General features: G+C 66.3%; 47 protein-coding genes, 1 tRNA gene and 1 pseudogene. 26 read left to right on the top strand and 23 right to left on the bottom strand.

The genetic code is table 11. The annotated features are described in order from the left end of the window. Positions 1-275 precede the first annotated feature (275 nt). Positions 276-1310, bottom strand: coding sequence for a polysaccharide deacetylase family protein (locus tag ACQR07_RS35945; RefSeq protein WP_434906768.1), 1035 nt, complete (start codon positions 1308-1310; stop codon positions 276-278). Positions 1311-1637: 327 nt separating this feature from the next. On the opposite strand from ACQR07_RS35945, the gene ACQR07_RS35940 reads away from it, so the two are divergent. Continuing rightward, positions 1638-1925, top strand: a complete 288-nt coding sequence (locus ACQR07_RS35940) for a hypothetical protein (RefSeq protein WP_434866545.1) — start codon at positions 1638-1640, stop codon at positions 1923-1925. Between the two features lie 118 nt (positions 1926-2043). Beyond that, on the top strand, positions 2044-2259 hold the full coding sequence (locus tag ACQR07_RS35935) for a cysteine rich repeat-containing protein (protein WP_434906767.1): 216 nt from the start codon (positions 2044-2046) through the stop codon (positions 2257-2259). Between the two features lie 43 nt (positions 2260-2302). Here the strand turns inward: ACQR07_RS35935 and ACQR07_RS35930 are convergent, their stop codons facing one another. Next, positions 2303-3985, bottom strand: a complete 1683-nt coding sequence (locus ACQR07_RS35930; protein ID WP_434906766.1) for an MFS transporter — start codon at positions 3983-3985, stop codon at positions 2303-2305. A 185-nt stretch (positions 3986-4170) separates the two neighbouring features. Between ACQR07_RS35930 and ACQR07_RS35925 the strand changes: the two genes are divergently transcribed. From ACQR07_RS35925 to ACQR07_RS35905, 5 genes are all read left to right on the top strand, one after another. Next, positions 4171-5538 carry a hydrolase gene (locus ACQR07_RS35925; protein WP_434906765.1) on the top strand — a complete coding sequence of 456 codons (1368 nt, stop codon included), beginning with the start codon at positions 4171-4173 and terminating at the stop codon, positions 5536-5538. A 165-nt stretch (positions 5539-5703) separates the two neighbouring features. Next, positions 5704-7101: a cytochrome P450 gene (locus ACQR07_RS35920; RefSeq protein ID WP_434906764.1), complete on the top strand. Its 1398-nt coding sequence runs from the start codon at positions 5704-5706 to the stop codon at positions 7099-7101. Positions 7102-7245: 144 nt separating this feature from the next. Next, the gene (locus tag ACQR07_RS35915; RefSeq protein WP_434906763.1) at positions 7246-7713 is read left to right on the top strand and encodes a TerB family tellurite resistance protein; all 468 of its coding nucleotides are present in this window, start codon (positions 7246-7248) and stop codon (positions 7711-7713) included. Positions 7714-7902: 189 nt separating this feature from the next. Then, positions 7903-8682, top strand: a complete 780-nt coding sequence (locus tag ACQR07_RS35910; protein WP_434906762.1) for an SDR family NAD(P)-dependent oxidoreductase — start codon at positions 7903-7905, stop codon at positions 8680-8682. Positions 8683-8773: 91 nt separating this feature from the next. Beyond that, positions 8774-9583 carry a glutamine amidotransferase gene (locus ACQR07_RS35905; protein ID WP_434906761.1) on the top strand — a complete coding sequence of 270 codons (810 nt, stop codon included), beginning with the start codon at positions 8774-8776 and terminating at the stop codon, positions 9581-9583. Positions 9584-9724: 141 nt separating this feature from the next. Here ACQR07_RS35905 and ACQR07_RS35900 read toward each other — a convergent pair. Continuing rightward, a tRNA-Ala gene (locus ACQR07_RS35900) sits at positions 9725-9800 on the bottom strand. A 209-nt stretch (positions 9801-10009) separates the two neighbouring features. Here ACQR07_RS35900 and ACQR07_RS35895 point away from each other — a divergent pair. The 4 genes and pseudogenes from ACQR07_RS35895 to ACQR07_RS35880 form a co-directional block, all read left to right on the top strand. After that, positions 10010-10300 (top strand): YggT family protein, encoded by a 291-nt coding sequence (locus ACQR07_RS35895; RefSeq protein ID WP_434906760.1) that lies wholly within the window; start codon positions 10010-10012, stop codon positions 10298-10300. Between the two features lie 15 nt (positions 10301-10315). Next, positions 10316-10645, top strand: coding sequence for a DUF167 domain-containing protein (locus ACQR07_RS35890; protein ID WP_434906759.1), 330 nt, complete (start codon positions 10316-10318; stop codon positions 10643-10645). Positions 10646-10915: 270 nt separating this feature from the next. Next, on the top strand, positions 10916-11800 hold the full coding sequence (gene folD, locus ACQR07_RS35885; protein WP_434906758.1) for a bifunctional methylenetetrahydrofolate dehydrogenase/methenyltetrahydrofolate cyclohydrolase FolD: 885 nt from the start codon (positions 10916-10918) through the stop codon (positions 11798-11800). A gap of 382 nt (positions 11801-12182) precedes the next feature. Beyond that, positions 12183-12333: pseudogene (locus ACQR07_RS35880) on the top strand (bifunctional methylenetetrahydrofolate dehydrogenase/methenyltetrahydrofolate cyclohydrolase); the annotation flags it as partial. A 1-nt stretch (position 12334) separates the two neighbouring features. On the opposite strand, the gene ACQR07_RS35875 reads toward ACQR07_RS35880, so the two are convergent. From ACQR07_RS35875 to ACQR07_RS35865, 3 genes are all read right to left on the bottom strand, one after another. Next, entirely contained in the window at positions 12335-13792 is a 1458-nt protein-coding gene (locus ACQR07_RS35875; protein ID WP_434906757.1) for a M20 family peptidase, read from the bottom strand. Positions 13793-13926: 134 nt separating this feature from the next. Further along, the gene (gene ppa / locus ACQR07_RS35870) at positions 13927-14463 is read right to left on the bottom strand and encodes an inorganic diphosphatase (RefSeq protein WP_434906756.1); all 537 of its coding nucleotides are present in this window, start codon (positions 14461-14463) and stop codon (positions 13927-13929) included. 199 nt (positions 14464-14662) lie between these two features. Then, positions 14663-15172, bottom strand: a complete 510-nt coding sequence (locus tag ACQR07_RS35865; protein ID WP_006611902.1) for a GNAT family N-acetyltransferase — start codon at positions 15170-15172, stop codon at positions 14663-14665. 241 nt (positions 15173-15413) lie between these two features. On the opposite strand from ACQR07_RS35865, the gene ACQR07_RS35860 reads away from it, so the two are divergent. The 6 genes from ACQR07_RS35860 to ACQR07_RS35835 all read left to right on the top strand — a co-directional run bounded on the left by ACQR07_RS35860 (position 15414) and on the right by ACQR07_RS35835 (position 20650). Beyond that, complete coding sequence (locus tag ACQR07_RS35860; RefSeq protein ID WP_434906755.1) at positions 15414-16391, top strand: dienelactone hydrolase family protein; 978 nt, start codon at positions 15414-15416, stop codon at positions 16389-16391. Then, positions 16369-16836, top strand: a complete 468-nt coding sequence (locus ACQR07_RS35855; RefSeq protein ID WP_434906754.1) for a DUF2269 family protein — start codon at positions 16369-16371, stop codon at positions 16834-16836. Before ACQR07_RS35860 ends, ACQR07_RS35855 begins: the two co-directional genes overlap by 23 nt. A 10-nt stretch (positions 16837-16846) precedes the next feature. Beyond that, positions 16847-18175: an SDR family oxidoreductase gene (locus ACQR07_RS35850; RefSeq protein WP_434906753.1), complete on the top strand. Its 1329-nt coding sequence runs from the start codon at positions 16847-16849 to the stop codon at positions 18173-18175. Continuing rightward, a complete protein-coding gene (locus ACQR07_RS35845) occupies positions 18175-18585 on the top strand; it encodes a thiol-disulfide oxidoreductase DCC family protein (protein WP_434906773.1) in 411 nt (136 codons plus the stop codon). The genes ACQR07_RS35850 and ACQR07_RS35845 overlap by 1 nt, the downstream gene beginning before the upstream one ends. Positions 18586-18785: 200 nt before the next feature. After that, positions 18786-19751, top strand: coding sequence for a YeiH family protein (locus ACQR07_RS35840; RefSeq protein WP_434906772.1), 966 nt, complete (start codon positions 18786-18788; stop codon positions 19749-19751). A gap of 8 nt (positions 19752-19759) precedes the next feature. Continuing rightward, positions 19760-20650, top strand: a complete 891-nt coding sequence (locus tag ACQR07_RS35835; protein ID WP_434906752.1) for a LysR family transcriptional regulator — start codon at positions 19760-19762, stop codon at positions 20648-20650. Between the two features lie 95 nt (positions 20651-20745). On the opposite strand, the gene ACQR07_RS35830 is transcribed toward ACQR07_RS35835, so the two are convergent. The 10 genes from ACQR07_RS35830 to ACQR07_RS35785 form a co-directional block, all read right to left on the bottom strand. Next, on the bottom strand, positions 20746-21990 hold the full coding sequence (locus ACQR07_RS35830) for a flavin monoamine oxidase family protein (protein WP_434906751.1): 1245 nt from the start codon (positions 21988-21990) through the stop codon (positions 20746-20748). 164 nt (positions 21991-22154) lie between these two features. Next, positions 22155-23981, bottom strand: coding sequence for a translational GTPase TypA (gene typA / locus ACQR07_RS35825; RefSeq protein ID WP_434906750.1), 1827 nt, complete (start codon positions 23979-23981; stop codon positions 22155-22157). 224 nt (positions 23982-24205) lie between these two features. Further along, complete coding sequence (locus ACQR07_RS35820) at positions 24206-24985, bottom strand: hypothetical protein (protein WP_434906749.1); 780 nt, start codon at positions 24983-24985, stop codon at positions 24206-24208. A gap of 10 nt (positions 24986-24995) precedes the next feature. After that, positions 24996-25262: a hypothetical protein gene (locus tag ACQR07_RS35815; RefSeq protein WP_434906748.1), complete on the bottom strand. Its 267-nt coding sequence runs from the start codon at positions 25260-25262 to the stop codon at positions 24996-24998. After that, positions 25255-25488, bottom strand: a complete 234-nt coding sequence (locus ACQR07_RS35810) for a hypothetical protein (protein ID WP_434906747.1) — start codon at positions 25486-25488, stop codon at positions 25255-25257. Before ACQR07_RS35810 ends, ACQR07_RS35815 begins: the two co-directional genes overlap by 8 nt. Beyond that, entirely contained in the window at positions 25485-25733 is a 249-nt protein-coding gene (locus tag ACQR07_RS35805) for a hypothetical protein (RefSeq protein ID WP_434906746.1), read from the bottom strand. Before ACQR07_RS35805 ends, ACQR07_RS35810 begins: the two co-directional genes overlap by 4 nt. Continuing rightward, on the bottom strand, positions 25726-26010 hold the full coding sequence (locus ACQR07_RS35800; RefSeq protein WP_434906745.1) for a hypothetical protein: 285 nt from the start codon (positions 26008-26010) through the stop codon (positions 25726-25728). Before ACQR07_RS35800 ends, ACQR07_RS35805 begins: the two co-directional genes overlap by 8 nt. Next, the gene (locus ACQR07_RS35795) at positions 26007-27419 is read right to left on the bottom strand and encodes a radical SAM protein (RefSeq protein WP_434906744.1); all 1413 of its coding nucleotides are present in this window, start codon (positions 27417-27419) and stop codon (positions 26007-26009) included. The genes ACQR07_RS35800 and ACQR07_RS35795 overlap by 4 nt, the downstream gene beginning before the upstream one ends. Further along, positions 27400-28119, bottom strand: a complete 720-nt coding sequence (locus tag ACQR07_RS35790; protein ID WP_434906743.1) for a prolipoprotein diacylglyceryl transferase — start codon at positions 28117-28119, stop codon at positions 27400-27402. Before ACQR07_RS35790 ends, ACQR07_RS35795 begins: the two co-directional genes overlap by 20 nt. A 65-nt stretch (positions 28120-28184) precedes the next feature. Then, positions 28185-28946 carry a Crp/Fnr family transcriptional regulator gene (locus ACQR07_RS35785; RefSeq protein WP_434906742.1) on the bottom strand — a complete coding sequence of 254 codons (762 nt, stop codon included), beginning with the start codon at positions 28944-28946 and terminating at the stop codon, positions 28185-28187. Positions 28947-29113: 167 nt separating this feature from the next. On the opposite strand from ACQR07_RS35785, the gene ACQR07_RS35780 reads away from it, so the two are divergent. Continuing rightward, positions 29114-29488: a response regulator gene (locus ACQR07_RS35780; RefSeq protein WP_434906741.1), complete on the top strand. Its 375-nt coding sequence runs from the start codon at positions 29114-29116 to the stop codon at positions 29486-29488. 29 nt (positions 29489-29517) lie between these two features. On the opposite strand, the gene ACQR07_RS35775 is transcribed toward ACQR07_RS35780, so the two are convergent. Both ACQR07_RS35775 and ACQR07_RS35770 read right to left on the bottom strand, forming a co-directional pair. Continuing rightward, entirely contained in the window at positions 29518-31050 is a 1533-nt protein-coding gene (locus tag ACQR07_RS35775; RefSeq protein WP_434906740.1) for an alkaline phosphatase D family protein, read from the bottom strand. 125 nt (positions 31051-31175) lie between these two features. Then, positions 31176-32522 carry a TAXI family TRAP transporter solute-binding subunit gene (locus ACQR07_RS35770; protein WP_434906771.1) on the bottom strand — a complete coding sequence of 449 codons (1347 nt, stop codon included), beginning with the start codon at positions 32520-32522 and terminating at the stop codon, positions 31176-31178. Between the two features lie 372 nt (positions 32523-32894). Between ACQR07_RS35770 and ACQR07_RS35765 the strand changes: the two genes are divergently transcribed. Then, positions 32895-33194, top strand: coding sequence for a 4a-hydroxytetrahydrobiopterin dehydratase (locus ACQR07_RS35765; protein ID WP_434906739.1), 300 nt, complete (start codon positions 32895-32897; stop codon positions 33192-33194). A gap of 98 nt (positions 33195-33292) precedes the next feature. Then, complete coding sequence (locus ACQR07_RS35760) at positions 33293-33709, top strand: YkvA family protein (protein WP_434906738.1); 417 nt, start codon at positions 33293-33295, stop codon at positions 33707-33709. Between the two features lie 117 nt (positions 33710-33826). Here the strand turns inward: ACQR07_RS35760 and ACQR07_RS35755 are convergent, their stop codons facing one another. The 4 genes from ACQR07_RS35755 to ACQR07_RS35740 form a co-directional block, all read right to left on the bottom strand. Next, positions 33827-35002, bottom strand: a complete 1176-nt coding sequence (locus tag ACQR07_RS35755) for a TAXI family TRAP transporter solute-binding subunit (RefSeq protein ID WP_434906737.1) — start codon at positions 35000-35002, stop codon at positions 33827-33829. Between the two features lie 151 nt (positions 35003-35153). After that, positions 35154-36161 carry a hypothetical protein gene (locus tag ACQR07_RS35750; protein WP_434906736.1) on the bottom strand — a complete coding sequence of 336 codons (1008 nt, stop codon included), beginning with the start codon at positions 36159-36161 and terminating at the stop codon, positions 35154-35156. 556 nt (positions 36162-36717) lie between these two features. Next, complete coding sequence (locus ACQR07_RS35745) at positions 36718-37692, bottom strand: NADPH:quinone oxidoreductase family protein (RefSeq protein ID WP_434906735.1); 975 nt, start codon at positions 37690-37692, stop codon at positions 36718-36720. A gap of 160 nt (positions 37693-37852) precedes the next feature. After that, a complete protein-coding gene (locus ACQR07_RS35740; protein ID WP_434906775.1) occupies positions 37853-38161 on the bottom strand; it encodes a hypothetical protein in 309 nt (102 codons plus the stop codon). On the opposite strand from ACQR07_RS35740, the gene ACQR07_RS35735 reads away from it, so the two are divergent. From ACQR07_RS35735 to argG, 5 genes are all read left to right on the top strand, one after another. Then, the gene (locus ACQR07_RS35735; protein ID WP_434906770.1) at positions 38049-38636 is read left to right on the top strand and encodes an invasion associated locus B family protein; all 588 of its coding nucleotides are present in this window, start codon (positions 38049-38051) and stop codon (positions 38634-38636) included. The two genes, ACQR07_RS35740 and ACQR07_RS35735, sit on opposite strands and share 113 nt — an antisense overlap. Positions 38637-38770: 134 nt before the next feature. Continuing rightward, on the top strand, positions 38771-39982 hold the full coding sequence (gene rlmN / locus ACQR07_RS35730; protein WP_434906734.1) for a 23S rRNA (adenine(2503)-C(2))-methyltransferase RlmN: 1212 nt from the start codon (positions 38771-38773) through the stop codon (positions 39980-39982). A 158-nt stretch (positions 39983-40140) separates the two neighbouring features. Then, complete coding sequence (locus ACQR07_RS35725; protein WP_434906733.1) at positions 40141-40623, top strand: hypothetical protein; 483 nt, start codon at positions 40141-40143, stop codon at positions 40621-40623. Positions 40624-40669: 46 nt separating this feature from the next. Beyond that, the gene (locus ACQR07_RS35720) at positions 40670-41455 is read left to right on the top strand and encodes a phosphatase PAP2 family protein (protein WP_434906732.1); all 786 of its coding nucleotides are present in this window, start codon (positions 40670-40672) and stop codon (positions 41453-41455) included. A gap of 104 nt (positions 41456-41559) precedes the next feature. Then, the gene (gene argG, locus ACQR07_RS35715) at positions 41560-42906 is read left to right on the top strand and encodes an argininosuccinate synthase (protein ID WP_434906731.1); all 1347 of its coding nucleotides are present in this window, start codon (positions 41560-41562) and stop codon (positions 42904-42906) included. Positions 42907-43873: 967 nt separating this feature from the next. On the opposite strand, the gene ACQR07_RS35710 is transcribed toward argG, so the two are convergent. After that, on the bottom strand, positions 43874-44167 hold the full coding sequence (locus tag ACQR07_RS35710; RefSeq protein ID WP_434906774.1) for a hypothetical protein: 294 nt from the start codon (positions 44165-44167) through the stop codon (positions 43874-43876). Here ACQR07_RS35710 and ACQR07_RS35705 point away from each other — a divergent pair. Then, a partial coding sequence (locus ACQR07_RS35705) for a CHAT domain-containing protein (protein WP_434906769.1) occupies positions 44093-47601 on the top strand: 3509 nt, incomplete at its 3' end. The two genes, ACQR07_RS35710 and ACQR07_RS35705, sit on opposite strands and share 75 nt — an antisense overlap.

The raw sequence follows: 47601 nt of genomic DNA, 5'->3' as shown, positions 1-47601 counted from the left end.
CGCGCCGGTTGGAGCGATGACTTCTTTTTCGAACTCCTCGCTCACGTGCGATAGCCCTGCCCTCCAGGGGAGGGTGAGACTGAGATGGCGGCACCTGACCATCGTCCCATCGGCAGTCGGCGAGCGTCGCGCAGAGCTCTGGCGAGCCTCGTCCCAATCGTCGGTCAGAGCATCAGGTATTTCCGCTTGATCGCATCATGCTCTCGCAACGAAAAAGGCCGGGCCTGCCGCCCGGCCTTCGCGTCTTGCATTTCGCGTCTTGCAGAACGCGAGCATCACTGCGAGATGGTCTGGATCACGCTGGAGATCGGCCGCGCATTGGTCATCGTGGTCGGCAGCTTCGGGTCCTGGCCGATCATCGCGTCGTATTCGGGCAGCGTGTCGAGCGTGCCCTTCGGCTTCATCGCGACGACCTTGTAGCCGCCGGCCTTGAGCCGCCGCAGCAGGGTCGGCAGCGCCAGCGCGGTGTTCTTCTGGAAATCGTGCATCAGGATGATGCCCTTGCCCTTCTTGTCGAGCCCGGTCATGACCGTGTTGACGACCTGGTCGGCATCCTTGGAGCGGAAGTCGAAGCTGTCGACGTCGCAGGAGAACATCGCGATGTTGCGCTCGCCGAGATAGGCCACCGCCGACGGCCGGTGCTGCAGCTGCGGGAAGCGGAAGAACGGCGCCGGATTGCTGCCGAGCGCGAACTTGACCGCGCTGAAGCCCTTCTCCAACTCCTCCTTCGCCGTCTGATCGGTCATCTTTTTGCCGTTCAGGTTGACGTGCGACCAGGTGTGCACGCCGACGACATGACCGGCGGCCAGCACCTGGCGCAGGATCTCCGGATGATAGGTCGCGTGCTTGCCGATGGTGAAGAAGATGCCGGTGGTGCATTCGTCGGCCAGCGCCTTCAGCACGGCCGGCGTGTTGACCGGCCACGGGCCGTCATCGAAGGTCAGCACCACCTCTCGGTCGGCGAGGAAGTCGAACTGCTTGAAATGATCGAGGCCGAAGCCCGGGCCGCCCTTGGTGTCGACGACGACGGTGCGGGAGATGCCGAGCGCGTCCGGATTGGCGCAGCTGGATTTGGGCAGCACGGGCGCGGCGGCCGGCTTCGCGGGCACGGTGCCGGTGATCTCGACGTCGTCCTTGGCCGTGGATCTGGCTGCCACTCTGGCGGGCGCCGGCGCCGGCTCGGAAGGCCTCACCGCTGCGCTCTGCGCTGCGGCCTTGGCGGCGTTCGGCTTCGAAATCCAATACCAGACGCCGGTGATCGCCAGCGCCGCAACGACGGTGGCCAGCAGCAAGCCTAACGCATTACGCATGGTTACTCTTCCCGAAAACGCGAGACACAAGACGCCGAACGCAACACTGTCCGGCCCTTCGATTAGCTTCCATTAGTGCCAATGAATCCTTAACGCGGTGCCAACACGGCCAGGATCGGCCAAGATTTCCAGGATGATGCGCCGGCCAAACCGGCACTTCACCGGAGCGACACGTCGCCGCGGCCGAAACGTCTGCGCGGCGGACAGGCCGGGGTTGAACGGCCCGATCTGGCGTGACCCGCATCACTGTTGCTAGAGAGCGACCGGGCCATGATGGACGCATTGAACACGGGGCTCGCAATCACGCCGAGCCGATGGGAGCCAGCCATGACGAAGTCCACCAATCTGCTGCGCAACGCTGTTCTGACGGTTGTCAGCGCCGCCGCCCTCTCCACCTTCGCCTCGACCGCCAGCTTCGCCTTCAGTGCCGAGGCGCAGCAGATGTGCACCGGCGACGCCTTCCGTCTGTGCAGCAGCGAGATCCCGAACATCCCGGCGATCACCGCCTGCATGATCAAGAACCGGTCGTCGCTGAGCTCCGGCTGCCGCATCGTGCTCGACAAGGAAGTGGCCAAGCGCGGCGGCAAGGTCGCCGAGGCCGGCGACGCCAACTGAGCGCCCGCTCGCAACGCCCCGTGATGCGCGCCCCGGCTGCGACCGAGGCGCTTGCGAGGCCCGGTTGCGATCACTAAAAGCGCCGCCAAACCTTCAATGCTGGAGCGAGGCGTCGGTCATGAGCAGATTTCTGGTGGTCATTCCCGTGGTCTTGATGGCCACGGCCGCATCGGCCCAGCAGCAGCCCGGCCAGGACGCCTGCGCCCGCGACGTGTCGCGGTATTGCCGTGCCGTGATGAACAATGGCGACCAGGCGGTGCTGGCCTGCCTCAAGGAGCACCGCGCCAAGCTGTCGAAGCCTTGCGACAAGGTGCTGACCGACCACGGGCAGTAGGTCCGCCTCACTCGACAAGCATTCAAACGAATTGCGGGACTGCCTACGGCCCGCTGCGCGCGGCCGAGGCGACGGCCGGCGCCTGCTCGGCGGTGCGGTCGATGTCGCCCTTGGCGCGGACCGAGCCGAACGGCCGCTCCAGCATGCGGCGGATGCGGACCGGATCGACCCCGATGTGGAAGTCGATGGCGCGCTGGTGCAGCTCGCGCTCGGTCCGGGTCGAGCGGTTGCGCTGACGCAGATAGTCGATCCAGGTCGGGCAGTGATAGCGCTCGGTCCAGAGTTCGGGATCGGCGATGTCGCGTGCGATCGACCAGCCATAGGCGCCGTTGCGCTGCCGGCTGAGCTGCACCTCCTGCATCAGATCGTGAAAGGCGCGCGCATTGTCCTCGGCGACGCGATATTCGATCTCGACCACCAGCGGGCCCGAGCGCGGCGTCAGCTCGAGCTGGACCTGCGGATCGGCCAGGGTTTCGGCATCCTCGTTGCGGGCGCCGATCGGCGGCATCCGCAGCCAGAGACCGAGCAAGGGGGACGCCACCATCAGCGCGCCCGAGACCAGCAGAGCGACCTCGACGCCGGCGGCGTCGGTCAGGCGGCCCCAGCCCCAGCTGCCGATCGCGATGCCGCCGGAGATCGCGGCCTGAAACGCGGCCAGCGCGCGGCCGGCGACCCAGCGCGGCGCCGACAGCTGCACGCCGATGTTGAACAGCGCCACCGCGAGCATCCACACCGCGCCGGCCACGACCAGCGCGGCTGCCGTCAGCACCGGCTCGGTGCTCAGCGCCACGGCGGCCGTCGCAGCACCGAGCGTCAATGCGCAGCTGCGGATCGCCGCCTCGCCGGACAGCCGCTTCCGGATATCGCCGATGTTGAGCGCGCCGACCACGGCGCCCATCCCGAATGCGCCGAGCATGATGCCGTAGGTCTGCGCGCCGCCATGCAGCAGGTCGCGTGCGACCAGCGGCATCAGCGCCGAGATCGAGCCGCCGATCAGGCCGGTCACGAGGGTGCGGATCAGCACGATGCGGATCGACGGCGAATTCAGAATGTAGCGGACGCCGGACACCATGGCGCGGTTGAGCGGCTCACGCGGCAGCCGGCTCGGCTCGACCACACGCCGCCACAGGAACAGCGCGGCCAGCAGCGGCAGATACAACAGCGCATTTGCCGCAAAGGCTGCGACCGCCCCGGCGGCCGCGACGATGACACCGCCGATGGCCGGGCCGAAGCTGCGGGCGATGTTGTAGCTGATGCCGTTGAGCGCGACCGCGGCGGGCAGCGTCTCCGGCGGCACCTGCTCGCTGACCGAGGACTGCCACGCCGGGCCCATCAGCGCCATGCCGCTGCCGACCACGAAACACAGCGCGAGCAGGCGCTCTGGTGTCACGAGACCGTGCCATGCCAGCACCGTCAGCGTCACGGCCCCTGTAAGCGAGACGGCCAGCGCAGCCAGCGCGACGATGCGCCGGTCATACATGTCGGCAATGGCGCCGGCAGGCATGGAGATCAACATGATCGGCAGCATCAAGGCGGTCTGCACCAGCGCCACCTTGTCGGCCGACGCGGTCATCTGCGTCATCGACCAGGCGGCGCCGACGGCCTGGATCAGAAGGCCGAGATTGGAGAGCAGGCTCGCCAGCCAGATGCGGCGGAACACGACGTGCCGCAGCGGCGCTGCGATGCTCTCGGCGGCGAACAGCTCACGTTTCTGCGGCGCATTCATGCAGGTCGATCCACCCCAACGGCGCTGAATTCCGCGCGCCGGACTCCGTCGCATTGAACTATCGCTTGATTCCGGCCGGACGTATGTGATGCCTGCGAATGTCCGCCGCTGTCCAGTGCTCCCATGCCGGATCCTGGACTGCGGCCCACGAACACAAAATGAATGAGACCAAGGGGAGATCGCCGATGAATTTGACGCGCCGCACCATCCTGAAGAGCGTGAGCACCTTGCCGCTGCTTGCCGGCGGTCTGTCCTTACCTGCTCGCGCGCAAACGACGAGCGCCGCGGCTGGCGACATCCCGCCCATTCTCCTGGTGCACGGCAACGGTGATCACGCCGCACTGTGGATCACCACGCTGTGGCGGCTGGAATCGAATGGCGTGCCGCGCACGCGATTGGCCGCGCTGAACTTCACCGATCCGCTGGCCCGCAACGACGACACCGTGGCGCAGCCGAACCGCTCGTCGACCGACGACCAGCGCCGGGAACTCGCCGATGCCATCAAGGCGCTGAAGCAGCAGACCGGCGCGGCGCGGGTGGCGCTGGTCGGCAGCTCGCGCGGCGGCAACGCGATTCGCAACGTCGTGAAGAATGGCGGCAGCGCGGACGTCAGCCACGCCGTGCTGTGCGGCACGCCCAATCACGGCGTGTTCGATTGGGACGACGGCCTCGGCAACGAGTTCAACGGACGCGGCCCGTTCCTGCGCGGCCTCAATGGCGCGGATAGCGAGGTGACGGACGGCACCGCCTTCCTCACGTTGCGCAGCGACGGGTTCGACAAATATGCGCAGCCCGATGGCCGTCTGGTCGGCAAGCCCGGCGTGCCGACCGGCATCACCGCCGAAGGGCCGGCACTGAAGGGCGCCACCAACCTCGTGATCGGCACGCTCGATCATCGCGAGGTCGCGTTCCATCCGCGCGCGTTCCGCGAGATCTACAAATTCATTGCCGGCCGCGAGCCGGCCTTCATCGCGATCCAGCCGGAGCGCGAGGTGCGAATCAGCGGCCTGGTCACGGGAACGCCGGGCGGCGCGCCGACCAATCGTCCGGTGGCCGGCGCCAGCGTCGAGGTCTATCGCGTCTCCAGCGAGACGGGCGCGCGCAATGGCGAGCCGGTCTATCGCGGCGAGACCGGCGCCGACGGCCGCTGGGGTCCTGCGCAGATCGACCCGAGCTCCTATATCGAGATCGTGCTGACATCGCCGGGCGCGCCGATCACGCATTTTTACCGCTCGCCGTTCCCGCGCTCGTCGGATGTCGTTCATCTGCGCGCGGCGCGACCGCTGGGCCAGGCCGACGCCGGTGCGGGCGCCATCGTCATCATGTCCAGGCCGCGCGGCTATTTCGGCCTGCCGCGCGACATCGTGCTCCTCGACGGCAAGGAACCCGCCGACGTACAGAAGGGAGTACCTACCGACGCGGCAGCGACATTGCGGCTGCCGGCGGGCGAAGTCGGACGCAGCGTCATCGGACTGTTCAACGACGAACGCATCGCCGCCCGTCTTTGGCCAGCATCAGAAAGTAGGATTGCGATGATCGAGCTGACTAATTAGTTGCTGGAGTAAGATGGTACGTCAAAGCTCATGGAGGGCCCGAAGTCGGGTCCTCCCCGTCACGATGGCAGCACGCGGCCTGGATAGGTTTGCCCTTGACGCAAGCCGGGCCGCGCCCGGCTGCGACAGCCGGCGCGTCGGCGCAAGGTCGCTGCGGGGAATTCCATGAGCACCGCCGAGATTCACTATCTGCCGCAGGCACGGGTTCCGCATTCGCGGGGACCGTTGATCCCGCCGATGCCGCCGCGCGCCCCCGACAGCATGGGCACGCTGCGCCGCGTGCTGATGATGGGGCAGAACGCGATCGCCACCTGGAGCCAGCGCGCCTATGAGGATGAGATCATCCGCGGCCGCTTCCTTGGCAGCTCCAGCTACATCCTCAACACGCCCGACACGATCAAGCATGTGCTGGTCGACAATTGGGAGAACTACGCCCGCACCGTCGGCGCCATCCGCGTGCTTCGGCCGGTGCTGGGCGACGGCCTGCTGATCGCCGAGGGCAAAGCGTGGAAGCACCAGCGCCGCACCCTGGCGCCGGCCTTCACGCCGCGCGCGGTCTCCGGGCTCATCCCGCACATGGTCGCGGTCACCGATGAGACCGTCGACCGGATGCGGCAGCAGTGCGGGCAGCCGCTCGATCTGCGCGAGATCATGCAGCGGATGACGCTCGACATCGCCGGCCGCACGATGTTCTCGTTCGAGATGGGCCGCCACGGCACGACCTTGCGCGACTTCGTCTATGAGTATGGCGAACGGCTGGCGGCGCCGCATCTGCTCGACATCGTGCTGCCGCTGTCCTGGCCGACGCCGCGCGATTTTGCCCGCCGCCGCTTTCGCAGGCGCTGGACCGATTTCATCGGCACGCTGATGGCCGAGCGCCGCGCGGCCGGCAAGCTCGAGGACGCGCCGCCGAGCGACCTGTTCGACCTGATGGGGGCGGCCCGCGATCCCGAGACCGGCGCGGCGTTCACCGATGCGCAGCTCGCCGACGAGGTCGCGACCATGATCCTCGCCGGTCACGAGACGACGGCCACCGCACTGTTCTGGGCGCTGTATCTGATCGCGCTCGATCCGGCCAATCAGGACAAGCTCGCGGAGGAGGCGCGCGCCGCGACCGATCTCAGCAATCCGGACCAGTTGCCGTTCACCCGCGCAGTGATGGACGAGACGCTGCGGTTGTATCCGCCGGCCTTCCTGATCGCGCGTGCCGCGAGCGGCCCAGACCGCATCGCCGACTTCCAGATCAAGCGCGGTGACGTCGTGCTGATCTCGCCCTGGCTGCTGCACCGGCACGAGAAGCTCTGGGACGCGCCCAATGCCTTCAAGCCGGAGCGCTTCATGCCCGGCGCGCCTCCACCGGAGCGGTTCGCCTATCTGCCGTTCGGCGCTGGCGCGCGCGTCTGCATCGGCGCGCATTTCGCGCTGGTCGAGGCGGTGCTGGCGCTGGCGCGGCTGGTCGGCGCCTTCCGGATCGAGGTCGTCGACCGGGCGCCGGTGATGCCGGTGGGCGTGGTGACCACCCAGCCTGACCGATCGCCGCTGTTCAGGATCACGCCGCGTTGAACGGCGCCTTTGCGGCTGGGGACTCTGACTGAAATGTCATGCGATCGGCCAGCCCCAGCGCATTGCCGGGGCCGCCTTGCATTCTCATATTCATGAGGCAGGCCGATCAACGCCTGGGAAAGACATCAGCGCGCGAAGGACCCCATGCTCGAAGGACTGCGCCAATTCATCGCCGACGTCGTTTCGCCGCACGAGACGCCGGCCTTCGACGACAATGGCTATCAGCTCGCGGCGACCGCGCTGCTCATCCATGTGATCTCGTTGGACGGCGAGCCGAACGCGGCCGAGCGGCGCAAGCTGCACAGCTTGATCGAGCTGCGTTTCGGCCTCGATCGCGGCAGCGCCAGCCGGCTGATCGCGCAGGCCATGCTGGCGGAGGGCGAGGCCGTCGATCTCTACCGCTTTACCAGCGTGATCATGCGCGAGGTCGACGAGGCCGGACGGCAGCGCATCGTCGAGATGATGTGGGAGCTGGTCTACGCCGACGACACAGTCACCGAGTTCGAGGACAATGTGGTCTGGCGCGCGTCCGAGCTATTGGGGATCTCGACCCGCGACCGGGTCGATCTGAAGCATCGGGTGGCATCGCGCCGGTCCGCACCTCCCGCCTAAGCTGCGGAACCCAGATGAACAAACTTTAATTTTACCGTCTGCGATCCCGTTCCTGTAAACCTATGTGAATATGGGATGATTCATCCGCGCTGTCGCGGGGTCAGAGTTCCGGCCGCTTGCATGCATCGACCTGCTTATGCTCTCGTCCGCGCCAGCAGATTAGTCGAAATTGATTGAAGAGCAGGGATCGTGGGCGAACGTGTCACGCTCATAACGGGAGCGTCAGCGGGAATCGGAGCCGAACTGGCTCGAATCTTTGCGGCGAATGGACACCGTTTGGCGCTTACCGCGCGGCGCGAGGACCGGCTCGCGGCACTGGCGCAGGAGGTCGTCGCCAAAGGCGGCCCGGCGCCGATCGTGATTCCGTGCGACCTGACCTCCCGCGACGCCGGCGCGACCATCGAGGCTGGGCTGTCCGCCGCCGGCGTCGAGCTCGAATACCTCGTCAACAATGCCGGTTTCGGCCTGTTCGGCAAGGCCGTGCAGCTTGATCGCGCCGAGCAGCTCGACATGATCGCAGTCAACGTGCGCGCGCTGACCGAGCTGTCGCTGCGCTTTGCCGACCAGCTGATCCGCAACAAGGGCGGCATCCTCAATCTCGGCTCGGTCGCCGGCTTCCTGCCGGGGCCGGGAATGGCGGTGTATTACGCCTCCAAGGCCTACGTCATCTCTTTCACCGAAGCCCTGCGCAAGGAGCTGGCACCGCATGGCGTGCGCGTCACGGTGCTCTGCCCCGGCCCGGTGCCATCGGAATTCCAGGACCGCGCCGGCTTCAAGCCGGGAGTGGACTCCGTGATCCTCAACGTCTCCCCGGCATCGGTTGCCGAAGCGGGCTACCGTGGCCTGATGGCCAACAAGCGCGCCGTGCTGCCCGGCCTGGGCATCAAAATCGTGCCGTTCCTGCTGCGCTGGTTTCCGCGCGGCTTCATCCTCGAGGCCGTGGGCAGGCTGCAGCTGAAGCGAAGTTGATTGACGCTGGCCCGGCGCTTGCTTTGGAATGCTGGGGTATGGTCGCTCGCTCACGCCCCGTTAATCTTTGCTTAGCTATGATCGCCAGGTGATGCTCAGGCAAACCTCTTCGTTGCAACCGAACGGGACCGCCACGGCGGACGTTCGGCACATTCCCTCGAAGCTGGATCCGGCGGCGGCGCCGCGGCGGCCGGTCCTCATCATCCTGCACCAGGAAACATCGAGCCCCGGCCGGGTCGGCAATGCGCTGCGCGCCCGTGGCCATCGGCTCGACATCCGCCGGCCGCGGTTCGGCGATCCACTGCCGGAAACGCTCGATGCGCATGCAGGTGCCGTCATTTTCGGCGGCCCGATGAGCGCGAACGATCCGGACGACTTCGTCCGGCGCGAGATCGATTGGCTTTCGGTGCCGTTGCGCGAACAGCGCCCGTTTCTCGGGATCTGCCTCGGGGCGCAGATGCTGGCGATCCAGCTCGGCGCCAAGGTGGCTCCGCATCCGGAAGGACGTGCGGAGATCGGCTACTATCCGATCAGGCCTACCCGCGCGGGACACAAGCTGTGCCCGCATTGGCCGGATCACGTCTATCATTGGCATCGCGAGGGCTTCGACCTGCCGGTCGGCGCCGACCTGCTCGCTGAAGGCAGCGACTTCCCGGTGCAGGCCTATCAGTACGAGAATGCCACCGGGCTGCAGTTCCACCCCGACGTGACCTACGCGATGATGTGCCGCTGGACCACGCGCGGTCATGCCAGGCTGGATACGCCGGGGGCGCGGCCGCGACATCACCATTTCGAAGGCCGTGCGCTGCACGACCGCGCCGAGCGGATGTGGCTGGCGCATTTCCTGGAGGGATGGCTGGCGCGGCAACCGGTGGCGGCGATGGCGGAAGCCGCGGAATAGCCGCGGCGTCGGATCAGCTCGGATCAACGATGGCTTGTCAGGTCTGAAGGCCCGGCTTCGCCAAATGGCTACGCCAGACACCACGCTTCGCCCTTCAGGCTGTTGCGTGGCCGTGCCACGCGTAGCCCGAAGGGCGAAGCGTGGTGGAGCCAGGCGGGATCGAACCGCCGACCTCATCATTGCGAACGATGCGCTCTCCCAGCTGAGCTATGGCCCCGAAACACGATCGCTTCGTCACGGCCGCGCGAGATTGGGAAGGCGGCCGTCAGATCGGGCGCCATTTACAGGCGCAGCCCTGGTCAAGTCAAGAACGCTCACATCGCCCGTTAGCCTTGACGGCCAGCTTCCCTTGTTTGGACCGGGGGGAACCGATATCTACCGAACGATACAGGTCGAATCCGCGACCTCGCCCCCGAGTGGACCCGCATGCGTGCCGTTCTAGACATCGTTCTGATCGTTCTCGACCTCTATGTCTGGCTGCTCATCGCCTCGGCGATCCTGTCGTGGCTGATCGCCTTCAACGTCGTCAACACGCGCAATCAGTTCGTCTCTGCGGTGGCTGACTTCCTGTACCGAATCACCGAGCCGGTGCTGGCGCCGATCCGGCGCATGCTGCCCAATCTCGGCGGCCTCGACATCTCCCCGATCATCCTGATCCTGATCATCATGCTGATCCAGCGCGTGATCAGCTATTACATCTATCCGAACGTCTTCTGATCGCGCGTCGGCGCGATGGAGCCGTGGCGCCCCACCTCCGACGGCCTCACGGTCGCGCTTCGCGTGACCCCGCGCGGCGGCCGGGACACCATCGACGGCGTCGAGACGATGTCCGACGGCCGCCCGGTGCTGAAGGTGCGGGTGCGCGCAATCGCTGACGGCGGGGAGGCCAATCGCGCCGTCACCGAGCTGCTGGCCAAGGCGATCGGCGTCACCAAGAAGGCGGTGCGAATCACCTCGGGCGCGACCTCGCGGCTGAAGCAGGTCGCCGTCGACGGCGATCCCGCCAAGCTCGATCAGGCCTTGCGCGCGCTCATCACACCCCATAAGCCGACCGGGACATAACGAGAGCAACGCCAGACGAGTGAGCGAGCTTTCGGCTCCGCAAGCCGCAGCCTTCACCCTCCCCTGGAGGGGGAGGGTCGCCTCTCATGAGCGCAGCGAATGGGAGGCAGGCTGGGGTGATCTCTCCACGAGCACGAGCGCGCCTGGAGAGATCACCCCACCCCGCTCGCCCGCTTCGCGTGCGACCGACCCTCCCCCTCCAGGGGAGGGTGGGAGTTCGCGGCACGAGTCGTGCTCCAATGGACTGCGTTGAAACGACGAGGAAGAGCAATGACCGCGCGCATCATCGATGGAAAAGTCATCGCAGCCGATCTGCGCGCGCAGGTGGCGCGCGAGGTCGAGCGGGTCAAGCGCGACCACGGCCTGACACCCGGCCTCGCCGTCGTGCTGGTCGGCAACGACCCGGCCTCCGAGGTCTATGTGCGCAGCAAGCACACCCAGACCCAGGCCGCCGGCATGGCCTCGTTCGAGCACAAGCTACCGGCCGACGTGACCCAGGATGCGCTGCTGGCCTTGATCGGCAAGCTCAACCAGGACCCGGCGGTGCACGGCATCCTCGTGCAGCTGCCGCTGCCGAAGGGCCTGGAGACCGAGATCGTGATCAACGCGATCGATCCGGCCAAGGACGTCGACGGCCTGCATCCGCACAATGCCGGCCGCCTCGCCGGCGGCCAGCCGGCGCTGGCGCCGTGTACCCCGCTTGGCTGCATCATTCTCAGCAAGACGGTGCATGCGTCGCTCGAGGGACTGAATGCGATCGTGATCGGCCGCTCCAACCTGGTGGGGCGTCCACTGGTGCAGCTGCTGCTGAACGAGAACGCCACGGTGACGATCGCGCATTCGCGCTCGCGCGATCTGCCGGCACTGACCGCGCGCGCCGATCTCGTCTACGCGGCGGTGGGCCGTCCAGAGATGGTCAAGCGCGACTGGATCAAGCCGGGCGCGACCGTGATCGATGTCGGCATCAACCGCATCCCGACGGCCGAGGGCAAGTCGAAGCTGGTCGGCGACGTCGCCTATGCCGAGGTGGCCGAGGTCGCCGGCGCGATCACGCCGGTGCCGGGTGGCGTCGGCCAGATGACGGTGGCGTGCCTGCTCGTCAACACGCTGCGCGCCGCCTGCGCCATCGCCGACCTGCCGAAGCCGTTGGTGTGAGCGCGGACATTGACCTTCGCGTCAACGTCCGCCGTTCACGCAGGCCTCGAGCCGCGTCAGATTGGCTCCCGTCGGCATGCCCGATGACGCGGGAATGCGGAGCTTCTGCCAGCACCAGTTCTTGCGCGAGCATTCACCGTTGTACGACGACCAGGCCGTACCCGGCGGGCAACGACGTGCCCCTGATGAGGTGGATGCAGCTTGCGCAGTACTGCTGCCGATCAAGAATCCGACGAGGACAGTTAGCAAAAATCGCGACACGTCTAGCTCTCCTGGCAAATCAGCCCAGCGCAACCGTAACGTGCTCTCAACGGAGGGTAAAGTTCCATGGAGATCGGTGGGGCGGCTTAAACGGGGGAGTTAGACCGAAGCCGCAGTGAGGGGGTCGCCTGCGAAGCTGGTCGGCGACGTCGCCCATGCCGAGGTGGCCGGCGCGACCACGCCGGTGCCCGGCGGCGTCGGCCAGATGATGGTGTCGTGCCTGCTGGTCAACACGCTGCGCCATCGCCGGCCTGCCGAAGCCGTCGGTGTGAGCTAACCCGCGGCCGCCTGGAGCAGCCGCCGGTAGAAGCGGATCATGTCGGCATAGCCCTCGACCGACAGCCGCTCATTGGTGCCGTGAAAGCGCTTCAGATCCTCCGTCGTCGCGCGCAGCGGCGAGAACCGGAAGATGCTGTCGGCAATGCCGGCATAGTGGCCGGAATCAGTGCCGGCGATCATCAGGCCGGGCGCCACCACCGCATCGTTGAAGATCTCGCGAATGGTGCGGTTGACGAGCTGATAGGACGGGCTGGCGGTCGAGGTCACCGGCGGAGGATCGCGGTTGCCGCGCAACGGCGCGATCGAGATGCGGTCGTTGGCCACGGTCTGCCGGATGTGACCGACGATGCCTGCTTCCGTGTCGCCGGGCAGCAGCCGGAAATTCACGGTGGCCGAGGCGTTGCCCGGCAACACGTTGTCCTTGTCGCCGGCATTGAAGATGGTCAGCGCGGTCGTGGTGCGCACCATCGCTTCGGCCGGACCGCTCTTGGCGAACTCACTGAACAGCACCGGCTTCAACAGCCAGAGATTGGACAGCACCGCACGGTTGATGCCGCTCATTTCCGGCGCGAGCGTATCGAACATCTCGCCGACCGCGCCGTCGATGCGCATCGGCAGACGGTTGGCCTCGAGCTTCGCCAGCGCCGCGCTCATCATGCCGATCGCGGTGTCCCTGGGCGGCATCGACGAGTGGCCCGGCGTGGCCTTGGCCGTCAGTGCCAGGCTCGCATAGCCCTTCTCGGCAACGCCGATCAGCGCCGCGGGCTTGTCGAGGCCCTTGATGCCGCCCTCCGAAATCAGCAGCCCCTCATCGATGACGAAATCCAATCGCACATTGCGCGCAGCGAGGGCGGCCGCCATGGCCTTGGCCCCTCGGAGGCCGCCGACCTCCTCATCGTGGCCGAAGGCGAAATAGACGGTTCGCTTCGGCTTGAAGCCGGCCTTGATCAGCGCCTCGGCCGCTTCGAGCATCGCATACAGATTTCCCTTGTCGTCCCAGGCGCCGCGGCCCCACACGAAACCATCCTTGATGACGCCGTCAAACGGCGGCACGGCCCAGTCGGGCTCGGTGCCCGGCGCGATCGGCACGACGTCCTGATGGGCGAGCAGTGCGATCGGCTTGGCCGCCGCGTCGCTGCCTTGCCAGACGTAGAGCAGGCTGCGCCCGCCCACGACCTCCTGGGTCGCGGTCGCATGGACGGCCGGGAAACTGCGCTCGATGTGGGCCTTCAGCGCGGCGAAGGCATCTGCATTCAGATCGGGATTGTCGTAGCTCGAGACCGTGCGGAAGCGAACCGCCTCGGCACCGACGTCCACCTTCGGCAACGCCGCGACCTCGAGCTGCCGCGAGCCCTGGCGCAGCGTGTTGAACAGCACGATCGCGACGACGACCGCGCCCACGGCGACGACGAGCAGGACGAGATTTCGAACGAGCCTGAGCAGCCGGCGCATCGCAGAAGCTCCAAAAGGACAGCGACGCCGCAGACCGGGAGCCTGCGACGCCGCGAAACTGCCTCAGGGCCGGGTCGAAAGTCCATCGCCTTTGCCGAGGCGCGGACCCGATCCTTCCTTGCGCTTGCGATATCCTACTTCTTTGCAGCCTTGGCGCGCGCGATGCCCTCGGCGATCAGCTGATGGGCGTCGTCGGCATTGCCCCAGCGCAGCACCTTCACCCATTTGCCGGGCTCGAGATCCTTGTAGTGCTCGAAGAAGTGCTGGATCTGCTGCAGCGTGATCTCCGGCAGGTCCGAGTAGGTCCGGACCTTGTCGTAGCGCTGGGTCAGCTTCGAGGAAGGGACCGCGATGATCTTCTCGTCGCCGCCGGCCTCGTCCTCCATCAGCAGCACGCCGACCGGCCGCACACTCATTACGGCGCCCGGCACGATCGCGCGGGTGTTGGCGACCAGCACGTCGCACGGGTCGCCGTCGTTCGACAGCGTGTGCGGGATGAAGCCGTAATTGCCGGGATAGCGCATCGCCGTATACAGGAAGCGGTCGACGATCAGCGTGCCGGCCTCCTTGTCGAGCTCGTACTTGATCGGCTCACCACCGACCGGCACCTCGATGACGACGTTGACCTCGCGCGGCGGATCTTTCCCGATCGGGATGGCGTCGATGCGCATGATTGCTCCGTGGAACTTGAACGGTTCAGAACTTGAACGTGTGAGGGACGGACGCTCGCGAGGAGCGCTCGCATTCGCAGTCGCAAAAAATCAGCGACTGCGCAACAGCTACCTCAAGCCCGGGTCTTCAGTTCAATTCACCGACGCGTTAACGCTCAACGCGTCCAGAGCCAGCTCGTTCAAGCGTGGTTAGGCCGGCTCAGTTGGTCCAGGCGAACGCGACCTTGTCCAGCGACTTCGGCCCGAAGCGCTCCGACGATCGCGCGACCATGCGGCCACCCAATGCGCGGTAAAACTCGGTGGCGGGATCGTTGTCGGACAACGCCCACACCACCATGCTCTTCAGCCCGCTCTGCGCGAGGTCGCGCTTGGCAGACTGGAAGAGCCGGCGACCGAAGCCCAGCCCCTGAAATTCCGGTCGCAGATAAAGCTCGTAGACTTCACCGTCGAAGTGCAGGCTACGGGCGCGGTTGCGACCGTAATTGGCGTAGCCGGCGACCTTGTCGTTGAACACCAGCACGCTGACGCGGCTGCCTTTGCGGATCGCGCTGTCCCACCATTGCGGGCCGCGTCGATTGATCAGCTTCTCCAGCTCGGCGCCAGGGATGATTCCCTGGTAGGCAGAACGCCAAGCTTCATCGTGGGCTGACGCCACCGCAGCCGCATCTGCAGCCTTGGCCGGACGGACTTCGATCAGGGTTGTGCTCATGAGCGGATCAAAGCAAGTCGGCGGTCCGCCTTCAAGGTGCCACGTTAAAGATCGGTTAACCTGTGGACTTTCGGCATCACAGTGGCGGAAAGCTGTACCGAAAAGGGACAATTTCGCAACATTGTCTGGCAGCGACGGTGCTCTGTAACCTCCGGTTCATACGTTGAACCACAAACCAGAGGCGGCGAAGCCGGCGCGTCGGCTAGTGTGGCGCTAGCTCAACATCTTCCCGCTTGGCTGAATGGTCCTGCTTCGCTGCGTCTCATGGTTGTTTGTGGTCGGCTTGCTAACAGGGCCGAACGCCTGGGCACAGCCATTCGGCCCGGTCTCCGCCGAAGCCGAGCCGGCGCGCCAGCAGCAATGGCTGGTGCCGTCCACCCTCGCCGATCATCCGTCGCGCGCGCTGCTCTATCGCCCCGCCGGCGACGGACCATTTCCATTGGCGCTGATCGCGCACGCCTCGACGCAGAACGCGCTGCGACGGGCGCAGCTGCCGCAGCCGTCCTACACGGCGCTGGCGCGCGAGCTGGTGGCGCGCGGCTATGCGGTGCTGGTGCCGGAGCGGCTCGGACACGGCGGCACCGGCGGCCCTTACGCCGAAGACCAGGGCGACTGCGCCGATCCGAACTACGAGAAAGCCGGACGCGCCACCGCCGCGCAGATCCTGCGGGCACTGGCCTTCATGCGCGAGCAATCGTTCGTGGCGAAAGGCGGCGCGCTCGTCATCGGTCATTCGGCCGGCGGCTGGGGCACGCTGGCGCTGGCCGAGCAGCCCCGGCAGTTCGTTGCGAGCATCGTTGTCTTCGCGCCCGGTCGCGGCGGCCACGCCGACGACGTGCCGGGGCGCATCTGCGCGGAGGACCGTCTGCTCGATGCGGTCAGGGCCTTCGGCCGTAGTGCCGCGCACAAGCCTCAGAGAGTGGTCTGGTTCGTTGCGCAAAACGACAGCTATTTCCCGCCCGCATTCTCGCGGAGGCTCGCCGACACTTTCCTGCGGTCGGGAGGCAGGCCATACTTTTTTGTCGTGGATGAGTCCGGGGATGAAGGACACTGGCTGATCGAGCGCGACGACAGAACCAAGTCGATGGTCGAGAGGATGCTGCGAGTTCTTACCGCCACCCCGAGGAGCAGTTTCGGTAGCGGCGGCTCTGACGGTGTCATAGGAATCGCGCCACCGCTGTCGGGAGGCACCAGAGGTGACGTTGTATTTCCTCATTAAGTATCTCCACGTGCTCGGCGCCATCGTGATCCTCGGCACCGGCACGGGAATCGCGTTCTTCATGCTGATGGCGCATCTCAGTGGCGAGGCCGCGTTCATCGCGCGCACCGCCGGTGTGGTGGTGATCGCGGACATGCTGTTCACGCTGTCGGCGGTGCTGTTGCAGCCGGTCACGGGCGGCACCTTGATGTGGTTGTCGTCGACGGCAATGAGCGAGAGATGGCTGCTGGCCTCGCTCGCGCTCTACGCCATCGCCGGTCTGTTCTGGGTGCCCGTGATCTTCATGCAGATCGAGCTGCGCGATCTCGCGCGCGCCGCTGACAGCCGCGCGGAGCTGCTGCCGCCGCGCTACTTCATCGTCTTCCGCCGCTGGTTCCTGTGCGGCATCCCCGGCTTCGGTGCGGTCATGGCCATACTCTGGCTGATGATCGCAAAGCCGTTCTGAGAGGATGCGCATGATGCCTTCCACCACCCCGCGCGTTCTCGTGCTTGGCGCCTCCGGGCTGATCGGCCGCTTCGTGACCGACGATCTGCGCCGGCGTGGCCTGACGGCGATCGGAATCGCGCGCGCTCTGTCGGCCTCGCAGCGCGTGTCGTCACTCGATATCGAGCTGCCGATCATGGCCCTGGACGCGCCCGCGCTGGCGGCGCTGATGCGCGCGCATGAGATCGACGTCGTCGTCAATTGCCTCGGCGTGCTGCAGGACGGACCGGGCAGCGACACCAACGCCGTGCACCATCAGTTCGTCGCGCGCCTGCTCGACGCGATCGCGGCCTGCGGCCGCAGCGTGCGTCTGATCCAGATTTCGATTCCCGGCACGGCCGACGAGGATCACACCGCCTTCGCCACCACCAAGCGCGAAGCGGAGCGGCTGATCGCCGCCTCGGGCATTCCGCACGCGATCCTGCGCCCGGGCTTCGTGATCGCGCCATCGGCCTATGGCGGCAGCGCGATGGTGCGCGCGCTCGCAGCGTTTCCGATCGATCTGCCGGCGAAGGACGCCGCGACGCCGTTCCAGCCGGTGGCGGTCGCAGACATCGCAGCCACGATCGCCTGGCTCGCCTTGCGGCCGATCGACGAGGCGGCGACACGCGCGATCAGCTGGGACCTGATGCAGCCGGAGCCGGTCACGCTCGGCGATGTCATCGGCGCTTTCCGCCGCAGCTTCGGCACCGAGAATTGGCCCCGCGCGACGATGCCGGCCGTGCTGATCAATCTCGGCGCGGTCGCCGGTGACCTCTGCAGCCGTCTCGGCTGGATGCCGCCGATGCGCACCACCGCGATCGCCGAGCTTCGCCGCGGCGTGCGTGGCGATCCCGCACCGTGGCTCACGGCGACCGGCCTTGCGCCGACGCGCCTGAACGACGCCGTCGGCGCGCATGGCGCGTCCATCCAGGACAAATGGTTTGCGCGGCTGTTCCTGATCAAGGCGCTGATCATCGCGAGCCTGGTGCTGTTCTGGATCGCTTCCGGCAGCATCGCGCTGTTCATCTCGTTTCCAGCCACCACCGCGATCCTTACCACGCGCGGCTGGCCCGAGAGCTTCGCGATCCCGTTCGCGGCGATCACCAGCATGATGGACATCTCGGTCGGCCTGTTGGTCGCATTCCGCAAAACGGCGGTTTTCGGCCTCGCTGCCGGCATCTTCGTCTCGCTCGGCTATCTGCTGGGATGCGCCGTGCTTACGCCCGAACTCTGGCTCGAGCCGCTCGGCGCCCTGGTGAAGACGGGACCTGCGATCGTGCTGATGCTCGTGGGACTGCTGATGATGGACAATCGATGATGAGCCAATGGCCCGACGACGACGTGATCCTCTATGACGGCGTCTGCGTGTTCTGCTCGCGCTGGGTGCAGTTCGTCATCGCGCGCGACACGGCAAGGCGTTTTCGCTTCACACCGATCCAGTCGCCCTACGGCACGCGCCTGGCCCAGGCGTTCGGCATCGATCCTGATGAGCCCGACACCAATGCCGTGATCCATGGCGGCAAGGCCCATCTGAAATCCGACGCGGCGCTCACCGTGCTGTCGAACCTGTCGGGCTGGCGTTGGACGCAGGCGCTGTTCGCAGTGCCGAAGCCACTGCGCGACGCCGTCTACAGCGTGGTCGCGCGCAACCGCTATCGCATCTTCGGGAAATACGACTCCTGCTTCGTGCCGGATGCCGAGCTACGGAAGCGGGTGCTGGAGCAGTAGACAATCGATCGATTGAATCGAACGAAATATCCGATATAACTCGTTGGATCGATCGATAAGGGTATGAAATTCTCTTCTAAATCCTCGGTTTGGGAGAGTTTTCCATGGCTGCCCCTTCGCATGATCTGACTGCCGATGCGCCTGTTGCCGCTCTCGCTGCCCCTGTCTACGCGCCGCCGACGCCCCGTCTCCAGGCGCTGCTGCCGGGACTGGCTCTGTCGGCCAGCATCGCGGCCGGCGCGTTCGGGCTGCGCCAACTGCCGGGCCTCGGCATGTTCAGCCCGATGATCCTGGCAATCGTCGCCGGCATGGCGCACCAAAATGTCGTCGGCACGCCGGCGCGGGCCAAGCCTGGCGTCACCTTCGCGATGCGCCGCGTTCTGCGGGTCGCGATCATCCTGCTCGGCCTGCAGCTGACGGCCGCTGACATCGTCGAGGTCGGCGCGCGCGGGTTGGCGGTGATCGCGCTCAGCCTGACCGGCACCTTCCTGTTCACGGTGTGGATGGGCCGGCTGCTCGGCGTCGACCGCAAGCTGGCCGAGCTTATCGCCGCGGGCACCTCGATCTGCGGTGCCTCCGCCGTCATCGCAACCAATACCGTCACGCGTGCGCATGATGAGGATGTCGCCTATGCGGTCGCCTGCGTGACCGTGTTCGGCTCGATTGCGATGGTCGCCTATCCACTGGTGCCCGCATTGCTGCATCTCGACCCGCACGCCTTCGGCCTGTGGAGCGGCGCGTCGATCCACGAGATCGCGCAGGTCGTCGCCGCCGCGTTTCAGCAGGGCCAGCAAGCCGGCGAGTTCGGCACCATTGCCAAGCTGGCGCGCGTGATGCTGCTGGCGCCGGTGGTGCTGACGCTTGGCGTGCTGGCGGCGCGCCGGGACGGTCATGGCCAGGCCGGCGCGCAGCCGCCGCTGCCCTGGTTCGCGTTCGGCTTCATAGCGCTGGTCGGCGTCAACAGCGTCGTCACCGTGCCCGCCGAGGCGAAGACGATCATCGTGACCGCGACGACGTTTCTGCTGTCGATGGCGCTCGCCGCGATGGGGCTGGAGACGGATTTCGCCAAGCTCAGAGCCAAAGGCCTGCGGCCGCTGGCGCTCGGCTTCGCGGCGTTCCTGTTCATTGCGGGCTTCAGCCTGGCGCTGGTGAAATTGACGACCTAGGAGTTGACGTGACGCTCGAGCAGCTGCGGATCTTCGTTGCGGTCGCCACGCGGGAGCATGTCACCCAGGCGGCGCGCGAGCTCCATCTGACCCAATCGGCCACATCGGCGGCCGTCGCTGCGCTCGAAGCGCGCTACCAGACAAAGCTGTTCGACCGTGTCGGCCGCCGCATCTTGCTCACGGCGGCCGGCAAGGCGTTTCTGGTCGAAGCCCGTGCGGTGCTCGCGCGCGCGGCTGCGGCGGAGACGGTGCTCGATGATCTCGCCGGGCTGAAGCGGGGCCAACTCGCGCTGGCGGCCAGCCAGACCATCGCCGGCTATTGGCTGCCGGCCTTCATTCACCGTTTCAACACCGCGCATCCGGCGATCAAACTGCAGCTCTCGATCGGCAACACCGAGCAGGTGGCAGACCGGGTGCGGGAGGGCTCTGCCGATCTCGGCTTCGTTGAGGGGGATGTCGACGATCCCCTGCTTGCGGCGCAGCCGGTCGCGGACGACGAGATGGTGCTGGTCGGCCCCATCGGTCACCCGCTGTGTCGCCGAACGCCCGTGAAAGCCGCTGAGCTGAAAGCCGCGCGCTGGGTGCTGCGCGAGCAGGGCTCGGGCACGCGGGCCGTGCTCGAGGCGGCGCTCGGCCGGTTCGGCATCACGCCAGCCGAGCTCGATGTGGTGTTCGACCTGCCGTCCAACGAGGCGGTGCGCGGCGCCGTCGAAGCCGGCGCTGGCGTCACGGTGCTGTCACGGCTCGTGGTGATGCGGGGCGTCAAGGCGGGGCTGCTCGCGGTGGCGCGGATCGACTTGCCCAAGCGGCACTTCTACAGCCTGCGCCATAGGGAGCATCATCAGACGCAGGCGGCACGGGAGTTCTTGCGGATGGTGGGGCAGGCGCTCGCTGTTTGAGCCTCCGTCATCGCGAGCGCAGCGAAGCGATCCAGGATTCTCACCACCGGCGGGCCCCTGGATTGCTTCGCTGCGCTCGCAATGACGGCGGACGGCTAGTGCTTGCCCAACGCAGCCAGCGCTTCCTTTGCCGCCCGCTCACCCGAGTCGCGCGCGCCATGGGCGGTCGAGAAGAAGTCCGACGGCGTCGCCTCGCCGGCGAAGAACAGGCGGTCGTCGACCGGCGCGGCGAGCACCGCGCGCTTGTCGGAATGGCCCGGTAGCGCGTGCGAATAGGCGCCACGCGCGAACGGATCGGCGGCCCAGCGCGATTCCGCAAGCGGCCGCAGGCTCTTGCGGATGTCGCTGCCGAGCAGCGCGACGACGTCGTCGATCGCCTGGGCGGCCAAAGCGCCCTCGCCGGCCGACTCGATGTCGCGGGCGAAGCTGCCGCCATAGAAGCCCTCGATGCAGGGCTGGCCGAACGGGCGGAGCTGGAAGCTGCCGACGCGTGCGGTGTGGCTGCGGCCGCGCAGGCCGGAATCCTTCGGCAGGTGCTCCCAGCCGTCGAGCGCCAGCGTGACCTTGTTGTCGAGACCGAGCGGCAGGCCGGTGGCGGCTTCGAGTTTCGCCGGCAACGCCGGCGTGAAGCGGACCGCCTCCTCGGCGATGAGGTTGGTCGGCACCGTGACGATGACCTTGTCGGCTGTTAGCGTGCCCTGTGACGTCGTCAGCCGGACGCGCTTGTCGCTGTGATCGATCACGGTGACATTGCAGTTCAGCGCGACCGGCAGGCCGGCGCGGTAGCGAGCAACCAGCGCGCCGTAGCCATGGCGGACGCGCCAGTTCAGCTCGGTGTCCTCATAGGCCTCGAAATCGAGCAGCGACATCTGGTCGAGCTCGCAGCCGTTGAGATAGGTGCAGATCGCATCGATCATGCCGTTCCAGCGATTGCCGGGCGCGAGGCAGATGCTGGCAGGCGCGTCACGGCCGCTCGCGGCAGCCTCGGCGGTGCGGGTGAAGAATGCCTCCAGCGCGCGCAAGAAGTCCTCGCGCTCCGCGCGGGGAAATGCGGCTTCGTAGGCCTGGTCGCGCCATGGCGGGCGGGATTTGTCGATGGTGAAGGAGAGTTGCTCGGCGATGGCGACGAACGAGTTGCGGTCGGCGGAGTGCAGCCAGCCGCAGCCGAGATCGAACGTAACGTCCGGCGAGGCCATGACGGTGTGGGCCCGGCCGCCGATGCGGTCTCGTGCTTCGAGCACGATGAACGAGACGCCCTTGTCGCGGAACGCATGCGCGGCGCCCAGCCCGGCTGCGCCGGCGCCGAGGATGGCGATGTCGATGGAGGATGGGAAAGACATCGGCTCATCCAGCTCCGTCGTCATGGCCGAGCTTGACCCGCCCGCGCGGGCCGTAGCCACTTCGGCGGCGAGGGCCCGGGCATCCAAGCTCGTCCTTGCAAGCATCTAAAACGTGGATGGCCGGGACAAGCCCGGCCATGACGTCGTCGAGAGCCAGGAATTGATTACGCCACCGCCTCCTTGGCCTTCTCCGCACGCTTGCGCTCGTTCGGATCCAGATGCTTCTTGCGCAGGCGGATCGACTTCGGCGTGACTTCGACGAGCTCGTCGTCCTCGATGTAGGCGAGCGCCTTTTCCAGGGTCATCTTGATCGGCGGCGTCAGGCGCACCGCTTCGTCCTTCGACGTGGTGCGGATGTTGGTGAGCTGCTTGCCCTTCAGCACGTTGATCTCGAGATCATTGTCGCGGGTGTGCTCGCCGACGATCATGCCGCGATAGACCTTCCAGCCCGGCTCGATCATCATCGGGCCGCGGTCCTCCAGCTTGAACATCGCATAGGCCACCGCCTCGCCCTGGTCGTTCGAGATCAGCACGCCGTTGCGGCGGCCCTGGATCTCGCCCTTGTAGGGCGCGTAGTTGTGGAACAGACGGTTCATGATCGCGGTGCCGCGGGTATCCGTCAGCAGCTCGCCCTGGTAGCCGATCAGGCCGCGGGTCGGCGCGTAGAACACCAGGCGCAGACGGTGACCGCCGGACGGCTTCATCTCGATCAGCTCGGCGCGGCGCTCGCTCATCTTCTGCACGACGACGCCGGAATGCTCCTCGTCGACGTCGATCACGACCTCCTCGATCGGTTCCAGGGTCTGGCCGGTCGCCGCGTCCTTCTGGAACACGACGCGCGGACGCGACACCGAGAGCTCAAAACCTTCGCGGCGCATGGTCTCGATCAGGATCGCGAGCTGCAGTTCGCCGCGGCCCGCCACATCCATCGAGTCCTTGTCGTCGGCCTCGCGGACGCGCAGCGCGACGTTACCCTCGGCCTCGCGCAGCAGGCGGTCGCGGATCATGCGGCTGGTGACCTTGTCGCCTTCCGTGCCCGCCAGCGGCGAGTTGTTGACGATGAAGGACATCGACACGGTCGGCGGATCGATCGGCTGCGCGGGCAGCGGGATGTCGACGCTGGGATCGCAGAATGTGTCGGCGACGGTGCCCTTGGTCATGCCGGCGATGGCGACGATATCGCCCGCCTCGGCGTCATCGAGCGGCGTGCGCTCGAGGCCGCGGAACGCCAGGATCTTGGTGATGCGGCCCTGCTCGATCATCTTGCCGTCGGCGGCCAGCACCTTGATCTGCTGGTTCGGCTTCAGGGTGCCGGACGAGATGCGGCCGGTGATGATGCGACCGAGATAGGGGTTGGCCTCGATGATGGTGCCGATCATGCGGAACGGCCCCTCCTCGGTCCGCGGCGCCGGGACGTGGCGCAGCACCAGCTCGAACAGTGGCTCCATGCCGCGGTCCTGCGGACCTTCCGGCTTGTCGGCCATCCAGCCCTGCTTGGCCGAGCCGTACAGGATCGGGAAGTCGAGCTGCTCCTCGGAGGCGTCGAGCGCCGCGAACAGGTCGAACACCTCGTTGATGACCTCGGTCGGACGAGCGTCCGGGCGGTCGACCTTGTTGATGACCACGATCGGCTTGAGGCCGACCTTGAGCGCCTTGGAGACCACGAACTTGGTCTGCGGCAGCGGACCCTCGGCGGCGTCGACCAGCACCAGCGCGCCATCCACCATGTTCAGGATGCGCTCGACCTCGCCGCCGAAATCGGCGTGGCCGGGGGTGTCGACGATGTTGATGCGGGTGTCCTTCCACTGCACCGAGGCGGCCTTGGCCAGGATGGTGATGCCGCGCTCGCGCTCCAGGTCATTCGAGTCCATGGCGCGCTCGGCGACCTTCTGGTTCTCGCGGAAGGTACCGGACTGCTGCAGGAGGCGGTCGACCAGCGTGGTCTTGCCGTGGTCGACGTGGGCGATGATGGCGATGTTGCGAAGATTCATGGTCGGTGTCTTCTAAGCTTTCTGGAGCTCGTGCTCTGTCCCCGGCGGGGCGCGCGCTTTATGATAGTCGAATCAAGCTGTTAGCTTTGCGACGCGCGCTCGCGAAACTCGGTTCGGCGGCCGGGGCCGGCAGCCCCAAATAGGAAGCCCGGCCAATCGACCGGGCAGACCTCACGCGTTGCGGCGCAATATAGGGAAAAAATGCCAAAAAACAATGACTGCTTTCAGGAATGAGGAGCGGCTCCGGGCGGCGGGCCATTCGCCGGATCCTTGGACGTTTCGGCCAGCCAGCGCTGCCGGGCTGCCCGAAAATAGAGGATCCCGATCGTCCCCGCAGGCAATCCGATCGGAAGCAGCACGGACGGCATGTTGTTGATCCAATACAGCCGGCTGAAGCCGTAGACGACCAGAAATAGGCTGGGAATCAGCAGCACGATCCCGCTCGCCATGAGCAGGCCGGCAATGCCGTCTGGCCTCGCGCGGACCCACCACAGCGCGGCAACACCAAGAGCTCCCAGGGCGAATCCTGCCAGCAGCGAACCGGGGTCACCAATATGCGTGATTTCGCCCAGGGCGCCCAATCCGAAGAACGTCGAACAGGCACCCGGCAGCAGCAGGACGACTCCGGAAAGCAGCATGAAGCTCGGCAGGCAGCCGCTTGCAGCTGCCGTTCCTGGCTGCGGACGGTTTGGCGCGGCGGCGCGCAAGCGATGGTGCGCATAAAGAAGCAGGGCGGCCCCGACGATCGAAGCGGCCAGCCCATCGAGAAAGAAGCCGAAGTACCCGCCCATGTTCCAGCGCACGTAGAAGACGAAATAGATCGCTGCGTACAGTCCCCATGCCATCAGCCCGAGGCTGCCGACCATGATCAGCAGAGTGTGGCTGCCATTGCGCGTCGGCCCCGGCTCGTCCGGAACGCCGCCCGGCGGGCCCTTCCAACGCTCCTTCGGCAGCGGCGGGCTGACGCGATCGGCACCCGGTTCTGGCTGGCGGGGTGACGTCATGCGGGCGGGCTCAGCGCCATCCGCGGTAGAGCGCCCAGACGATGTACAGGAGCGGAGCCGCTCCCGTTGCGATGACGACCCATATCGGGCCGAACAGACCGCCGTGCAGCATTTCCCAGTTGAAGACTGCGAACACAAAGGCGGTCGGGAGCAGCGCGAAGATGCCGGTCAGGACTCGCCGGAGCGTCGTCATCCTGCTGACTGGCTCACGTGGCCTCCGCACCTCCTCCAGGAAGGGCGACAGCGGCGGACGGCGGTGGAACGGGTCATCATCCATGGCGGCGCGGCATCATCAGGCGGATCGCGGCAAGGACCATGAACAAGCCGAGCACGACGGCACCGAGGGCGAGTACGGCCAACAGGTCGGGCAGATTCCGCTGGGTGATCAAGCATAGCAAGCCCGGCGCCAGCAGCACCAGCCCGATGAGCAGCATCAGGATCGACAGCACGATCCTCAAACCGATCCAGAGTGCGGACTGTCGTGGCTGCTCCTGTGGCGTCATGCCGATCCTCGCCAGCGCGTGACCGCAACGCCGATCAGCACGATCCCGGCGATCGCCGCGCCGATGAACAGCAGTCCGATCGGGTCGACAAGGTCGTTGCGCGTGATCTGATTGGGAAAGACGACGAGGACGCAGGCCATCGGAAACAGAAGGATCAGGCCGGCCAGGATGCCCAAGGCTGTCGCGCACCCGGAGCGTTGCTGGCGGGGCGGAAGCTCAGGGGGAATGATCGGACGTTCAGTCATGGCTGCGCTGCATCATGAGACGGACTGCGAAGAACAGAAAGAGCGCACCGGCAATAGTCACACCGAACAAGGCAACCGCGATCCCACTCGTGAGATCTGCCCAACTCAATCTGGCGAGATCGGCGCCGCGCAACGTACCCACGATCCACAGTCCGGGCAGTAGCAGAACGACTCCTACCATCAACGTCATCACGACCAATCCATCCATGAGGCAGCCACGCAGCACAGATCGCTCAGGCTGCTGAGCTGTCGGCTGATCGGAGTCCGGATCGCTCATGCCCTACCCTTCCCCAGCCGCGCGCGAATGCCGTCGATGGCGCCGTTGCGGTAGAACAGATTGTAGGTGTCGAACGGGATGATCTCGCCGCGCTCGGTGACGAAATGAATGCAGGAGCGCTTGACGTTGCCGACGCAGAAATTGAAGCGGTCGAGAAACTGCACGATGGTGACGCGGAAGACGTGCTCGTAGCCGAGATTGTCGGGCACCTGCACGGACGGCAGGCAGCAGAGGAATTCGGCGACGCGCTCGCCGGTGTTCAGCGGTCCCGACGACAGCGAGAACAGCTCGACGAACTTTTCCCGTAGCACCGGATATTTCTCCGGGCAGATCGTGTTCGGCATGACCGACAGCAATTCCGCCTCGGGCACCATCGATGTCAGCGGCAGCACATTGGTGCCGTTGCGCAGGCCGTAGCCGATCGAGATGCTCTCGGGATTGCACGGCAGCGGGATCATGTCGTTGTCGCCGAACACGCCGGTCTCGACGACGCGGCGGCGGATCTCCGACAGCATGATGCGGTCGGTCTGCTTGTTGAAATCAGCGTTGCGGCCTGCATCCTGCACCGGCTGCAGGGTGACGCCGCGCACGCAGGACCACTGCAGCGCATGACGAACGATGTCGCCGATCTCGTCGTCATTGACGCCGCGCTTGATGGTCGCGACCAGCGTCGTCGAGATGCCCGCGCGCTCGAGATTTTCCAACGCCTGCTGGCGGATGCGGCGCAGATCGGCGCCACGAATGTTGGTGAGGCCGGCGCGCGACAGCGAGTCGAACTGCAGGTAGACCTCGAGCCCGCGCTTGTTCTCGGCGAGCTTCGCCACGAACTCAGGCTCGCGCGCGATGCGCAGGCCGTTGGTGTTGATCATGACGTGGCGGATCGGGCGGGCGCGCACCGCGGCGAGGATATCGAAGAAGTCAGGATGCAAGGTGGGCTCGCCGCCGGAGATCTGCACCAGGTCCGGCTCACCTTCGCTTTTCACCAGCGCGTCCAGCATCCGCTCGACCGTGGCCAGCGGCGTGAAATGCGCGCGCTGCGGCGACGACTCGGCGAAGCACACCGGGCAGGTCAGGTTGCAGTGATCGGTGATCTCGATCAGCGCCAGGCAGGAATGCTGCTCATGGTCCGGGCACAGTCCGCAATCATAGGGACAGCCATATTCGGTGCGGCGCTGAAAGCTGAGCGGCGTATCGCCCGGCTTGATGAACGACTTGCAGCGCCGCCAATACGCCGCGTCGTCCGAGACCAGCGTCGACTGCACGCCATGCTCCTTGCAGCGCTTCTCGTACCAGACCTCGTTGTCGACGATCTGGATCTTGGTCGGCACCAGTTCGAGGCAGGTCTCGCAGAGGGATTGCGTCTGCCCCCAGAACACATAGGAGCGCGATTTACGCAGTGGCGCGTTCATGCAGGACCTTCGGTTCGGGCGCGGTCGCCAGCATGGCCAGGGCGTAGACCGTGATGGCGAGCGACAGCAGATGAAACAGGGTGAGCGGGCCGATCACCGGCCCATAGGGCTTGAGAAATTCCCAGGCGAAGCGCTGTAGGCCGTAGACGAGCAGCGCGAGATAGAAGCCGTTGGCGATGATGGTTACGTTGCCCCTCAGCACCGCCACGACATAGAGCAAGGCGAATGCCGCCATCGCCAGGCTTTCATAGAGTTGCACCGGATGGCGCAGAATCCCGTCGCCGAAATCATGCCCCCACGGCAACGCCGTCGGCGTGCCGTAGGTGAAATCGTCGAGGCCAGCCGCATAGCAGCCGATGCGGCCGACCGCGATGCCGATCGCGAGCGGCAGCGCGAAGCGCGCGCCGGTGCGCAGGACGATGCTGTGCTGCCACTTATACAACTCGACCGCGACGATGCCGCCGGCGAGCGCGCCCTCGACCGAACGCGCCAGTCCCGGCATGCCGGAGAGCCACAGGTTCAGCGAGCCGAACAGATAGGCGCCGAGACCGGCGCCAAACGCCAGCGCGGCGACATAGGACCATTCGGTCGACTGCTTCGGAAAGCTCACATGGGCGACACGCGTGAGCCACCAGCCGGCGGCAGCGGCGCTCAGCCAGGCGGCGACATCGAAGATCGCGTGGAGAACGGCCCCGTCCATGACTCCCATCGTCCGGTTGCAGCCGGACTATGGCAAGTTCCGCGCGGCAAAGGCAATGGTTGCTCTCAGCTCGCTGCGGCCTGCTCGGTCGGATAGACGCCGCGCAGGACCTCCTCGAAGTGGGTCTTGACCGCCTCGTTGCACAGGCAGGAGCGCCGCTTCAGGGCGTCTAAATCCCGCACCATGAAGGCACCGCGCCTGGTGTCGAGGATGCCTTCGGTCCGGAAGGTTTGGACGACACGGCTCACATAGCTGCGGCCGACGCCGAGCAGCGTGCCCAGTTGCTCATGGGTCAGCGGCACGGTCGGCTCGCCGTCGGTGCGATCCATCGCCGCGACGATCCATTTCGCCGTGCGCTGCTCGATCGAATGGATGGCGTTGCAGGCGGTCGACTGGAACATCTGCGCCAGCATGCAGTCCGCATAACGCGCGAACACGTTGCGCAGCGTCTTCGACTGCAGCTTGGCGGCGGCAAGCCGCGACAACGGCAGGCGCGCAAACGGTCCGCCGAACTTGACGACGATCCGCGTATAGGCCGGCAGGAAGCCTTCGCTGACGATGCCGCCGACCGCCCCTTCGCGGCCGACCAGGATGGTTTCGACGTCGCGGCCGTCCTCGTTGGGCACCAGATAGGAGGTGAGCGCCGGTCCACAGGGAAAATGCACGATCTGCACGTCGTCGCCGGGGCGATAGAGCAGCTCGTTGGGCGCAGCCGCGTCCTCCACGAGGTAGGGCGCGATCAGCGCGTAGTCGGCCGGGCTCAACCGCCGCAGCAGGTTGTTGTAGGGCCGCTCCCGCGTCAGTGTCGTCACACCTTGGTTCAGCATCGTCGCTCCCCGCGCCGCACGCATATGCGTGATCCGTGCCCCTTGTGTTCACAAGTGCACCGACACAGGAACTCGGATATGCTGCGATCGGTTCCAGGAACCCGCCGGTGCGCTTAAAACGAGGCGCCGGCCGCGGGGCCGTCCTTCACCCTGGAACCCCGCAGATCATGACCAGCTCGCAAGCAGGCGTGCCCGAGTTCTATCAGGATGTGCTGGTCGTCGAAGACGACCCGATCATCGCGCTCGGTCTGGAAGACACCATCTCCGATTTCGGCATTGCCATCATCAGGGTTGCTGCGAACGTCGCCAGCGCACTCGCGATGATCGAGCAGCGCGCACCGCAGTTCGCGCTGCTCGACGTCGGTCTCGTTCGCGAGCAGAGCTTCGCGATCGCCGAACGGCTGATGGTGCTCGGCATTCCCTTCGCATTCTCGACCGGCTATGGCGCCGATCGCGTGCCTCCCGCCTTCTCCGACCGGCCGCGGCTGCCGAAGCCGTGTCCGACGGATGCGTTAGAGGCCGTGCTGCGGCGGCGGGAGTAGTTTCCGCCGCCGTGTCCGGCCGAGAGCTCTCAGCCCAGTTTGGGATCGAGCGTCGTCGACCACAGCGCGACGTCGGCGCGGTCGCGCAAGGTCACCGTCATCTGCCCGGTCCCGCCGTCGATCTTGACGTGGCCGAAGAACTGCATGCCGGCCGAGGGCGGCAGGTTCTGCTTGTCGAGACCGGGCGCCTTGATGAAGCGCACCTCGGGACCGAACGTGTTGTCGAGCTCGTTCGGACCGAACGTGCCGGCATGGAGCGGGCCCGAGACGAACTCCCAGAACGGCGCGAAGTCCTGGAATTGCGCCTTGTTCGGATCGTAGTAGTGCGCGGCCGCGTAGTGCTTGATGAAGCGCAGGATCTCGGCGATCTCGAGCTCGCGGCCGCGCGCCGGACCGTCGCCTTGCGCGAACGCCTCCGAGCCCTTCTTGTTGGCCGCATCGTCATACACGATGATGCTGAGCGGCATGTCGGAGGCGATCACCTTCCAGGTCGCGCGCGAGTTCAAGAGCGCCTGCTTCAGCCAGCGCATCTGCTCCGGCCCGATGAAATAGGACGCCGGACCATAGGTCTCCTCGAGATTGGGGCCGTTGGCGCCGCGATAGCTGCGCTCGTCGAGCACGAACACGTCGAGATGCGGGCCGTAATTGATGGTGCGGTAGACGCGGCCCGGCTCGACGATGCTCTCGCGCATCGGATACATCTCGTGGAAGGCGCGCGCGGCCCGCGCCGCGAGCAGCTGGATGTTGCGCTCCTTGTAGGCCGCGGGCAGCTCCTTGGAGGCCGACCAGTTGTTGGTCACCTCGTGGTCGTCCCACTGCACGAAGATCGGCACCTCGGCGTTGAAGGCGCGGACGTTCTCGTCGAGGAAATTGTACTTGTGAGCGGCGCGGAATTCGTCGAGCGTCTCCGCGACCTTGGCCTTCTCCTCGATCGTGAGGTTCTTCCAGACCTTGTTGTCCGGCAGCTTGACCTCGGACTTGATCGGACCGTCGGCATAGATGGTATCGCCGGAATGCAGGAAGAAATCCGGCCGGTGCTTCTTCATGGTGGCGAAGGTGAACATGCCGCCATCGTCGGGGTTGATGCCCCAGCCCTGCCCGGCGACGTCGCCGCCCCAGACGAAGGAGACGTCGCGCTTGTGGCCAGGCGCGGTGCGGAAGCGGCCGACCACCGGCTCGCTCTCGACGGCGCTATGCGCCAGGTCGCGGAATTTGACGCGGTAGAAGATGTCCTGGCCGCTCGGCAGATTGTCCAGCAGCATCTTGGCGGTGAAGTCGCTTTCCGGGAGCGCCGCGATCGGCGGCAGGCTGCGCGCATTCTTGAACGACTCCGTCGTCGCCACCTCGACCATCATCTGCGACGGACGGTCGGCACGCGCCCAGACGACACCGCCGTCCATACCGACGTCGCCCGACTGGACGCCGTGCGTGATCTGGGGCCGGTCGGCCGCGCGGCTGAGATAGGGCATCGACAGCGTGGTGACGCCGGCCGCGGCCGCCGTGGACAGGAAGCGGCGGCGGGACAGCGTGCGGAGCTGCGGGCGTGGGAAATGGACGGTCATGCGGGTCTCCAGTCGGACGGCGCACCGACGCGTGCGGCCATGCGTCCGAAGACCTAGAAAAATTTGATGACGCTGCGATTACAGGACGCGCCCGGCAGCGGCTTGGCCGCCGCCGCGGCGACGGATCAGGTGCCGGCGGCGCGCAGCTGCGCCCCGGTCCGCTGCAGGTTGGCCGGCATGCTCATCAGGATCAGCTTGCGATCGGCGACCGCATTGTGGAACTGTTCGAGCGCGATGTTGAATGCCGTCAGCGCGGCATGCTCGATGGCGCCATCCTCAAAGCAGGTCAGCGTGTTGCGCAGGATCTCGTCGGCCTCGCTCTGCAGCTGGTCGAGCTCCTCGGTCGAATCGCTTTTGCGGGCGATGCTGATCATCTCCAGCAGGCGGTCGCGAAGCGACGTGTTGATCGTGCGCTCGTCGCGCTTGAGATAGCCGGCGAACCAGGCGCCGGCCGAGCCCATTGCCGACAGCGCCATCAGCGCCCACCAGATGTAGTCGCTGTAGCGATCGAGGAAGGTCTTCTCCTCGCCGTCCACGAAGGCGGCCGCGCCGGGATGGGCGGGGATGGCGGCGTCCTTGTCGGTATCCGGGGTCTCGATCTTGGCGGCGAGCGGGAATTCCGACATCAGCTGCTGGCGCACCGAGAACAGCTGGTGGGTGAACGCCGAGACCGTGGATTCGGAGAGGCCCTTCCGTGCCACGATATGGTGGGTGAAGCTGATGGTCTTGACCTCGTCCTCCGGGCGATCGGGCGAGCCGCCGAAGGCGCCCGCCGGAATGTCGGCGGATTCATATTCCGGGTGGTTCTGCGCGATGGCCTCGGCCGAGTCGATTGCCAGGAAGGTCGGCACGCCGCCCTCCTTGGTGGCCGCAGCGATGGCATCGGCGGTGATCTTGCTGTTGATCGGTCCGGCGGCGAGATAGGCGTCGGCCTTCTGGTTGCGCACCGCCTCGGCCGCCTCCGAGATCGGAAACTGCACGAACTCGACCTTGCTGGCATCGACACCATACTGGTGCAGGACCACCTTCAGCAGGTTCACGTTGGCTGGGGTCCGCCCGATGATGCCGACCTTGTGCCCGGCCAGCTGCGAGATCTTGGTGATCTTGGTGCCGCCCTTACGGCCCTTGCCCTTGGCGGCCGGAGGCACGAAGAGAACGGCAACGTTCTTGCGCAGCGTGGCGACGGCCTGGGCGTTCTTCGGCACTTCGAGGTCACCGCGGACGATGGCGAGATCCACCTTGGCGGCCGCCAGCGCTTGCGCGCTCTCCGCCGCGCCTTCGGTGGGAACGGGACGAAGCCGAACCGACGCATGCGACTGCGAGAACGCCTGGGTCAGAGCCTGGACCACCTTGAGATCGTCGCTGTTCGGCGGCCCGACGGCGATCTTCAGCGTCACCGGCCGCATCGCGAAATAGTAGGCGCCCGCCATCGCGCCGATGATCGCGAGGATCCCAGCGATGACGATGAACACGGCAGGGCGCATCTGCGAGCGCTGCGCTGGCGTGGTCTGAGGGTCTGCCAGGTCCGGTCCTCCGGTCGTCGGATGGCGCGAAAGCAATGCCAAGCGCGGCTTGGTCTCGCCTTCTCCTTCGCTAGGGGTAAACTGTAGCAAATTTCTTGTCTCGCCGGGGTGACATCTCCGTCATGGTTACTACCCCCCGACTGAGTGGCGATCGGGGCCGTTCCAAGGCCCGACCGCGTCGGCGCTGCAAGGCTCTGATCCGGATGCCGTTTCTGGTAGGCTGGGGCCGCGGCAGAGTGACGCCGGGAATGTTTCGGACCCCGTAGAGACCCGGATCGCCATCCGGCGCGCGATCCGTCCGCGGGTGAATGGGAGGTCGACATGGCGGAACGATTGGCAAATGAGGCACGCGCGAGTGCCCTGAAGGAGCTGCCCGGCTGGTCCGAACTCGACGGGCGCGAGGCGATCACCCGCAGCTTCAGCTTCCGCGACTTCAACGAAGCGTTCGGCTTCATGACCCGCGTCGCCCTGGTCGCCGAGAAGCTCGACCATCATCCGGAATGGCGCAACGTCTACCGCACGGTCGACGTGGTGCTGACCACTCATGACGCCGGCGGCGTGACCACGCGCGATATAGAGCTGGCGAAAGCGATGGATGCGATCGCATCGTCGCGGATTTGAGTTGAGATGCGTCGCTGCGCCTTGCAGCCAAGGCCGCCGTCCCCACATCAGCGCTGACGGATCGCGCGACACCGCAATCCGGAACCGGGAGATGGCAGATGGTCTCGGACGCGACCGACTACAACGTTGGCTTCGAGCCGGCCGACCGGCTGGCGCAGGATCGCGCCAGCGTTCGCCGTCGCTTCTGGGTCAAGATCAAGCAGGTCCTGGCCAGGATTCCGTTCGCCGAGGATCTGCTCGCAGCCTATTATTGCGCGTTCGACAAGGAGACGCCGCGGCACGTCCAGGTCGCGCTGCTCGGCGCCATCGCCTATTTCATCCTGCCGTTCGACTTTCTGCCCGACGTGATGCCGGTGCTCGGCTTCACCGACGATGCCGCCGTGCTGGCGACGACGATTCGCCTGGTGGCCTCGCACATCACGCCTGACCATCATGCCGCCGCCCGTGCAGCGCTCGCGCGGCTGGAAGAGGGAGAGGACGCCGATCTCGACAAGGACGACACCAAGGGCGGCTGATGCGCTCTGCCGGGAAGCGGGTCCGTAGCACTTCCAAACGCGGCCAAACGAAAAAGCCCTGCGCGAGCAGGGCTTTTTGTTGCGGCCTCGATCGCCGGTGAATGCGATGCGCGCGATTCAGCGTTGTCGGGGTGCCTGGGCGCGGGCGTTGCCGGTCTTCTCGGCTTCCCAGGCCTGATACTGCTTGAACAGGGCTTCGCGGTCGGCCTCGCTCTGCAGGCCCCTGCCAGCGCTGCTCTGCTTCAGGAAGTCGTCGAAGCGGTCGCGCTGCGCGCCTTCCATCGCATGGGTCTCGAGCCATTTGCTGGCTGAGGGCAGCCGCTGCCAGCCGGCGAGCGGCGCGGACAGCGAGACTTCCTTCCACTTCGGATGGAAGGGCGGGTTCTGGAATGCCGGAAACTTGGTGAAGAAGGCGTCGACGAAGGTCGCCAGCTTGCGATAGCGGTCGGTGTTCGGCGCCCAATTATACGCCGCGAGCACGGCCGGCACCGCGATCGTGTCGACCTTCTCGCCTTCGGCGATCAGGTTCGGATAGTCCTTCGCCGTCAGCGCCGCCGGCAGATAGTCGTTCTGCAGCGGCCGGTCGTAATCGACGTTGACGAGATGGAAGCGGCCGTCGTTCACGAAGGTGCTGACCGACTTGTAGGGCTTGCCGCCGACGACGATGACGGCGTCGAGCTCGCCCCGCTTAAGCTTCTCCATCGCGATGCGCTGCTCGATGTACAGGAAGTTCGCCCGCAGGCCGAGCCGCTCGAACACCGTCAGGGCCGTCACGAAGGTGCCGCCGTTCGGCAGGTCGACGCTGACCCGGCGGCCCTCGAGGTCGCGCAGATTGCGGACCGCGCGCGGCGCGATCACCTGCATCTCCTCATTGTAGAGCTTGGTGACGTAGGTGAACTGCTTCTTGATGTCCTTGGCGAAGCCCTTGCGCTCGAGATAGTCGAGCGTGTCGGCGCGCACGACGCCGAGATCGACACCCTGCAGGAACAGGATGTCTGCGACGCTCTGCACCGAGCCGCGGCCGACGATCGGCAGCACGCGCAGGCTGTTGCCGTCGTCGAGCAGCGAGGCGAGGTCGGCGCCGAACTGCACATAGGTGCCGCCGATGGTGCCGGTGATCAGCGTCACCGTGTTGGCGTTCAGCGCCTGCTTGGTCTGCACCGAGCCGAACTGGAAGATCGCCTTCAGGCTGTCGCTGACCTTGGCGGGATCGAACTCGTTGTCCTCTGCGTGGGCAGGAAAGCCGCACGCTATCATCATTGCGGCGATGGCCGCTCCAACAAGACGTCGCATGTATCCCCCTCGGTTCTAAAGCTGGTACATGATCGCGGGCCTGTACGCGGGCAGCGCCTGGACACGACAGGCGGCGCCGAGAGACACGGCTCGGGACTCATGCGTAAAAACAAAAAGCCAAACGCGCGGCCTCAAAAGCCGCCGCGCGCGTTCAATTCTGCAACTGATCCAGCCGGCGCTGCGCTTCGGACGAGCCGAGCTGGGCAGCGCGGCGGTACCAGTTGCGCGCGGCGGTCGGATCGGCATTGATGTTGCGGATGTCCTTCGTTCCCAGCACGTGGGGATCGTAGGTCTGCGCCAGCATCAGCGCCGCTGCCGGTTCCTGCGCCTCGGCTGCGCGCTCGAGTAACAGCCGCGCGGACGGGATGTCGCCGGCCGCGAGCAGACCCTTGGCGCGCTTCATGATGCCGGCAAGCTCATCCGGATCCAGCCGCCGCGTTGGGACCGGCGGCGGTGAGGCGGTCACGGCGCCCAGGCCGGGCGCAACGATGGCGGCGCCAGCGCCGGGAGAATTGATCGAAGGCGGCGCCATTGCCGACGGCGCGGCCGGGGCCGCGGCGCTCGGCGCAACAGGCGCCGGCGGCGTCACCGCGCGGTTCTGCAGGGCGGTCTGGTACGCATTGGCGATATCGTCGCGGCTGGGCGCGACCGCCGCCATTTGCACCGGCGAGGCCGAGGCGACCGGTTCGGGCGGCACGCGCGCCGGCTCGTTCAGCTGCATGTCGCGCGCGGTGAGCTGCGTTCCGCTGGGCTGTGGTGGCGCGGTCGGGTCGGGCGCGCTGCCGATCATCGAGGCCTTGGCGCTGGCGATCAGATCACGCGTTGCATCCGACGTCACCAGCGCGAACAGCACGGCGACTCCGGCTGCGGCCACCACGGCGAGAAGGATACGGGTGGAGATCGACGTGCGGCGCGGCCGGGCCGGCCATTGATCCTCGAACTCCATGCTCTCGATCTGGTGCCCGCCCTCGTACTCGGAGAGGAACATCGGCATCGACTCGTCAGCAGGATAAGAGCCGGACCTCTCGTGATCCTGAGCAGACCGTCCGAACCGATAGCTTGCCGCACGGTCGTGCGCGGCATCGTCAGGGAAATGGCCAGATTCAGGACCAGTTTGGGTTCTGTCGTTGAACCATCCGCGACTCGTCCGCTCAGCCATGGCCTTATTCCCCATCTCACTTCACGCAACACACGTGGTCCCAAGCTCGTCAGAAGCTCGAGACCCGTTACGATTGTTAGAGGCACCCCACTGCCACCAACTAATTGACTAATTGAATCCGACTAAAAGTGGACGGGACCCGGCATGAATCTGGAGATATTTTGATCTCATTGTGGCATCGCAAGCGCGATATCGCTGCGCGGCATATCCGGATCTATCGATAAAACAACGGGAAACATCCCGAATTAACCATGCCACAATCGGCGCCGGTTGCGTTAACCACAACACGCTCGCTTTCTGATTTTCGGCGTCAGGTTGCATGCATCGGCTGCGCTTTTCGGCGCGTCGTGCAGAGTTCCGCCAACGATCAGGCGCACATCAGCTACGATGTCGGCGCCATCGTTCGTTAGACGCACGTGCCGCACTTCCTGCATCCGCTCCAGATGTTTGCCATTCGAAGGCCACAAGGCAGAACGCCGGCCTCTGGCGAGACCGGCGTTGCGACGACGCGACGAGATGCCACAAAGGCGCGTCGGGTGCCGTCGGGCGCACCTCCTTAGGGATGCAGGATCACCTTGCCCATGGCCTGCCTGCCGGCGAGCACCTTGAGCGCGTCGGCCGTCTGCACCAACGGGAAGGTGCGGTCGACATGCGACGACAGCTTGCCTTCCGCAGTCCACTGCACGAGCTTCTCGAGATTGGCGCGGTTCTTGGCCGGGTTGAGCCGCGTCCAGGCGCCCCAGAACACGCCGCGGATGTCGCAGCCTTTCAGCAGAGCGAGGTTGAGTGGCATCTTCGGAATGTCGCCGGCGGCGAAGCCGATCACCAGGAAACGGCCTTCCCAGGCGATCGAGCGCAGCGCCGCTTCGGCATAGGTGCCGCCGACCGGATCGAAGATGACGTCGGCGCCCTTGCCGTCGGTCAGCCTGCGCAGGCCTTCCTTCAGATCCTCCTTGGCGTAGTTCAAGGTCAGCGACGCGCCGTGCTGCCTGGCGAAGGCGAGCTTCTCGTCGGATGACGCGCAGGCGATGACCTTCAGCCCCATCAGCTTGCCGAGCTCGCAGGCCGCGAGCCCGGTTCCGCCGGCGGCGCCGAGCACCGCCAGCGTCTCGCCCGGCTTGGGACTGGCGCGATCCTCCAGCGCATGCAGCGCCGTGCCGTAGATGATGATGATGCCGGCAGCGCGATCGAAATCGAGATTGTCGGGAATCTTCACGATCGAGGCGGCCGGCAGCGCGATCTTCTGCCGCGCGCCATTGTGGCCGCACGATGCGACGACGCGGTCGCCGACCTTCAGATCGGTCACGCCGTCGCCGACGCTTTCGATCACGCCGGAGACCTCGGCACCCGGCGAGAACGGGAACGGCGGCTTGATCTGGTACTTGCCCTGGATCATCAGGATGTCGAAGAAGTTCAGCGCCGCAGCCTTGATCGCGATCACGGCCTCGCCGGGACCGGCCACCGGATCGGGCACGTCCGCAAAGACGAGATCGTCGGGCTGGCAGAATTCCGAGCAGAGAATGGCTTTCATGGACGCTCCTTCAAGCTGTTGTCCGGATCGTGCCCGGCTTTTGAAACGTCATGCCGGATTTGCAGCCGCGCGACAATTGCCAAACACCACGCGGCGATGGCGGCATCGGCGCCAAATACCGCCTCTCGGAACGGGACTGCGATCGGCCAGAGCTCGCCTCTCAACGCTTCTCGACGGCAACGGGATTCACATCAACGAGGCCGGTCGCGTCGATGCGGCTTTGCAAGCGGCGCGTGAAGCCGCTATCCCTCGCAAAGCGGTCTGCGATTCCGGGCCATTTTCCAGTCACAATATTGGTGGACGAGATCGTGGGGGAACGTAGCTTAATCATGTTGTTTTCGCGATTGTCGACAGCGCTGGCAGCCGGCGCGCTCCTATTCGGAGTTCCTGGCCCGGCAGAGGCCCAGACGGCTGCGCCAAAGGCGCCGCCGAAGGCTGCGCCGGCTCCACAGCCAAAGGCCGATGCCAAGCCCGCCGTTCCCAGTATCGGCGGCGTGGAACCGACGTTGATCGGGCAGTTCGGTGGATGGGGCGCCTATACGGCGGCGCCTGGCGGCAAGAAGGTCTGCTTCGCATTGGCCAAGCCGTCGTCTTCGAAGACCAACCCGCCCAATCGCCCGCGCGACCCAGCCTACGCATTCGTCTCGACCCGGCCCTCCGAGAAGGTGTTCAACGAGGTCTCGATCATGATCGGCTACGCGCTGAAGCCGGGCTCCGACGCCTCGTTGGATGTCGGCGGCGCATCCTACGCGATGTACACGCAAGGTGACGGCCTCTGGATCAAGAACGCGGCCGAGGAGGAGCGCATGGTCGACGCCATGCGCAAGGCTCCGGACGCGGTGGTCAAGGGCGTCTCCGCCAAGGGCACGGAGACCACCGACGTGTTCTCGCTGAAGGGATTGGCCCAAGCGCTGGACCGCGTCGCCCAGGATTGCCGCCGCTAGACCCCGGCCGCGCTGAACGGACGGCGGTTACGCCGATACCATCCGCGCGGGTCGCATTTGCCTGCCGGATCGTTATATAAGGCGGCTGAACGCCTCCGGCCGCAGCGGCCGGGCAGCATTTTGGGCCCCTGGACATGGCAACGACCGCCGGGCTGCGCGATACCGCCGCGCCCCTCGAAAAGACTCCGCTCGAAACCTACGTGCCGCCGGCCAAGCCGTCGCTGATCGGGCTGTCGCGCACCGAGCTGGCTGCGAAACTCGGCGAGCTCGGCGTCGCGGAGCGCCAGCAGAAGATGCGGGTACAGCAGCTGTGGCACTGGCTGTATTTTCGCGGTGCCGCGTCGTTCGACGACATGACCTCGGTGTCGAAGGACACCCGCAGCGCGCTGGCCGAGCGTTTCACGGTCGACCGGCCCGAGGTCGTGGCCGAGCAGATCTCCAATGACGGCACCCGCAAATGGCTGCTGCGGCTGCCGAGCGGCGATGGCCTGCAGAAGGCCCACGAGGTCGAGTGCGTCTACATTCCGGAGACCGACCGCGGCACCCTTTGCGTTTCATCGCAGGTCGGCTGCACGCTCAACTGTTCGTTCTGCCACACCGGCACGCAGCGCCTGGTGCGCAACCTCACTGCGGGCGAGATCGTCGGCCAGATTATGGTCGCACGCGACCGGCTCAACGACTGGGCGGACCGCGAGACGCCGCACGGCAACCGCCTCATCACCAACATCGTGATGATGGGCATGGGCGAGCCGCTGTACAATTTCGACGCGGTGCGCGATGCGCTGCTGATCGTCTCCGACAATGAAGGCATCGGCATCTCCCGACGCCGCATCACGCTGTCGACATCAGGCGTGGTGCCGAACATCAAGCGGGCCGGCGAAGAGATCGGCGTGGCCCTGGCGATCTCGCTACACGCGGTCCGCGACGAGTTGCGCAACGAGCTGGTGCCGCTGAACCGGAAGTATCCGATCGCCGAGCTGCTGCAGGCCTGCCGCGACTATCCCGGCGCATCCAATGCGCGCCGCATCACGTTCGAATATGTGATGCTCAAGGGCGTCAATGATTCGCTCGACGATGCCCGCCTGCTGGTCAAGCTGCTGAAGGGCATTCCGGCCAAGATCAACCTGATCCCGTTCAATCCGTGGCCCGGCTCGGCCTACGAATGCTCGGACTGGGAGCAGATCGAAAAGTTCTCCGAATACGTCTTCAACGCCGGCTATTCCTCGCCGGTACGCACACCGCGCGGCCGCGACATCCTCGCCGCCTGCGGCCAGCTGAAGTCGGAGACCGAGAAGCTGTCCGCGCGCGAGCGCCAGGCGCTGCGCGCGATGGCAATGACGGATTGAGGCTCGCTCTCGCCTCCAAGCAACAACGTCATGCCCGTGCTCGACCCGGGCATCCATCACCTCGACAGAACTTGATTGAACGATGGATGGCCGGGTCAAGCCCGGCCATGACGGACCGAGAAAGCAAGGCCTCAATTGTCCGGTATGGGTATCTCGCCATGGCACTGATCGGCCGGCTGATCGTCATCGCGTTCGCATTTCTCGTCGCGAGCTTCGTGGCCGGGCTGGTCGTGGTCACCGCGATCCTGATTCCGGAATTCTCCAACATCGGCATCGGCCCGATCGACCAGAGTGCCCTGCAGGTCGTCATCGGCTTCGGCTTCATCTTCGTGTCGGGTTTTGCGCTGATCCCGGCGCTGCTGGTCGCACTCATCACCGAGGCGTTCTCGATCCGCAGCGTGCTCGCCTATGCGATCGGCGGCGGCGCGGTCGGCGCCGCCTGCTATCTCGGCCTGATTCCGTTCGACCCCGAGACGTTCCACTTCGAGGGCATCGACCACCGCCAGCTCGAGATCCTGACCGGCGCCGGCATCCTCGGCGGCCTCGTCTATTGGCTGATCGCCGGCCGCAATGCCGGCCGGTGGCGCGAATCACCGCAGCGATTGCCGCCGCCACCTCTCCCGTCCGGATCGCCGCGCTGAGGCACTGGCCTTTCCATCGCCATCCGCTTTCGCTAAACCGCGGGCCATGAACCGGACCGGCCTCTTCATCGCTTTGTCGCTCGCGCTCGTCATCGGCGTGCTGTTCGGCGTCTATCCCGAGCTCGACCTCAAGCTGGCCGCGCTGTTCTACGATCCTGGCACGCGCAGCTTCCCGCTCAAGCTGGATGGTACGGCCGCGTTCGCGCGCGACGCCGCGATGTGGGTCGCGTGGGGCCTCGCGCTGCCATCGCTCGTCGCGCTGGTCGCGAAATTCATCCGGCCCGACCGTCCGCTGCTGGTGAAGGGCCGCACCATCGCCTTCCTGCTCCTGACCCTGTCGCTATCCGCCATCGTCATTACCAATCTGACCTTCAAGTCCTATTGGGGCCGGCCGCGCCCGGTCGTCGTGACCGAGTTCGGCGGCGACATGCAGTTCGTGCCGTGGTGGGATCCGCGCGGCGGCTGCGGTCGCAACTGCTCGTTCTTCTCCGGCGAGGGCGCCACCGCGTTCTGGACGCTGGCTCCGGCCGCGCTGACGCCGCCGGCAATCCGTCCCGTTGCCTACGGCGCCGCGGTGCTGTTCGGGCTCGCCACCTCGGTGCTGCGGATGGCGTTCGGCGGCCATTTCTTCACCGACATCGCCGCCGCCGGCCTCGTCACCTTCGTCGTGATCTGGCTGCTGCATGGCTACATCTACCGCTGGCCGGCGACGCGCCTGACCGATGCCGGCATCGACGCGGCGCTCACCAGGATCGCCGGGCCTGGCTATCGCCTGCGCCGCCGGCTGTTTGGCGCGCGCCGCCCCGCGGCGGATGGCGGCTCTGCGGCCTGAGCGCCGCCGACGACCGATTAATCGCGTGCCGAACAGGGCGAAATCTGTTATTCGCGGCCGAATTTCGTAAAACGCACCGCCATCACGACCCGGTTGGACTCCCCATGACCACGATCCTCAAAGGCCTTCCCAAGGGCGAGAAAGTCGGCATCGCCTTCTCCGGCGGCCTCGACACCAGCGCCGCACTGCTGTGGATGAAGCAGAAGGGCGCGCGCTGCTTCGCCTACACCGCCAATCTCGGCCAGCCCGACGAGTCGGACTATGACGAGATCCCGCGCAAGGCGATGAGCTTCGGCGCCGAAAAGGCGCGCCTGGTCGATTGCCGCACCCAGCTGGTGCATGAGGGCATCGCCGCGATCCAGTCCGGCGCCTTCCACATCTCGACCGGAGGGGCGACCTACTTCAACACCACGCCGCTCGGCCGCGCCGTCACCGGCACGATGCTGGTCGCCGCGATGAAGGAGGACGGCGTCAACATCTGGGGCGACGGCTCGACCTACAAGGGCAACGACATCGAGCGGTTCTACCGCTACGGCCTGCTGACCAATCCGAACCTCAAGATCTACAAGCCCTGGCTCGACCAGCAGTTCATCGACGAGCTCGGCGGCCGCGCCGAGATGTCGGCGTTCCTGACCGCCAATGGCTTCAACTACAAGATGAGCGCCGAGAAGGCGTATTCGACCGACAGCAATCTGCTCGGCGCCACCCACGAGGCCAAGGACCTCGAGAGCCTCTCCAGCGGCATCCGCATCGTCAACCCGATCATGGGCGTGCCGTTCTGGCGCGAGGACTGCGCGGTCAAGCCGGAGACCGTCGTGGTGCGCTTCGAGGAGGGCCAGCCGGTCGCGCTGAACGGCCAGACCTTCACCGATCCAGTGGCGCTGTTCCTGGAAGCCAATGCGATCGGCGGGCGTCATGGTCTCGGGATGTGCGACCAGATCGAGAACCGCATCATCGAGGCCAAGAGCCGCGGCATCTACGAGGCGCCGGGCATGGCGCTGCTGCACATCGCCTACGAGCGGCTGCTGACCGGCATCCACAACGAGGATACGATCGAGCAGTACCGCATCAACGGCCTGCGCCTCGGCCGCCTGCTCTATCAAGGCCGCTGGTTCGACTCACAAGCGCTGATGCTGCGCGAGACCGCGCAGCGCTGGGTGGCGAGCGCCATCACCGGCGAGGTCACGCTGGAGCTGCGCCGTGGCAACGACTATTCGCTGCTCAACACCGAGAGCCCGAACCTCAGCTATCAGCCGGAGCGGCTGAGCATGGAGAAGGTCGAGGACGCCGCGTTCACGCCAGCCGACCGCATCGGCCAGCTGACGATGCGCAACCTCGACATCACCGACACCCGCGCCAAGCTGAAGCTCTACTCGGACACGGGCCTGCTGTCGGGCGCGGACGGCGCGCAGATCTTCCAGCTCGGCCACGACAAGGACGACAAGAGCTGAGCTCAGCGTCTCAGACCGAGACGCGGCCACATCCACCGCTGTCGGCCCGGCGAACGCCGGGACCCATAGCCACCGACGGATGTGGCAAGAGCTGGCTGAAGCCTCCAGCCATCGCAAAACTGAACCCTGTGAGTCTGGGTCCCGGCGTTCGCCGGGACGACGCTGGAACGGGACGCTAGAGATTGCAGCCAGCGAAATGGCCGGCATGGCTGCGCCGGCGCATGAGGCGCAGTTTCGACATCGCCGGCCTCAGACGCACCGGCGGTCATCTTCAGATGTCAAACAGCATCGGGACGAGACAAGCACCGTCGTTCTCGCGGCGTGATGACGCCCGAGCGATGATCGCCTTGGTCCCTCGGACATCGAGGGCGCAGGGAATGCCGGGAGCTGGCCGCCCCCATGGCCCGCCTGCGGAAAAAAATGCAGGCGGCAGGTACCACAGGTTCAGCCGAGACATCCCGGCATTCCCCGCGCGATGGGTTTAACGTTTGCTTCGTGCTCTCCTCGGGGACCGGCTGGTTGACCCCGTCATCGACACCGCGCATCAGCGCCGCATCGGCTTGACCTCGGCACCGGGAGGCCAGGACCACACGACTTCACGTCCGCACCGGAATTGTTCGTCCGCGCGACAGAGCCACGCTGCAACCCGACACGGCCACCGCATCCCCGCCTCGCATATCGTGACGACCGCGCGTACGCCCCTCTCGGTGAGGCGGGATGCGTGAAGGAAGACATATATTTCCGAAAAACGGAAGCAGAATTTTGCGACTGGCGAATGCCATGCGCGGCATCGCATTGAGCTGCTGCGCGAAATCGCTTTTTCGGCGCAAGCCATTTGCGTTGGTCGAGGCGACCCGAGAGGCGGAGGTGATCTGCCAATCGCACAGCTGATTCGCCCGACGGGCAGCGCCAAAACTCAGCAACAGATGCACCGTCAAACAACTCCTGCTTGCTGCGGAGCCAGGTTTCAGCCGAATATGCGCTCGGTAAGATCACAGCCTCGACGGGAAGGCGAATGACCGGGACCGGCATCGCGATCGATCATGACGGCTTCGAACTGATCTGCAACAGCGAGCGGGTCGGAATGCGACGGCATCTCGATGCCGCCGCGGTATCGGCGTTGACCGCGTTCGCGCAAGCTTACGCAAAACTGTTGGAGCGCGACGATCCGGCCGCGGAGCTGCTGGTGCTCGGCGGCGAGCTTTTTTCCTTTCTCGACGGCTCCGGCCGCGACCTCTGTCATCTGCTCGACCACGCTCATCGCCCCGTGCATTTCGAGATCGCGACGCAGACGCTCCGCCCCTCGGAGGCCGCCGTGGCGCTACTGCGTGCGCCTTGGGAGCTGCTCGCTCGCGACGGCGTCTTCCTCGCCTCCGACGTCCCGCTCGGCTTCTCGCCGCTGCGCCGGCTCGGCCGCCGCCAAGACCCGCCGCCCCTCGGCCCCCACCGTCTCGGGCTCGTGTTCATGGCGGCGGCGCCGCGCGGCCAGCATGAGCTCGACTACGAGGCCGAGGAGAGCGCCATCATGCGGGCGGTCGGCAGCACCGCGCTCGACCTGCTGGTCGAGGAGAGCGGCAATCCGGACCGGCTCGCCGAGCGCATGGTCGAGTTGGAGGCGATGCAGGCGCTGCATCTCGGCTGCCATGGCGACAACGATCCAGAGCCGGTGCTGCTGCTGGAGGATGATGCCGGCGACGAGTTGCCGACCAAGGCCGCCACGCTGATCGAGACGCTGCAGGCGCAACGGCCGCAATTCGTCTTCCTGTCGGCCTGCCTCACGGCGGCGGGGCCGCAGGCCAAACCAGCGCGCGGCCGGGGGATCGCGCAGTCGCTCGCCGAGGCGATGGTCGACAGCGGTGTGCCGGCGGTGCTCGGCTGGGATGGCTCGGTCGGCGATGCCGCCGCAATCGCCTTCGCCGCGACGCTGTATGACGCGCTCGCCGGCCGCAAGCAGCTGCCCGACGCGGTCGCCGGCGCCCGCCGCACGCTGCTGAACGCGGCCGCCGATGATATCAGGCGGCGCGACTGGCATCTGGCGCGGCTGTGGTGCGGCCCGCAGGGCGGCGGCGCGATCGTCGGTGGTACCGCCAAGCGCAGCCTGCTGCCGGCCACCTACGGCGCCAAGGAGTTCCTGATCAAGGAGCGGCAGCAGGTGCCGGTGGCGTCGCACGAGATGTTCGTCGGCCGGCGCCGCGAGCTGCAGGCGGCCTTGCGCGCGCTCCGCGACGGCGGCCAGGCCGGCGTGCTGCTGCACGGCATGGGCCGACTCGGCAAGTCGAGCCTGGCGGCGCGGATCGCCAACCGGCGCCGCGATCTGCGGCTGGCGGTGATGTTCGCGCGCTACGGCGCGCCCGACGTGGTGGACGCACTCGCCACGGCGCTGGCGCGAGACCGCGCCGCCTCCGACGCCGTGCGCGCGGCCACGCAGCGGGTGCGCCAGGACCCGTACTGCCTGGAGCAGGAGCTGATCCTTCTTCTCTCGGGCCCCTGTGCGCAGGCCGGCCGCGACGGCGCGGCCGTGCTGCTGGTGATCGACGATCTCGAACGCATCCTGGAATGGGACGCGGCACGGCAGCATCATATCGTCGCGGCCGCGCATGCGCCCGTGCTGCGCGCGGTGCTCTCCGCGTTCCACGCCGCGGGCGGCGACAGCCGCCTGCTGCTCACCAGCCGCTTCCGCTTCGTGCTGGATGGGCTGGAGCAGCACCTGCGCGATTTACCCCTGCCGCCGCTGTCGGAGGCCGCTCAGACCAAGCTGGCCCTGCGCCAATTCTCCGCCGCCGTCAGCGGCAAGACGGAGCAGGAGCGTGAGAGAGGCGCGGCGCTGATCGACGAGCGCGCTGCCTTGCTCGACCGGGTGCCCAGGATCGCTCGCGGCAATCCCGGCCTGCAGGACCTGATCGGCCGCAAGCTGGTGCTGTCTTCAGCGGTGACGATCGATCACGCCATGCAGACGCTCGACCAGATGGAGGCTTGGCTGGCGCAGGGTGGGCTGCCGTCGGACAATGAAGTGCGGCAATGGCTCGAAGATCTCGCGATTGAGACGCTGATCGATCTCGCCGGCGATGCTGGGCGCGAGGCCTTGCGGCGACTGACGCTGTTCGAGCTGCCGGTGCCCGAGACGATCGCAGAGAAGGTGACGACGATGGCAGGGGTTTCGCTCGACGCCCTGCGCGACCTCGGGCTCGTCGATCCGCATGACGACGTGGTGGACAGCAGCGTGCAGGCGCTGGCCGTGAATGCACTGGTAGCGGCGCGGCTGACGCCGCTCGACTACGGCGAGCGTGGAACGGTCGCCCGTGTAGCGGTGCGCGAGGTGTTTGCCGCCTGGGGCGGTACGGCGGCACAGCCGAACTGGCCGCCGGCTTGCGACCTAGAGCTGACAAGGCTTGGGCTGATGGCCGAGGACGGCAACATCGTCAGCGCCTGTGGATTTCGAGCCCTTCGCGGCCTGCAACGGAGTTCAGCCGAGATCGCCGCGGCGTTCGGCCGGACCGCGATCGACCTGCTCGATGTCCAGAGCCGACCCGCGCCCTGGTCGCTGCTCGGCGAAACGGCCGGCGCCTTGTCGATGATCGGCGACGGCGCGGCGGCCGATGCGCTGCTCGAACGCGGGGTCGCTTCGCTCCGGGCGAAGCAAGCCAAGGGAGACCCGATCGACCCGATGGAAGCCGGCCTGCTGGTGTTCCAACATGCACGACGAATGCGGCAGCGCGGCCACCTCGACGAGGCCAAGTCGTCGTTCGAGCAGGCAAGGGATCTGGCGGAAATGACGGGACATGAGCTGAACGCAACCATCGCCCGCGGCGAAATCGCCGATATCGTCGCTGGTCGCGGCGACCTCGACGAGGCCTTACGAATCCGAAGAGAAGAAGAACTGCCCGTCTTTGAGCGCCTCGGCGAAATCCGCTCCCGCGCCGTCACCATGGGCAAAATCGCCGACATCCTCTCGGCCCGCGGCGATCTCGACGAGGCCTTGCGTATCCGAAAAGAGGAGCTGCTGCCCGTCTTTGAGCGCCTCGGCGACATCCGCTCCCGCGCCGTCACCATGGGCAATATCGCCGACATCCTCGCTGGTCGCGGCGACCTCGACGAGGCCTTACGAATCCGAAGAGAAGAAGAACTGCCCGTCTTTGAGCGCCTCGGCGACATCCGCTCCCGCGCCGTCACCATGGGCAAAATCGCCGACATCCTCTCGGCCCGTGGCGATCTCGACGAGGCCTTGCGTATCAGAAGAGAAGACGAACTGCCCGTCTATGAGCGACTCAGCGACATCCGCTCCCGCGCCGTCACCATGGGCCAAATCGCCGACATCCTCTCGGCCCGCGGCGATCTCGACGAGGCCTTGCGTATCCGAAGAGAGGATGAACTGCCCGTCTATAAGCGCCTCGGCGACATCCGCTCCTGCGCCGTCACCATGGGCCAAATCGCCGACATCCTCTCGGCCCGCGGCGACCTCGAGGAGGCCTTGCGTATCAGAAGAGAAGACGAACTGCCCGTCTTTGAGCGCCTCGGCGACATCCGCGAGCGCGCCGTTACTATGGGCAATATCGCCGACATCCTCGCTGGTCGCGGCGACCTCGATGAGGCCTTGCGTATCAGAAGAGAAGACGAACTACCCGTCTTTGAGCGCCTCGGCGACATCCGCTCCCGCGCCGTCACCATGGGCAAAATCGCCGACATCCTCTCGGCCCG

This window comes from Bradyrhizobium sp. HKCCYLS20291, from assembly GCF_051167715.1.
Taxonomy (GTDB): domain Bacteria; phylum Pseudomonadota; class Alphaproteobacteria; order Rhizobiales; family Xanthobacteraceae; genus Bradyrhizobium.
The sequence above is the reverse complement of the archived record's forward strand: the minus strand, read 5'-3'. Positions and strand labels throughout refer to the sequence as shown.

Bases quoted from the DNA above. Each gene is read 5' to 3' on its own strand.
- ACQR07_RS35890 (WP_434906759.1), top strand. From the start codon at position 10,316: ATGGAGCCGTGGCGCCCCACCTCCGACGGCCTCACGGTCGCGCTTCGC.
- ACQR07_RS35785 (WP_434906742.1), bottom strand. From the start codon at position 28,946: ATGCTGAACCAAGGTGTGACGACACTGACGCGGGAGCGGCCCTACAAC.
- ACQR07_RS35795 (WP_434906744.1), bottom strand. From the start codon at position 27,419: ATGAACGCGCCACTGCGTAAATCGCGCTCCTATGTGTTCTGGGGGCAG.
- ACQR07_RS35760 (WP_434906738.1), top strand. From the start codon at position 33,293: ATGGTCTCGGACGCGACCGACTACAACGTTGGCTTCGAGCCGGCCGAC.
- ACQR07_RS35725 (WP_434906733.1), top strand. From the start codon at position 40,141: ATGGCACTGATCGGCCGGCTGATCGTCATCGCGTTCGCATTTCTCGTC.
- ACQR07_RS35820 (WP_434906749.1), bottom strand. From the start codon at position 24,985: ATGACGTCACCCCGCCAGCCAGAACCGGGTGCCGATCGCGTCAGCCCG.
- ACQR07_RS35720 (WP_434906732.1), top strand. From the start codon at position 40,670: ATGAACCGGACCGGCCTCTTCATCGCTTTGTCGCTCGCGCTCGTCATC.
- ACQR07_RS35905 (WP_434906761.1), top strand. From the start codon at position 8,774: ATGCTCAGGCAAACCTCTTCGTTGCAACCGAACGGGACCGCCACGGCG.
- ACQR07_RS35850 (WP_434906753.1), top strand. From the start codon at position 16,847: ATGATGCCTTCCACCACCCCGCGCGTTCTCGTGCTTGGCGCCTCCGGG.
- ACQR07_RS35860 (WP_434906755.1), top strand. From the start codon at position 15,414: ATGGTCCTGCTTCGCTGCGTCTCATGGTTGTTTGTGGTCGGCTTGCTA.
- ACQR07_RS35930 (WP_434906766.1), bottom strand. From the start codon at position 3,985: ATGAATGCGCCGCAGAAACGTGAGCTGTTCGCCGCCGAGAGCATCGCA.
- ppa (WP_434906756.1), bottom strand. From the start codon at position 14,463: ATGCGCATCGACGCCATCCCGATCGGGAAAGATCCGCCGCGCGAGGTC.
- ACQR07_RS35920 (WP_434906764.1), top strand. From the start codon at position 5,704: ATGAGCACCGCCGAGATTCACTATCTGCCGCAGGCACGGGTTCCGCAT.
- ACQR07_RS35915 (WP_434906763.1), top strand. From the start codon at position 7,246: ATGCTCGAAGGACTGCGCCAATTCATCGCCGACGTCGTTTCGCCGCAC.
- ACQR07_RS35875 (WP_434906757.1), bottom strand. From the start codon at position 13,792: ATGCGCCGGCTGCTCAGGCTCGTTCGAAATCTCGTCCTGCTCGTCGTC.
- ACQR07_RS35815 (WP_434906748.1), bottom strand. From the start codon at position 25,262: ATGGATGATGACCCGTTCCACCGCCGTCCGCCGCTGTCGCCCTTCCTG.
- ACQR07_RS35895 (WP_434906760.1), top strand. From the start codon at position 10,010: ATGCGTGCCGTTCTAGACATCGTTCTGATCGTTCTCGACCTCTATGTC.
- folD (WP_434906758.1), top strand. From the start codon at position 10,916: ATGACCGCGCGCATCATCGATGGAAAAGTCATCGCAGCCGATCTGCGC.
- ACQR07_RS35745 (WP_434906735.1), bottom strand. From the start codon at position 37,692: ATGAAAGCCATTCTCTGCTCGGAATTCTGCCAGCCCGACGATCTCGTC.
- ACQR07_RS35790 (WP_434906743.1), bottom strand. From the start codon at position 28,119: ATGGACGGGGCCGTTCTCCACGCGATCTTCGATGTCGCCGCCTGGCTG.
- ACQR07_RS35805 (WP_434906746.1), bottom strand. From the start codon at position 25,733: ATGACTGAACGTCCGATCATTCCCCCTGAGCTTCCGCCCCGCCAGCAA.
- ACQR07_RS35810 (WP_434906747.1), bottom strand. From the start codon at position 25,488: ATGACGCCACAGGAGCAGCCACGACAGTCCGCACTCTGGATCGGTTTG.
- ACQR07_RS35750 (WP_434906736.1), bottom strand. From the start codon at position 36,161: ATGGCTGAGCGGACGAGTCGCGGATGGTTCAACGACAGAACCCAAACT.
- ACQR07_RS35935 (WP_434906767.1), top strand. From the start codon at position 2,044: ATGAGCAGATTTCTGGTGGTCATTCCCGTGGTCTTGATGGCCACGGCC.
- ACQR07_RS35765 (WP_434906739.1), top strand. From the start codon at position 32,895: ATGGCGGAACGATTGGCAAATGAGGCACGCGCGAGTGCCCTGAAGGAG.
- ACQR07_RS35865 (WP_006611902.1), bottom strand. From the start codon at position 15,172: ATGAGCACAACCCTGATCGAAGTCCGTCCGGCCAAGGCTGCAGATGCG.
- ACQR07_RS35780 (WP_434906741.1), top strand. From the start codon at position 29,114: ATGACCAGCTCGCAAGCAGGCGTGCCCGAGTTCTATCAGGATGTGCTG.
- ACQR07_RS35945 (WP_434906768.1), bottom strand. From the start codon at position 1,310: ATGCGTAATGCGTTAGGCTTGCTGCTGGCCACCGTCGTTGCGGCGCTG.
- ACQR07_RS35800 (WP_434906745.1), bottom strand. From the start codon at position 26,010: ATGAGCGATCCGGACTCCGATCAGCCGACAGCTCAGCAGCCTGAGCGA.
- ACQR07_RS35710 (WP_434906774.1), bottom strand. From the start codon at position 44,167: ATGAGCGTGGTCGAGCAGATGACAGAGGTCGCGGCCGGAGCCGTCGAG.
- ACQR07_RS35925 (WP_434906765.1), top strand. From the start codon at position 4,171: ATGAATTTGACGCGCCGCACCATCCTGAAGAGCGTGAGCACCTTGCCG.
- ACQR07_RS35775 (WP_434906740.1), bottom strand. From the start codon at position 31,050: ATGACCGTCCATTTCCCACGCCCGCAGCTCCGCACGCTGTCCCGCCGC.
- ACQR07_RS35830 (WP_434906751.1), bottom strand. From the start codon at position 21,990: ATGTCTTTCCCATCCTCCATCGACATCGCCATCCTCGGCGCCGGCGCA.
- ACQR07_RS35755 (WP_434906737.1), bottom strand. From the start codon at position 35,002: ATGCGACGTCTTGTTGGAGCGGCCATCGCCGCAATGATGATAGCGTGC.
- ACQR07_RS35940 (WP_434866545.1), top strand. From the start codon at position 1,638: ATGACGAAGTCCACCAATCTGCTGCGCAACGCTGTTCTGACGGTTGTC.
- ACQR07_RS35845 (WP_434906773.1), top strand. From the start codon at position 18,175: ATGAGCCAATGGCCCGACGACGACGTGATCCTCTATGACGGCGTCTGC.
- argG (WP_434906731.1), top strand. From the start codon at position 41,560: ATGACCACGATCCTCAAAGGCCTTCCCAAGGGCGAGAAAGTCGGCATC.
- typA (WP_434906750.1), bottom strand. From the start codon at position 23,981: ATGAATCTTCGCAACATCGCCATCATCGCCCACGTCGACCACGGCAAG.
- rlmN (WP_434906734.1), top strand. From the start codon at position 38,771: ATGGCAACGACCGCCGGGCTGCGCGATACCGCCGCGCCCCTCGAAAAG.